Below are 57,671 nucleotides of genomic sequence, written 5' to 3' on the forward strand. Positions count from 1 at the left end.
CCTAATCTGTAATGGAAGTTCTTAAAAAATACTATAGAATGTGACTAAAATAATCAAAATCCCGGCTGGCGAAAGCCGGCCGGGATTAGATTTATAACTGATAGAATGTTATAACAAGGTGATTAATTATGCTAAAAAATAACTGTAAGGGCGCGACATTAGTAGAGATGCTGGTTGTAATAGCTTTGATGGGCATAACGGCTCCCATCGTATATGCCATATTTATTGGCGGGCTTAATGATTTTGCCCGGGGATGTAACTTTATTGACCAGCAGTATGATATTCAAGATGTAATACGGCATATAAGACATGATGTTCAAGATGCCAAAACAGTTGAAATATGGACTACCGGCGATGTAGGCACGATGGGAGAAAAGAAGCTTGGCAGCGTGAGTTTTACTGTGAGCCTGCCGGGCGAACCGGAAGTTAAAAAAGAGTGGAAGTTTGAAGATGATTCACTTCAGTTAAGGATTAGTGAGAGCGGTTCAGTCGGTGCATTTGCAAAGGCTGTCGATAATGTTGACATTGACAAGAGTTATTTTGAGTATTATGAAGATGGTGATGTGAAGCAGTTGATTCTTCATATTTTACCGAAGCAAAATGATAAAATTGTAAATAAAGCGGGAAATGTTCAGAAGGAGATAATTACAGAGTATTCTGTTAGATATAAATCGATTGTTGTCAACTAATTTTTAAAAATACATAAGGGGGTAATAAACATGAAAGGCGATATTAACTTACTGCCGGAAGATATAATGTCTACGTCGACATATGAACGGCCAACAAGTTCCGGTTCCGGTGCGTTAAAGTTGGTAAGAGGCTTGATTTTAATATGTGTTGTTGTTGGAGTTTCGTTGGCGGCGCCGTTTGTGTATGTGAAAATGTTGGAGAGCGAACGGGCGCAACTTGAAAATGAGATAAACAGTGAAAAATATAACGAGGTAAAGAGAGTTAATGCAGAGTTGGATTCTATTAACGGTATACTTGCAACAAAAGAAACTATCTTAAATCAAATTGATAATACAAGTTATCCGGTAAATGATGTTGTGGTTGCGATAAGCAATGCTGCACCAGTGGGCTGCAAGTTAACCAATCTCAGATTTAATAATAATAGTGTAGATGTAACGGGTGTAGTTGAAGATAGTCTTGTAGTTGCCGAATTTGTATCTTCTATTCAGAGGTTGAATTTTTTATCTTTAGATAGTGAAGTTAATGTTGATGAGAACAATGTATTTAACATTAAATTGCATGTAGGCAAAAGGGGTGGATGATAATGGGTAAGGACAAAGGTAAGGTGGCACTTTTACTTGTATTGCTGTTGGTTTTGTATGGGGTAGTATATTATCAGTTTATTTGGACGCCTAAATTCAGCCCCCAGATTGAAGATATAAATAATGAAATTGAAGTTCTTCAAGCAAAAAAGCAAAAATTAGATAATGACTTGGCCAACATAGAAACGCTAAAAAGAAATCTTCAGATAAAAACGGTTCAGGATGAGAGGCTTGAATCATATTTACTTAACGACTCCAATGTAACTGACGGATTTGACTATGTTCAGAAGCTTGCAAACCTTTTTAAAAATACTTTGTACAACGTAAAGATTAACAGACCCGTGGAAAGAACAATCGGGACAGCCGATGAGGGCGGTAATGCACAGAAATATTATCAGTTGCAGATTGAGTTTGATGCCACAATGGCTTATGGAGAAATTATGGATCTTGTTGAGTATCTTGAAGGGGGTACAAGAAAAGTCAAGATAACAAGGTTTGAACTGTCACCATTGAGTGAAAGTGAGATGGGTCAACAAGTCCAGCAGACTCCGCAGCCGACTCCGCAAAATACGGCGCAACCTCAATCGGAGGATCAACAGAATTCTGCTGTGAAAGTGGTTTTTGATGATGATGAAGTGTTGAAATTAAGTATGACCATTAATATGTATTCAATGAATCAGGGGAATATAGATAAAATCTACAATTTCAGCCAACAGAATTTCCAAAGATATTATGAGGGAGACAATGTTTTTTTTGACAATGCCGGAATAGCACTTAATTCCGGGGCAGGAAGCGAAAATGTAAGTGCAGATGGAGGTGGTGGCGCATCTGGCGGCGGTACGGATACAGTTGCAGTAAACAGTAAAGCAAAGCCCTTCGGAGGGGATTTGGGTATATATATGCAAAGCTTTCTCACGGGAGGGCAAAATTTTTGTACTTATGACAATACAACCAATAAAATGATAAATTTTAAGACAAAGATTACTCCAAAGGTGACAATGACATTTAATGGAGATACTGTTGATATAAATGTAGTGGGTAATGCAGGCAATACTTACAATATGACCGGACGGGTGTCGAAGGATACTGTGGAGATGCACATTGTACTAAATTACAATTTGAATCCTATTGAGAATAAGGATTTGGGAGTGAATCTTCAGATTATCAACAACTCGGATAAGAAAATAAACATTAATTTGTTTGACCAGGTAAGGAGAGCAAAAATAACCGACAGAAATGGAAACAGCATTTACAGCACCAGTTCAACTGAAAAGGTTACTATTGTGTAGTTAATAGTGGAACAAAAAGGGTTAGGGCATATAAGGTGATTGATTATGATTAAATTATTTGCAAACTTAAAAAACAATAAAGGTATGACACTGGTAGAGGTCGTTATAGCGCTTGCTTTGTTGGGTATTTTGGTTGTTCCGATAACCGTAGGTTTTATGAACTCATTAATGGTGTCGAAGCTTATTGAGCAGCAGACAGAAGTAAATGCTGTCAGTGAAGTAGTCAAGGATCATGTATCTGAGGCTTTGATTGAGCGAAGTTATCCTCTCGTGCTGCTTGAGCCTGCACCAACAGGTTCTGATTGGTCTTTAAGAGAATTTATTGTTGCTGCAAAATCAACACCTGAAGAGGAAAAGAAATCTCCGAATCTTGCAGTAGTTTATTCTTCAGGTGCAAAAAATGAAAAATATTTTTATACCGTAACTTATAAGCATAACAGTTGCTATGATCCGAATTATCCGTATACTTACCATGTAATAGTGAATATTTTAACTAAAAATGCTAAAGGTGATATAAAGACATTAAATACTTTTAAAATTGCTGCCAATTTGGACAGTACACTTTAGCTTGCTGTAAAATCGCAAATAACATTGCTTATGTTGATATAGATGTTATTTTTTTGTAATGGGGGTGCTTAGAATATGTTTAGGGCCTTAAAAAAAGAACGTGGAGCTGCTCTTATAACGGTAGTAATTATTGCTGCAATTCTTACGACCCTATCTGTAGTTCTTTTGAACTCTGCCATTCAGGGGTTGACATTATCTAAACGTCAAAAGAATATCAAGCTTACATATTTTGCTGGCCAATCTGCCATAGAAAAATGGTTTAACATAATACAAAAGGAATCTGAAAATGCAGATATAGGTGCGGATTTTAACGATGAAGTAACAAGTGCTAATGTTAAAAACTATGCAGAAAAGGTTATTTCCAAAGTAGAGACGAAATTGAAAGATATAGAGTATATCGATGTTACTTCAAAGGCGGCGACCGTTGCCGGACTTTCGGGAGATGATTACTCAAAGATAAAACTTGAGTCAATAAAAATTATAGGGACACCTGAGCTGTTGGCGGGAGGCAAACAGGTAAAAGTTAGGATTGGTATTCAGGCGAAAGCTTCTTTTGATAATCCAGACACTCCTTACGGAAGTACCACTCAGCCATTGTATGCAGAGAGGGATTTTATATTTGAGGTTCCTCAAAACGGCTTTAAGCTGACTTTTGCTATTGCCACTGCAGGGGACTTGTATACAAGCACAAGAGATTATGTTGACGGAATTATAGAAGCCGAGGTGTCCGGATTTAATGCCGATATTAAAGGAGATGTGTCCGCTTTCGGTACTTTTGCGAAGGATACACTTTGGCCTGAGCAGTTCTATTACGGCGGAATAATGGCAATGCACGGGGCTAAAATGGATATCAAGGGAAATGCCTATTCGAGGGCGTTTATTAGGACAGGACCGTATAGAGGTGTTTCTGAAAAAGATGTTACCTTTGCAGACAGAAGTCAGATAAATGTATATCGTGACGCAGTAGCCCAGTGTATACAGGTTTTTGGTAATCAAAACATAATTTCTGTTTTTAAAAATGCATATACCTTTGACGATATAGAAATGAACGGAGAAGATTCAATAATTGCAATAAACGGCAGTGCTGTAGGTTTGTCTCATTATTTTGAAACCAGAAACCATGATGCCTTAAGTGCTATTATAAGCAGTGCTCCGATACACAATCTGTTGTCCGAAGGATCATTGCGATCCACCATAGCAGTAAACGGTGACGTTATTATTCCGGGTGGAACTTTCAGAGTTGACGACAATGGTGTATTTACCGGACTTTTGGAAGATGCATCCGTATTTTGGTATGAAGATGCCAACGGCATAAAAATACCGTTTTACAAGATGTATTCGTGGAGTGAAGACGATATAGACGACCCCGACAAATACCATACAGAGTTGAGAAAGAGGCTTGGAACCTTATCAAGCTACTCTTTGACCGGTCCCTTTAACTTGTTTCAGGTTTGGCCCAGTAAAGAGCCGACAACAACTGATATTGAAACTGGTGGAGGATTGGCGAATTATGTTCTTAATGAACTTGTAGGCAATATAAAGTTGGTATGGGGCAAGAAGGAAGCTCCAACAGAGATTGCCACACCCACTGCAATATCCGGGGCATGGTCATACGAGTTGGCGGCAAACTGGGGTTATTATGCGGCTCCTTTAGCTGAGTACGGTGCTGTTGGAGTAAAAGGACTTGATTATATAAAACGTGAAAAGTTTGCCATTGAGAACATATATAAAAAAGACAGCTTCGGAAAAATAGTGGGATTAAAATTTGACAGCAGTATTTGGGATGATGTTCCGTCAATTGGCAGCACTCCATATAATTCATATACACAGAGTGTTTTCTCCAAGCTGGATACTACAGGAGTGATTGGTGATCCTGACAATATTAAAAACAATCTTTTGGATTATACTCAATTACTTGCGAGCAGAAAATATCCTTCCGGCGGAAGTGAATGGGATATTTCGGGAGAACACGGCATTAGCAAGTTGCTAAAAGAGGCAAAAAGTAAATTTAGCGCATTTGCGGTTCAGGAAGAAGCAAAGGATTATTATATTCCGGTGAACCCGGCTCTTAGCGGCGGTAAATATAATTTGACTTATTTTGATTCTGAGATATACACCAAATGTGCAGAAAGTAGAACAAAGGGAGGCTTTGATGAGGATACAGAGTACTTCTTGGTGTTTAATGAAGACCCAGAAATTGATCTGGTTATAGACGGCGTATTCAACGGTATAATACTCACTGCAGGTTCCGTCGTATTAAACGGCGGTGCTGACATAAGGGGTGCGATAATCAGCGCCGGAGGTGGAACATGGGCGGATGGAGAGTTCCGGCCCAAGCTTGCCAGACTGGATAGATATATCGTTCAGGCGGTTAAACTTGACCATGGCGAATATGCGGGAGTTAAGATGGTGCCGGCATCTGCTGCCGATTCGGGTACTGTGAAAGTAGATTTTTATCTTGGACTTACGGATGAGACAGATATCATAGGAAGAGGCGGAAATCCATATTTAAACTTGGCAGCCAGGAATAATCTCCTTAGGAAATTTGAAGAGCATAAAATTTATTTATATACTATATTTTAATAAATCATGGGGTGGAGCTTATGAATAAAAACTTGAAGATATTTGCAGTTTCAACTTTAATTACAGCAACAATTTTCACTACCGGTTGTTCGGTGTTGTTCAACAAGCCGCCGGCGACCGAACCTGAGCCGCCAAAGATTGAGACACCGGATACAAGTGCTGAGGAGGATAAAAGGGTTCAGGAGTTTATGACAGAGTACTTTGGTGCTTTGTTCGGTCAAACTGTGGAGAGCTATAAAAACAACCTTTTGACTGGTGAAATTCCTTCGAGCATTAAAGGCTATATTGCAGAAAGGACAATTAAAGAGGGAGATAAAAACCCCGAAATAAGTATTCATCTTCCAAGAGTTGTTGAAATTAACGGAATGTCATTGTTAAATTATGAAATACTTAAAGATGCCGAAAATAAGACTGTTATCGAATCTAATTTCATCGGTAAAAACGGCGATGCTTATCTTTACTATGTAAAGGTAGGCCTTAAAGCCAAGGGATTGCCAAACAGCTTGTTTTACAATTATTATGCATTGAATAATGAAACCAATGTTTATGAGAAAATAAAGGAAAATGGCACAGATAAAGTAGTTCCGGAAGAAGACTATGATTATATAAAGGTTACGGCAAAATATGATGTTGAGGTTGTAAAAGACGGAGACGGCTATAAAGTGCTGACTCAGAGAGAGGCTGATTATAAATCGCCCCTTTCAAAGAGGATTTCAAAACTGAACAATGATTTTATGGAGAAGAGACCGTATCTTGACGAGAATATTCCGGAGCAAAAACAGCAATTGGACAATGAAAAGGCATTGCTTGAGCAGTTCTTTAATAATTTGCTGGTGCTCGACAAGGAAAGAATGACTCTTTTAAAAGCCGAGTGGCAAAAAGGATATACGGAATTTATGGAATTTTTGACCCAGTTGGGGATAAGCAAGGTAAACGGCAATGAAATATTGTTCACCGACGCAACTTATACGGAAAAATTCAATATTATGTCCTTCCCGCTGCAGGTTAATATGGAGAGGTTGGAAAGTATCGAAAATATTAATATTGTTCAACATCCTGCCTATACCGAAAAGAACAAGATATATTTTATATCCTTTGATGCTTCGATAGCAAAGGCAAACGGAATGGTTGGCAGCAAGACAGTTTATAAATACGATTATACGGTATCACTGAAGAATAAAAACAACAAGCTTATGATTGACGGAATCAAACTTAACGAATTCTATCAAAACAATAGCAATAATTAATAATACCAATTGAGTTTACGGATGTTTCTCATAAAAAGTTCTGCATAAAAAATATGCAGGACTTTTTTATTGAGTATAATATTTTTCGTCTTAAAAATAATACTAATAGTATTAATTTATACATACCAAGGATGTGGTGATTTGATAGAGGAAAACAAGGTTACGGTTGGAAGAGCTTCAATTGATGAAGATGTGAACACCGGAAATGAAAAAAAGCCTGAATTCGAGGAAATAAAGGAATTGGGAAAAGCGTCCATATCAACCTCCAAGGGAAATATCCACTGTCTTACGGTCATAGGGCAGATAGAGGGGCATATGGTGCTGCCTCCCCAAAACAAGACAACAAAGTATGAGCACGTGATACCGCAGCTTGTGGCGATTGAAGAGAGCGAAGAGATTGACGGTCTGCTGCTTGTTTTAAACACCGTCGGAGGAGATGTTGAGGCCGGACTTGCTATCGCAGAAATGATTGCAAGTATGTCAAAGCCTACAGTTTCACTTGTATTGGGAGGAGGACACAGTATAGGCGTACCGATGGCGGTATCAACCAAGTATTCTTTTATTGCTCCGTCCGCGACAATGACGATACATCCCATAAGACTCAACGGTATGGTTATTGGAGTACCGCAGACTTACGAGTATTTTGACAGAATGCAGGACAGAGTGGTGCAGTTTGTGACCAAGAATTCAAAAATATCGAAGGAAAACTTCCGGGAGCTCATGCTAAAGACCGGAGAGCTTGCCAATGATGTGGGTACCGTATTGTTTGGCGAAGAAGCCGTTCAACACGGACTTATTGATGAAACAGGTGGACTTAAGGACGCATTGAAAAAGCTATATGAATTGATAGAGGAGAAGAAAAAGAGCAAGCTTAATATTTCTGGAGAGAATGAAAAAATGCCGGAGGGATTGCAATGATATTGTATTCGATAGTACCGACGGAAATTGTATTTGGAAATTTTGGAGTGTGCGAAAATCAAAACTATATTGAAGTGGATTATTCCGGAGAGAGGGTTGTTGTTATGCCTCTTTCAAACAACCGGTATATGATAAGCAGGGTTATAAGCACCTCTCCAAAAGCTTTTTTAAACCCGAAGTTAATGCCTGGAAATATAATTACCGGACATTTTTAAAGTTTTGGCTTCCAATGTTATATTTTCAAATGTTTTATTCTGTTGCAAAATTTTTATGGGCAATTCTGGCTTTGATTTGTTTGCAGCAAGGCTTTGGTTATGTTATATTAAGTATAGCTTGTATTATTTCGTTTGACAGCTAAAGAGGGTAATTTGTGGGGGTGTCAAGTTGAAAGCAAAGAAAGCACAAAAGAAAAAGCAAACCAAAAAGAAAAACGGTATAGGAAAATATAACAACGAAATAATAGGAATTATGATGCTGGCACTGGGGACGCTGGCTTTGTTCAGCCTTTTTGCGGAGGATTCCATAGGCATATCCGGCACCTTTGTCAAAAGCGTGATTTTAGGACTTATGGGATGGCTGGGGTATGTTGTACCTCCGTTTATAATTTTTTATTCAATACTTGTGATATTTAAGAAGAACAGCGAGAAGGCAAAATCAAAAATCACTTATATATTTGTTCTGATACTTATAATGACTGCAATGGTTCAGACACTATTTTACAATGAAAAGGATTATATAAACAAAGGAACTGTTGAATGCATCAAAAAGTTTTTTAATGACGGAGTCGCCATGCAGGGCGGGGGTGTACTGGGAGGAATTATCAGCATACCCTTTTTGCTGCTGTTTAAAAATCTCGGTACAATAATTATTCTTACCACCATCGCATTGATTGATATTATTATTATCACGGATATATCAATAGCAGGTGTGATTTTGAGGGTAAAGAATGATGTTATGGCAATAGTTTCTAAGGTGGAGAACAGGCTTAGAGTAACGAATAGTGAGCTAAAAGAGAAAATGAGGGAAGAAGATGAAGCAGAGGCTGAAGCGGAGCCCGATATTGATATTGTGATGAATGGCAAAAAGCTTCCTAAAATCTTAAATTTCAAAGAAAGGAAAGCTGCCAAGGAGAGCAAGAGCAACAAGGCAGAAGATTCAAGTCATTCGGAAAAGCCTGATGATACTGAAAAAGCAGTGTCAAAAGTCAAGGAAGTCGAGCCTGAAGCTGAAGAAGTGGATTTCATTGTACAGGATTTAAAGAAAAATGACGCTTCAGAGTCCAAGGTTGAAGAGATGGCAGAAAGTGTAAATAAAGAAATCTCGTTAAATACGCAAGACAATGTGGAATACAGGTATCCTCATACCGGGCTTTTGGACGACAACAAGATAAGTTCGGGAAATGCGGAAAACTATAGAAGTGCTGCCCTAAAAGGTGCAAAGAAGCTTGAAGAAACCTTAAAAAGCTTTGGTGTTGACGCAAAGGTTGTAAATGTCAGCATGGGTCCTGCAGTTACCCGTTACGAGCTTCAACCCAGTCCCGGTGTCAAGGTCAGCAAAATTGTAAGCCTTTCGGACGATATTTCCTTAAACCTTGCGGCATCGGGAGTAAGAATAGAGGCTCCGATTCCGGGCAAGGCTGCTGTTGGTATCGAGGTTCCCAACAAGGAAGTGGTGCCGGTATTTTTAAAGGATGTTTTGGATTCCAAGGAATTTAAGGACTATGACTCAAAGCTGGCTTTTGCTTTGGGAAAGGATATATCCGGGCAGAATGTGGTGGCGGATATTGCCAAGATGCCCCACCTTCTCGTTGCCGGTGCTACCGGTTCGGGAAAGAGTGTGTGCATCAACAGTCTTATTGTAAGTCTCCTCTTCAAAGCTTCGCCCAATGAGGTAAAGCTTCTGATGGTGGACCCCAAAGTGGTTGAGCTTGGTATATACAACGGTATTCCCCACCTTCTCATACCTGTTGTGACAGACCCGAAGAAGGCTGCCGGAGCGTTGAACTGGGCTGTGCAGGAGATGGTAAACAGGTACAAGCTGTTTGCTGACAGGGGAGTCAGGGATATTAAGGGCTATAATGCGCTGCTTGCCAAAAACGGAGAGACTGAGCTTTTGCCGCAGATTGTTATAATAATCGATGAGCTGGCAGATTTGATGATGGTTGCTCCAAATGATGTTGAAGATGCCATTTGCAGACTTGCCCAGATGGCAAGGGCGGCGGGTATGCATCTTGTAATAGCTACCCAAAGACCTTCGGTGGATGTAATTACCGGTGTAATCAAGGCCAACATACCTTCCAGGATTGCTTTTGCAGTGTCCTCTCAAGTGGATTCCAGAACCATAATTGACATGGCCGGTGCGGAAAAGCTTTTAGGAAAAGGAGATATGCTCTTTTATCCTGTGGGCGCGGCCAAGCCTATAAGAGTCAAGGGAGCTTTTGTATCCGACGGCGAGGTCGAGCGGGTTGTAGAGTATATAAAATCTCAGGGAAATGCAGAATATAATGAGGATATTATTGAGGAAATAAACAGTGAAAAGGAAAGCCGGGAGAGCGATCCGGGAGACAATGATGAGCTTTTGCCTCAGGCGATAGAGCTTGTGGTTGACGCAGGGCAGGCATCGGTATCCCTGATACAGAGAAAGTTCAAGGTGGGATATGCCCGGGCGGCAAGGATAGTTGACCAGATGGAGGCCAGGGGAATTGTCGGTCCTTTTGAGGGCAGCAAACCGAGGCAGGTGCTTATAACCAAGCAGCAGCTGCAGGAAATGAACATGAAAAGTGCAGAATAGCATGATAACTGTAGAATAGTATGATTATTACAGAGTAGTGTAAATTACAAAATAGTGTAATAATTACGGGAAAGTATCATGATTTGGGAGTGTAGCAATGGCTTTTTTACCTGTGACAAGAGAAGATATGATAAAGAGAGGCTGGGATGAGCTGGATTTTCTCTATATCAGCGGTGATGCATATATGGACCATCCCAGCTTTGGGCATGCAATAATAACGAGAGTTTTGGAGAGTGAAGGATATAGAGTGGGAATTGTTGCCCAGCCGGACTGGAGGAAAGATGATGACTTTTTGGCATTGGGAAAACCTCGGTTGGCTGTACTGATATCCTCTGGGGTAATAGACTCCATGGTAAATCATTATACTGCAAGTAAAAAGCCTAGAAGTGAGGATTTGTACAGTCCGGGGGGAAAGAGCCATAGACGTCCGGACAGGGCGGTGATTGTATATACCAACAAGGCAAAGCAGCTTTTTAAGGATGTACCGGTGATTATCGGCGGAATTGAGGCCAGCCTAAGGAGGTTTGCCCATTATGATTATTGGGATGACAAGGTCAGACGATCTATTCTGGTTGATTCGAGAGCTGACCTTTTAGTTTATGGAATGGGAGAAAAACCGATACTTGAGATTGCCCGGTACCTTTCCATGGGAGTGCCTATAAGCAAGATTCAAAATGTAAGGGGCACGGTTTTTTTGGCAAAGAAGGAAGACATGAAAGGGGAATTAAGGAAGTTTATTGACAAAGAAGAAGACAAGCCAAAGAATGGCTATATTCTGCTGCCTTCATTTGAAGATGTGGCGGAAAGCAAAAGAAAATATGCCGAGGCTTTTATGATTCAGTACAATGAGCAGGACCCTTACAGCGGAAATGTTCTTGTGCAGCAGCACGGTGACCGTTTTATAGTTCAAAATCCACCCTCTTTCCCTCTTTCAGAAAAGGAAATGGACAGGATATATTCTCTTCCATATGAGAGGACCTATCATCCCTCCTATGAGAAGGAAGGGGGCGTGCCTGCAATAGAAGAGGTGGAGTTTAGCATAACGAGTCACAGGGGCTGTTATGGGGGCTGTTCTTTTTGTGCGCTCAATTTCCATCAGGGAAGGATTATTCAAAAGCGCAGCCAAGCTTCAATAATAAATGAGGCTCGAAAACTTACATGGCTTCCGGGCTTTAAGGGCTATATTCACGATGTGGGAGGCCCTACGGCCAATTTCAGGTCCAAGGCATGCAAAAAACAGGAATCCTCTGGTGCGTGCAAAGAAAGGCAGTGCCTTTATCCCAAGCCATGTAAAAACCTTATAGTTGACCACAGCGAATATTTGGAGCTTTTAAGAAAACTTCGGGAAATACCGGAAATAAAAAAGGTTTTTATTCGTTCGGGTATAAGATATGATTATCTGATATTGGATAAAAATGATGATTTCTTTGTCGAGCTTTGCGAGCATCATGTAAGCGGGCAGCTTAAAGTTGCACCGGAGCATGTGGTGGATCGTGTGCTTGAAAAGATGGGAAAGCCTCAAAGGGAGGTGTATGACAGATTTGTCAAAAAGTTTTACGAGATAAACAAGAAAATAGGAAAGGAGCAATACCTTGTCCCGTATATGATTTCCAGCCATCCGGGAAGCGACCTTAATGCGGCTGTAGAGCTTGCCGAATATATCAGGGATATGAACTATACTCCCCAACAGGTGCAGGATTTTTATCCTACTCCCGGTACGTTGTCCACCTGTATGTTTTATACGGAATTGGACCCGAGGACAATGAAAAAGGTGTATGTTCCGAAGACGGCAAAGGAAAAAGCAATGCAAAGGGCTCTTTTGCAATTTAGAAGGAAGGAAAACTACCCTCTGGTGTATGAGGCTTTAAAACTTGCCCATAGGGAGGATTTAATCGGTTACGGCAAGAAATGCCTTATAAGGCCTCCAATAAATCCTTCGAAAAACAATTTGAGAAAAGACAACGTGAAAGCAAAATCAAAAAAGGCCGGAAAAAGCAGGAGGAAGAATTCAAGATAAGCTGAAAGAATTTGACAAGTTAATGATAATAAAATAAAATTATAAGGTTGAAAAAATTCTGGCGAAAGCTATTTTAATAACAAATTGTTTTAGAAAGGTTGGTTAAAATGGAGGCTAAAGTATTAAACGGTAAAGAATTGTCAGCAAAAATAAAGGGAGAGCTAAAGATTGAGGTCGATGAGCTAAAAAAGAGCAGTATTAATCCGGGGTTGGCCGTAATAATTGTGGGCAACGACCCTGCATCAAGAGTGTATGTAAATTCAAAGAAAAAGGCCTGTGCCGAAATAGGAATCGAGTCCTTTGAATATGCCCTCGATGAAAATACAAGCGAACAGGAGTTGATTGACCTCATACATAAACTGAACAAGGATGACAAGGTTAGCGGAATACTTGTTCAATTGCCGCTGCCGAAGCATATTGATGAAGAAAAGGTCATTTATGCCATAGATCCGTCAAAGGATGTGGATGCTTTTCATCCGGTAAATGTGGGGAAGCTTATGATTGGAAATCCAGATTTTCTTCCGTGTACGCCTGCAGGTGTAATGGAGCTGATAAAGGAAAGCGGTATTGAGATTTCCGGAAAAGAATGTGTTGTTGTGGGAAGAAGCAACATTGTAGGAAAGCCCATGTCAATGCTTTTGCTGGCGAAAAACGGTACTGTGACTGTGTGCCATTCAAAGACACAAAATATTGATGAAGTGTGCAAAAGAGCCGATATACTTGTTGTGGCTGTCGGCAGACCCGAATTCATAAAGGGAAGCAGTATAAAGCCCGGTGCAGTGGTGATTGACGTTGGGATTAATCGTTTGGAAGATAAAAAGCTTGTGGGGGATGTGGAGTATGAATCGGCAAGCCGTGTGGCATCGGCTATAACTCCTGTGCCCGGCGGTGTCGGTCCCATGACTATTGCAATGCTTATGAAAAATACTGTAAATGCCGCAAAGCTTCAGGCAAAAATAAAAGGATAAGAGTTTTAGGATACAAATGGGAAATAGTGTTTAAAGCCCAAAAGCTTGGGGTATAAATGCAAATAAAGAGGAAGGCAGGTTGAAAGTGTGGAGCAAAGTGCCCTTTCGAAATACCGTAGCGATATTGAAAATTTCAAACGCAGATACGAGAGAGCAAAGATATTCTACTACAACCAGAAAGGCAAGATGGATCAGCTTATTGAGCAAAAAGCTTTATTGGAGACGCAGCTTGACAAAGCTCTTAACAACATAGATGTTCTAGAAAAGGTGAGACTGCTTCTTCAAAAAGTATCCGAATATGCAAGAGAGCAATCAAGGGCACAGATTGAGTCACTGGTTACCCACTGCCTTCAATACATATTCGACTCAAATATTGAGTTTAAAATTGAAATAAATGAGGTAAGAGGAAGGCCCGAGGCAGAGTTTTATGTGGTGAGCAACTTTGGAGGGACACTGATAAAGACAAAGCCGCAGGAAGCAAGGGGCGGAGGGGTAATTGATATAATTTCCCTTGCTGTAAGGATTGCCATGCTGGAATGCAGTAACTTGGAAATTAAAGGTCCGATTATTTTGGATGAGCCTGCCAAGCATGTAAGCGATGATTATATTACCCAGGTGGCTGAGTTTTTGAAGCAGACTGTGAATGTGTTCCAAAGACAGGTAATAATGGTAACACACAACAGACATCTTAGCGAAATGGCAGATAAGTGGTATCGTGTTGAAATGGTAGATGGACTAAGCTTTGTTACCGGTAATGAAAGCTAACTGGGCTAATTGATTCTTGACATAAAATTTAAAAAAGATTAAAATGAAAAAGTACCTAAATAGTGTATATGGATTTTGAATAATTGGAATCTGACCATTGAAAACTGAATAAGGAGGTGTGTGCTATAGCTTATTTTGTTGGATTTCTAATAGGTGTAGTAATTGCAATAATTGCTTCAATTATTGCTTCAGTAATAAGTTACCGAAAAGGTATAGAATTTAGAAAAAGAAAAGCAGAAGCTGAAATTGGCAGCGCCGAACAAGAAGCTGAGAGAATAATCAGCGAGGCACAAAAAATTGCCGAAGCTGAAATTGGCAGCGCCGAACAAGAAGCTGAGAGAATAATCAGCGAGGCACAAAAAATTGCCGAAGCTAAAAAAAGGGAAGTGCTGCTTGAGGCAAAAGAAGAAATTCACAAAAGCAGGTTAGAGCTTGACAGAGAAAACAAGGACAGAAGAAACGAAATCCAGCGTCTTGAACGAAGACTTGTTCAAAAGGAAGAGGCTCTTGACAGAAAAGTCGAATCCTTGGAGCAAAAAGAAGAAGTTCTCAATAAAAAGTCAAAGGAAATTCAAGAACTTTATGATCAGACACTGGAGACACAGAAGCAGCAGATAGCTGAACTTGAAAGAATATCAGGGCTGTCTGCGGATGAGGCAAAGGAAGTTCTTCTGAAGAATGTGGAAAGTGAAGTAAGACATGAAATGGCAATCCTAATCAAGGAGATTGAGGCAAAGGCTAAAGAAGAGGCAGATACCAGAGCAAAGAATATAGTCGCTATGGCTATTCAAAAATGTGCGGCTGATCATGTGTCTGAAGTTACCGTTTCTGTTGTTCCACTTCCAAATGATGAAATGAAGGGTAGAATAATAGGCCGAGAGGGAAGAAATATCAGGACCCTCGAAACATTGACGGGAATCGACCTTATTATTGATGACACGCCTGAAGCCGTTATCCTTTCCGGATTTGATCCAATAAGGAGAGAAGTGGCAAGGATTACTCTCGAAAAGCTCATTCTTGACGGGAGAATTCATCCTGCAAGAATTGAGGAAATGGTTGAAAAAGCCAAGAAAGAGGTTGAAAACACCATCCGTCAGGAAGGTGAAAATGCAACATTTGATACGGGAGTTCACGGATTGCATCCGGAGATTGTCAGATTGCTTGGTAAGCTTAAGTTTAGAACAAGCTATGGTCAAAATGTTTTGAACCATTCCATTGAAGTGGCTCATTTGGCAGGTTTAATGGCGGCAGAGCTTGGAGTGGACGTCAATCTTGCAAAAAGAGCAGGCTTGCTACACGATATCGGCAAGGCTGTGGACCATGAAGTTGAAGGCTCACACGTTACGATTGGAGCAGACATTGCCAAGAAGTATAAAGAAAGCAATGAAGTTGTCAATGCAATTGCATCGCACCATGGAGATGTGGAAGCCACTTCCGTTATAGCAGTACTTGTACAAGCTGCAGATTCTATTTCGGCCGCAAGGCCTGGAGCAAGAAGAGAAACTCTTGAATCGTATATCAAGAGGTTGGAAAAGTTGGAGGAAATAGCAAATTCCTTCGAAGGTGTGGATAAGTGCTTTGCTATTCAGGCAGGTAGAGAAGTTCGTATTATGGTAAAACCCGAGGATGTATCGGATGCAGATATTTCATTAATTGCAAGAGATATTGTGAAAAGGATTGAAAATGAGCTTGATTATCCCGGACAGATAAAAGTAAATGTTATCAGGGAGACCAGGTTTATCGAATATGCAAAATAGATTTCCGATATTTTCTGCACAAAAAGCGTGAGTTCACGCTTTTTGTGTTATTTAAGAGTTTATCGGTAATAGAATAATAATTGAGTACATATTTGCGTTGCCATACGTTAGAAATGGAGGATATGATTTGAAAATTCTATTTGTTGGAGACATTTTTGGCAATCCCGGCAGAAAAGCAGCAAAGGAAATGGTACAAAAACTGAAAAAGGAGAGGCAGATAGATTTTTGCATTGCCAATGGTGAAAACGCAGCAGGCGGAAGCGGAATAACCTATGTGGTAGCCCAGGAGTTGTATAAATACGGAATTGATGCAATAACGTTGGGAAATCATACATGGTCAAAAAAGGAAGTAATGAATTTTATTGATTCCGACAACAACATTGTAAGGCCGGCAAACTACCCGCCTGAGCTTCCGGGAAAAGGCTCAACTATTATATCGGGAGAAAACGGCAAAGTGGGCATTTTAAACCTTATGGGAAGAGTATACATGGACAGTATAGACTGTCCGTTCAAGGCGGCAGAAAGAGAATTGGAGTATTTGAAGAGCAATTGCAAAATAGTTGTTGTTGATATGCATGCAGAGGCCACATCGGAAAAGTGTGCCTTAGCATGGTATCTCGACGGCAGAGTCAGCTGTGTGTTGGGCACTCATACCCATGTTCAGACCGCTGACGAAAGAATTTTGCCATTTGGTACTGCTTTTATTTCCGATGTTGGAATGACCGGGCCCTATGAAGGTATTATAGGGGTAAACAGAGAGATTGTAATTCAGAAATTCTTAACGCATATGCCGGCAAGGTTTGAGGTTGCTACCGGACGGGTTCAGTTTAATGCTGTATATCTGGAGATTGATGAAAAAACAGGGAAAACGATTAATATAGAAAGAATACATCAGATACTTGACGTATGATTTGTGATTTGTGCTAAAGCATTACTAATTATTGACTGAAAAAAGAGGATTTTCTGATTTTATGTAGAATTATAATAATTATAACTTGTCAACCTAACTTGGTTTTACGGCGCGGTTTTTGAATGTAAAAAAAGGGGGTAAGAAAAACCATGAGTATTTTAAAGGTTTCAGCAAAATCCAATCCAAATTCCATAGCAGGTGCGTTAGCGGGTTTTGTGCGGGAAAGCGGTACGGTTGAAATTCAGGCAATAGGTGCCGGAGCGTTGAATCAAGCGATAAAGGCGATAGCTATAGCAAGAGGTTTTGTTGCCCCATCGGGAATTGAACTGATTTGTATCCCGGCTTTTACCGATGTTGAAATTGATGGAGTTGAAAAAACAGCAATAAAGCTTATTGTAGAGCCGAGAAGGAGATAATGTCTTTTAGATTGGATAGATATTATCTTTGAATAAATGATGCTGCCCATAAAAAGGGCAGTTTTTTTATGGAGTTTTTGCGCAAGCTGAGCTGACTTACGTTTACTTTCAAACCATAATACGCAGAAAGTGTAACCTTTTTTTTATTTTTTAATATACTGGTAGTGAAGATAAAATCTTATGATAAAAAAATGGATGATTAGCACAGGAACTATAAATCAGTATAAAGAATTATGTAAAAAGGAGGATTACACTATGCATGCTCATGGACCTAAAATTGAGGCCGGTCAGATTTTGAATCCTGATTGTTTTCCGCCACCAAATGAATTGGTATGTATACAGGTGCCGAAAGTATTTGACCAAGTGGCCCTGAGAGATTGTGTCACAAGAACAATATGTTTGAAAAAGGGCGGCGACCACTGTCATTCAGTCTATGCCTTTGAAGGCGCAACTGATTTTGACATCGTTGAAGTCAAGGTAATATCAAAGACAGATTCTTTGACAAGACCTGGTTATAAAAAGCTGAAATTGTTCGTAAAGATAAGGTACAAAATACACTATTCCGACGGTTCCGAACAGCTTTGCGTGACCGATGAGGCAACTTTCAACCTCACAATTAATGAGATTTACTGCCCGAGCTGCGTTGCACAGGTTGGAGTAATCAAATCCAATGAAGACTTCTGGGACGGTTCGACAAAGACCAAGGATCCCGATGGAACAATGATAAAGGTTGAAGCTTTGGCAGAAGCTTTCAACGACGTGATTAATCCCCATACGGGAGTTCTTTCACTGGATATCGGAGTATTCTTTATAGTTAAATGCGAATGTGTTGTACAGCTTCTTATTCCTTCTTACGGATATTGTCCGGTTCCGCCGGAACAGGTAAATCCGGCAGTACAGAACTGCAAAACTTTCAATGACAAGACAAAGACACCTTTCCCGACGAAGTTCTTCCCGGATCAGAAATGGAATCCGTTGGATCAAAGATGTGAGTAAGCTATAAAATGCGCAGAACTGCGATAAGCTGCAGTTCTGCGTGTTTTTAGCCTCTTTAAGTGAAATGAAAGAGGCAAAAGCAAAAGAACCCGATATCCCAAGCTTTTAAATTGTTGTGGAGTGGTTTGGATGGAATACTATTATGTTGGCTTGGAGTCAAGAACACATGCGTTTCTTTTGGAGCACAGAATGAAATGTGAGGGTATGAAAACCAGTGAAATAACTTATATGCCCAGAGACATAATGATAGATTTGTGCAATATTGGAGTAAGATTTAAAGAGAGCGAGCTTCCGAAGGCTATAGATTTGCTGAGGCGTTTCAACTTGCAGGGAGTAAAACTCTACAAGGAAGTTGTAAGGCCTGACAGGTTTTGCTACCATGAAATTCCGTATTAATCATTGAAACCCCATCTAAAACAAGATGGGGTTCTAAATTTTCTTTCAAATTCGGTTTTACAATTCTATATCTTTCCATCTATCCGGATTTTGCTTATACCATAAAATAGTATCCCTTAATCCGTCTTCAAGCTTGAATTTGGTGCTCCAGTTGAGGTTGTTTTTGAGCTTGTAGCTGTTTAGGATACATCTGGTATTCTGCAGAGAACTGTCGTCGATTCTTTCAATTGCTTCCTTGGGCTTGCCAAGAAGTTCGAGAATCTTTTTTGCCATATCAAAGTCCGATATTTCGTTACCGGAGCTTATATTGTAAATTTCTCCTGTCTTGCCGTAGAATAATACCCTTATTAAGGCTATACAATGATCCAGCACATATATCCATTCCCGCACCTTTTTTTCAAATACAGGAACGGGTTTATCCGAAAGAGCGTTTATTATGCATTTCGGAACAAAATTTCCAATATGCTGGTAAGGTCCGTAGGTTGGGCAGCACCGGGTTATTATTGCCGGAAAACCGTATGCTGACGCATAGGATTTTACCAGCATATCGGCACCGGCTTTTGAAGCTGAAAACGGATTGTCAGGCAAAAGCGGTGCATCCTCACTGAAAAAAACATCATTTGCCGGTGTGCTTCCGTATACCTCATTTATTGATGCTTGAATAAAGAGGTTGCCTTGGAATTTGTGTTTTCCCCAGAAATACCGGGCACTTTCAAGCAGTGTCTGAGTGCCGAGCATATGTGTCTGCGTAAAGCTTAGGGGATTGCTTGCACAATTATCAAAATTCGATTCTGAGGCAAAATTAATTATATAGTCAGGTCTGTGCCTTTTTATAACATAGTTTACAAGTTCGTGGTTTGTGATGCTGCCCTTTACAAAATGATATCGGGGCGATTTTTCTAAATCCTTAACATTTTCAAGGTTTGTGGCATGGTTTAAACTATCCATGTTTACGATAATAAAATTTTTGTTTCTTCGAAGAAAAAAACGTATAAAATTGCTTCCTATGAAACCTGCTCCACCGGTTATGAGTATTACCTTCATAAAATCACTTCCCTTGCGAAGAAAGCAGAAATTTTGCTTTCTGACATCTAAAAGATTTATCCGGGTTTATTTTAAAAATTTGCTTCACCAAAAAAAGTCTCAATGTCTTTTGCTGTTTTTTCTTCGGTGTCTCCTTCTGCAACATTTTTTTCCGGCACATTTTCCTGAGCCGGTTGGTCCTGCGTTTTCTTCTCATCAACAATTATCCTTGGTCCAAAGCTTTCAAGTGGAGCTAAAACCTCATCGGCCACTCTCTTCCAGGTATATTTGGACAGAGCGGATTCATAGGCTTTTCGCCCCATTTCAAGGGCCTTGTTGGGGTTGTTGAGAAGGTGGATTATACGTTCGGCAAAGGAGTCGGGATTGTTGTAGTCCTTTATTATAATACCGTTGACATTGTCCTCAAATATTTCGGCATTTCCGCCCCGGTCGGTTGTAATAATGGGTAGACCTGCAGCCATTGCCTCGTAGTGTATCCTTGCCAAAGGCTCATTCCACTGGGATGCACATACAAATATATCTCCAACGTTATAATAGGCAGGAATTTCAGCTGGGGGAATAAAGCCTGTAAAAACAACCGGACCGCTTAACTGTTCTGCCAGGGCCCTACACTGTTTGGTATAATCGTCTTCTTCGTTTTTGCCGTACCATTTGCTTCCGACTATTACCAAAGCGGTGTCGCTAAAGCTTTCCATTACTTTTTTCATGGCTGAAAGGACTATATGGGTACCCTTTTTCGGACTTAATCTGGTGACATGGAGTATAACCCGTTTATTCTCAATTCCAAGCGTCTTTTTTAAAATCTCTTTATTGTAAATACCCTCAGGTGACCAGTTGGGGTAGTATTCTTCGATGTTGACTCCGGAGTAAACCACTCTTAATTTGCTTTCCGCGATGGGATAAAGCAGTTTTACACCGTCGGCTATGAACTTGCTTACGGTGTTTATAAATTCAACTTTGCTTATACACTCAATTGCCTTTTCCGGCAGTATTTTTTCCAGCGCAAACATTTCGTTGTGAAGACTTAGGCTGAAACGGACAGTAGGAAGATTTTTACTTAAATTCAGCACCCACTTCGGACGGTTGAAAATGTGTATCAGATCAAAGCTTTCGTCCAAATGATCCTGTATATTCCTTAAATATCTTGATGCGCTACTGGCCGGTACCCGGATATATCTTACATTGTCAACGACTTCATTGGCGGAAAGACCGGGATAGTGCTTGCAGAAAACGGTTATTTCATGCTGCTCTTTGATATACGGCAATATTTCACTTATATATAGCTGAACTGCGCCTCCGGCAACCGGAGGAACAGGAAGTTTCTCGGTGCATACCAAGGCAATCTTCATATTAAACACCCCCCTTTAGCTTGGTGATTTTATATCCCGAAGTTTTTCGGCAAGCAAAGGCACCTTGGAATTCTCCAGCTTTCCTATTTTTTCGATTTTTGACGCACTTTCGTTTTTGTTATTTTTGAAAATGTTTTTAACAAGGCCGAAAAACCAATGGGGATACATAAGATCAATATATATAAGCTCTCTATCGTCGGGGGAAAGAGGATTTATCTCGCTGTACCAGTCAAGGATTTTTTCAATTTCGTCCAAAGACCAGGAACCCCTGTTTTCCGATAGTTTCCCGATTATTTTCCTAAGGTCTCTTGCCGGGTGGTCCCAAGTTACTCCGTCGAGGTCAATAACATAAACACCATCTTCAGTAAGAAGCGCATTTCCTTTACCGTAATCCTGATGGCACAGAACAATTGCTTTAGAATCTTTATCTGTCAATTCGGTGTATTTTGAGCCGTTTAAAAGCTCTATTGCCCTATAAGAGATATCAAGCATATTGTCAACGTATTTCAGGTAAGAACTAATAGAAGCTGAAACAGGTTTTTCCATGGATGCTTTTTTCCAGGAAGAAAGATTATCAGCCATGGATTTGTACTGTTCGGGCCACCTGTTGAGCTTTGAGGAGACTTTTGCACCTTCCGGGGCAACATATCCCTTTGATGCAATATGAAATTTGGCAAGGCCGTGCAAAGCAGCTTTCAAATCCTCAGGTTTTCCAAAGGACAGGTCTCTTCCGTAAAGCCATTCATACACAACGAACAGCTGGTCATTAAAGGAATGGATGAGATTGCCCTCACTATCCCGGATTATTCCGGCAACATTTCCGCCGCGATTATATATAAAATCCTGTGCATTTACCGAAAAGAGAGCCTTGTCTATCGGCTGCTTCAATCTTTTAAGGCACAGCTCACGGTCCCTTGTTTTTACTTTCCATACGGTTTTTATGCTTGCACTTTGAACTACGATGATGCTTTCAGGTTCAATTTCATACCCTTTTAATACATTGCTTGCAAGCTCATTTAGATCCATATTTTGATTTTTGGTAATATCGTTCAAGCTGCTCAGTCCTTCCTTTGATTAATCTCTTCGCTAACAATGGAATCGAAGTTTTCCAGAATAGGCGTGATGGTCTTTTCTAGGGCAACCATTTCGGTTATTCTCTTTAAATACTTTTCAAAGCTCCATTCCTTGTCTCTTTTATAATAAAATTTATTCATGGCACCCAAGAACAAATGGGGGAACATAAGGTCGAGCTTTACAACCATCCATTCGGAATAATCCAAAGGATTTTCCGATTGATAAAATCTTACAAATTTCCGGAAAATCTCCAAATTCCAGCTCCCGTTTTTTTTCATAATTTTATTAAGGAGCTTTCTTATATCCCGGGCCGGAATGTCTATCGTAATCGAGTCTGTGTCGAGAACATAAATTTTACCTGAAGGATTTTTCAAAAGATTTCCCGCTGCAAAATCCTGATGGCAAAGACCTCCACGTACTTTTACCTTTTCCGACCAGTCTTGATATTCTTTGCCCTTTAAGCCCTCGATAGCTTGTTTTGTTCTTTCGTAAAAGGCGGGGAATTCTTCAATAATTACTTTTCCTATTTTGTCGTTTTCACTTTTCTCAAGCTCGGTTTGATAGAACCGGTTCATGTCTTCTACTTGCTCTGTATATTGTTCAACCCATTTGCCCAGATGGATTTTGGGTTTTGTACCTTCTAAAGGAGAAAATCCAGCCGATGCGGCATGAAATTTCGCAAGTTCTTTGACAATCGCCTTGAAATCTTCAGGCAAACTGTATGAAGGGCTTTTGCCTTCAACTGCCTCATACAGAACATAGCAGGTTCCGTTAATATTCACATAGTCTTTTTCATCCTTTGTTTTATATACGGAGGGAATATTCACACCGTTTTTTCTTAGGTGCTCTGCAGCACTCAATATATATTTAAAGGTATCCTCGGAATTGGATATTTTTTTTAAAATTCTGTATTCATCAGGGGTTTGTATCCACCAAACACCCTTTTTATCCTTGTAAGTCTCGTTTCTTATCGACACGACTTTTATATCATATTGTGAAAGGACGTCAAAAAGAGGTTCATTGTTTATAGAAGACATGTTCTTATGCATCCTCCTTCAAAAAGAAAATAGACGCAGCTAAAAATAAAGCATAAAGAAAAAGCTAAGGAAAGAGGGGGAAAACCCCCTTTCCGGTAAAAATCCTATTAGTCAACATCCAATTCAATTTGCTCTTCTTCAGCTGCAGTTTCAAAGTCCCAGGAAACCTTGAGCGTGAGAGCAGCGCCTTCTTCATCTTCACTGTACTTAATCTTGTAATCAACCTGACGGTCAGCAGGGATGGCTACAGTTTTTCCTTCCACTGCCAATTTTCCTGCGAACAGTTCAGGAACCACTTTTTTTACGAAATCGGCAAATTCAGTTTTTGTTCCGAAGAAATCCTCTTGATACTTCATAAAGCAAACTCCTTTCTTATATTGAGATAAATTTTTTTGTTTCACTTACATAATATTCACTCGTTAAATTTATGTTACCTATATTGTTGTGATTTTTTATTGGAGGTTAACGGATTGGGAGTAAAAGAAAAAGTCTTTTTCAAGACTTTTTTAAGCTGCATCATCTTTTATTGAGGTTTCTAAGATACTCTGCAGTAATTGATGAAAATCCGCAGCCGGGCATTACAGGCATATTGCTAGCTTCCTTGTTTTCTTCAGGCTGCATTTTGGAGGAATCTCTCATTAAAAGCTCCAGTTCTGTTTTAATATTTGAAAGCTCGGATTGAGAGATTTGGCTTCTTACGCACCCTTCAGATTCAATTTGTGATTCCAGCATAAGCACTTGGTTTTCCAAGTTTTCAACTCTTTCGGCAAGTTTTTCTATTGAACGGTCGATTTCTTTAATTTTTTCCATAAGGGCATCGTTAACGCTTTTGAAAGTATCCAGTATCAACTTCTTGCCATCCTCGCTATTACCATCCTTTTTGAGGTCATGGCTTTCTTGAACTTTAGGCAAGCTGTCTGATCCGATTTGGTTTGGCGGCTCCGGATACCTGTTTATGTACATTCTGCGATTATAGAACATCATATGGCAGTACCTCCTTCCTTTATTATATTAAGCAGGGAAGAAAATTGTTACTTAACGCGCATTATCAATGTATATACAAAAAAAAGCAAGGGCTTTTCGATTGCCCCTGCTTTCTTGTATAGAGCTTCGGAATGAAATGCAAGAAAAACTTTTTATTTGGATATATCAAAGGAGTAGTTGGCTCCGCAGTTGTTGTCCCAGTTGTTTGCACAGTCCTTGAAGCAGACGTTTAAGGTATCGGCTTCCTTAACGGGTATTGTTGCTTCAAATCCCATTGGCGTCTTTATCATAGGATAGTCATAAACATGATTCCAGTTGCTGTCAAAGCCTACGTGAGCATATACATGGGATGCACCGCTTTTGGAAAGAAGACCGTCATACATTATGGTTAAATTTTCTCCGGCGCTAGGAACAGCGGGCTTTATACTGATACCGTTGGACATATATTCGTTATTTGCCTTGGTGTTTCTTGGCATAATCATTCCTCCATTCATAATAGACAATATATTATCATTAATAATTTCTGACAGGCTATTTTAAAAAAATTTATAACCTGTAGAGGTTTTTTATTATTTGATGATTGCTGTGAAAAAATACTGGTATTTAAAGTCGAGTCTGTTTCATGTAATATTTCGGCATCAAAAGAACATAATAAAAAGACTTGTTAAAGCTTTTGGGCAGAAAACAAAAAATAGCAAAGCTGATTAAAATTAAAACGAATTAAAGTAGCCGGTTTTACAAAAGCTTTAAATAAGAGATTTACTATCAAGGACTTTATATAGCTTTTTTAAATTTATGCAAGAAATCTATGAAAGGATGAATATAATGAAAGCAGTTATCATGGCGGGAGGGGAAGGTACCAGACTTAGACCTCTTACATGCAATAGGCCAAAACCGATGGTACCTGTTGTCAACAAGCCTGTTATGGAACATATTATTGAGTTGCTGAAGAAATATGGATTTACGGATGTTGCGGTCACCCTGCAATATTTGCCGGATATGATAAAGGACTATTTTGGAGATGGCAGGGACTTTGGAATAAATTTAAGATATTATGTTGAAGAAAAACCTATGGGAACAGCGGGAAGTGTCAAAAATGCCGAGGAGTTTTTGGATGACACATTCTTAGTGATAAGCGGAGATGCGTTGACGGATATCGATCTGGGAAAAGCAATAGATTATCACTACAGCAAAGGCTCAATTGCCACACTTGTATTAAAGAAGGTTGACATACCTTTGGAATACGGAGTTGTTGTCACCGATGAAAATGGCAGAATAACAAGGTTTTTGGAAAAGCCAAGCTGGGGAGAAGTGTTCAGCGATACTGTAAACACCGGTATTTATATACTGTCTCCGGAGGTTTTGAAGTATTTTAACAAAAGCGAAATGTTTGACTTCAGCAAGGATTTGTTTCCCATACTTTTGAGCGAAAACAGACCCATGTATGGGTATATCACCGATGAATACTGGTGTGACATAGGCGATCTTATGGCTTACAGCAAAGCCCATATGGATGTTTTGGACGGCAAAGTGAAAGTAAACATACCGGGAAACAAGATTAGAGACAGGGTATGGGTAGGAGAAGGAAGTGTCATAGAGGAAAACGTTGTAATGGAGGAACCTTGTGTCATTGGAGCAAATACGCGAATTAAGAAAGATTCTGTTGTGGGCAGTTATTCCGTTTTGGGGGACAATAATATTATAGGTGAGAGATGCGGCATAAAAAGAAGTATTCTTTGGAAGAACAACATACTTGACAGTAATGCCCAGCTTAGGGGAGCAGTAATTTGCAACAAGGTTAATATCAAGGAAGGAGCTTCAGCCTTTGAAAATTCAGTCATTGGTGATGATACTCAAATAGGAAAAAATGCGGTGATAAAGCCCAGCATAAAAATATGGCCTAACAAGATTGTCGAGGGAGGGACTGAAGTAAACTCAAACCTTGTGTGGGGATCGAAGTTTGTTCGATCCATATTTGGCTTTAGGGGAGTTGCCGGGGAAATAAATGTGGATATTACTCCGGAATACGCTTCAAAGCTTGGTGCTGCCTATGGAGCTATTTTTAAAGTCAAGGGAAAAATAGGAGTAAGCTCTGACGACTCAGCTTCTGCAAAGATGCTGAAGATGTCCTTTATGTCGGGGGTGCTTTCCGCAGGACTTAAAGTTTTGGACTTTGGGGTTCTTCATTTGCCGGTTGCCAGATCTGCCGTAAGGTTTTACGGAGCGGACGGAGGAATTCATATAAGTACCTCAAGCAAAAATTTTGGCCGGCTCACTGTAGATTTTTTGGATAAGAACGGAAGCAACATAGAAAGATCGGTGGAAAGAAAAATTGAAAATGCTTTCCAGAGAGAAGATTTCAGCAGATGTGAGGGAGGGGCCATTAACGATGTTGAAGTAATACCCGATTACACAGGATACTATTTGAGAAACATAATAAACAACACCCGTTCGAAAGATTTTGGCTATCGTATAGTGCTGAATTCTTCGTCCAAGTTCATTTTAGGTACTGTGAGCAATTTGCTTGAAAATCTTGGCTGTACGGTTGAAAAAACCTCTTTGGATTTACAGAATATAAAATCAACAAAAAATTGGAAAAGCTCCCATGAGTTGACCTATTTTACCGGTGTGATAAAAACGGGAAACTATGACTTGGGTGTATCGATTGAAGATACTTCCGAAAAAATGATGCTGGTGGACAATAACGGGCGGGTTGTATCGGATGATATGTTTACGGCCCTTATTTCATTGATTATGTTTAAAACCGTCCAGGGAGGAACTGTGGTTGTGCCGATTTCCACAAGCTCGGTTGTGGATAAACTGGCTGAGCAAAACAACGGCAAAGTAATAAGAACAAAAACGTCTCCTCAGGATGTTATGAACAAGATACTGGGAAATGAAATAAAGGAAAACGTATATGAACAGTTTACGCTGCATTTTGATGCGATTGCAGGACTTGTAAAAATTCTTGATTTCATGAAATCGGAAAACTACAGCCTTTCCGACCTTGTGAATATGATACCGGACTTTTATGTAAGTGAAAAAGAGGTTGAATGCTCATGGAATGCAAAGGGCAAGGTTATAAGACAGATTATTCAGGAAAATGAGAGTCAAAGCATTGAAACCCTTGAAGGAGTAAAAATATTCAAAGATGGAGGTTGGGTATTGGTTCTGCCCGATGCCGAGCAGCCGGTATGCAAAGTTAAAAGCGAAAGCTATTCCGCTGAATTTGCGGAAGAGCTTACAAATTTCTATGTGAACAAAGTAAAGGAAATAAGTCAAAAATAACTAAAGTAATATAAAAACTGTTTTTGTGCAAAAAAAGAGGGGCTTTGATGCCCCCTTAAAATTAATAAGTCAAAGTTTAAGTATTCTTGCCTAAATCAATCCCCGAATATTGGGTCATAATCCTTTTCCACATAAGGTTCGAAATAAAAGTCAATGTACATAAGGTTATCCTCTGAATCTTTAGCGGACGAAAATGCAGCTCTGAATTCAAATTCGGGCTCGTTAACCCTGTCCCTTGCATTCCTGTCAAAGGGGATATTTTTTGCAAGGTAAATATTATATTCCTCGAGTTTTTTTACCACCCAATTAAATTCATCCATATCGTCAACATCCATACAAGGAATGCCGCCCTTTTTCATTTCAGCTACCATATCCTCAATTTCCCCTGTTTGATATCTTATCTGATAGAACATTAAAACCACCCTCCGCTTACTATATTAACATTTATTATATACCACAAAAAAGAGTGTGAAAGCAAAAATGAAAAAATAATGTGTCACCGGGAAGGAAGGGTGTTGGTGTCAACGGACAAGGATTTTTCGGGAATAAACATTTTAAAACCGTCTTCGTAATCTTTTACGGCATCAAGAAAAGCTTCATCTTTTGCTCTTTTTAGGCAGCAGAATACTATGTCGTCCATGTAGTCATCAAAATATGTGGTGATAAAGTAATATTTTACCCTCGTATCGGTAAGGCCCCTGAAAAAGTTTCTTGCCGGGGTAAGTCCAATGTCCATAATAAAGCTTAAATCTTTAGCTGCAATGTCATAGTTTGCATTTGCCCTAAGTATATTCATGTTCCCGGCATCAGCACTTGGTAATGTTTGTATTCCGAGTTTTTCAAGCTCTTGTGTTAACATTACCCTGCTAATATAATGTTGGGTGCTTTCGTGGTTCATTTTTTTGTATTTGCTGATGAATATCTCTTCTTTAAAGTCCGTAATTGTCCTTAAAAGACAAGCTTCTTCCTGTACGAGAAGTTTATTGTCCATTAGGAATTTAAGGAATTTTACATCCCTTTCTCCGCCGCTTGAAGCTTTCGCATTATCCAAAACGTTATCGAAGGATGTACTAATATCTCTAAAGCTTAATTTTTGCGTAAGCAAGCTTAAAAGCATTAAATCCACCTCCAAGATACTTGTTTAATCTGATTTATTTAGTATAACCGGAGTTTAGACAATATATCACTCATTTGGAATTTGAAATTCAGTGACATAAAAAGAAATTTATATATTGGTACTTGAAATAGTGTATTTTTAATGTAGAATTAAATTATCGAATATTTTTTTTAAATTCAAGAAATGGTTGTATTTTACTACGGAGAAAAGGAAGCTGGGGTATGAAAATAAATGACAAAAGCTATATTTTGGCAGTTTTGTTTATGGTTTTTGGGATACTTTTATCCGTCCAGTTTAGAAGTGTTTTAAATTCCAAGAAGAATAAGCCTTCTGTTGCTTATCAGATTGAGAATCTCCAAAATGAAATAAAAACTGAAAAACTTATAGGGAGCAAACTTAGAGAAGAAATCGATGAAAACATCAAAAAGCAGGATGAATACATTAAGATGTTTATGGAAGGAAGAAATGACAATGAGCTTGCCAGAGAGTGGGAAAGTGTGAAGCTTGCGGCAGGTCTTACAGATGTAATGGGAAACGGAGTGATTGTGCATTTGGCAGATGCTTCCGAGCAGTTGGGAAGAAATATTGATAATTACGTTGTTCATGACGTTGAAATTGTAGAGGTTTTAAATGAGCTCAAAAAAGCAGGGGCACAGGCTATATCGGTTAACAATGAGAGGATTATATCCACAAGCGAAATAATTTGTGCCGGACCTACGGTGCGTATAAACAGAACGAGGTATCCGGTTCCATACGAAATAAAGGCTATAGGAGACCCCAAAAAGTTGTATGACGCCCTTGTAAACAGTCCTATTGCCAGTGAATTTTTGATGTTTGACAAAAAGTTTGAAGTTCGCATAGCAAAAGATATAGTAATACCGAAGTATGGCGGAGATATTAACAATTTGGTTGACGGCTTGGAGGTGATTGAATAATGAAATTTGCTAGAAATTTGTTTATTACCATGATATGTATTATATTGGGAATTATGCTGTCCTGGCAATATAAAAGCATTGAAAGCAACAAAAAGGTGTCGGCAAGTCAGACAAAAAACCTGTATAACCTGCAAAAGGAGCTTTTGGAAGAGAAAAAGAATAATGAGAATTTGCGAGCAAGAAATGAAGAGTTGGAGGCACAGTTGTCGGAATATATCGATGCTGCGGGAAACAATAAACAGATTGAAGAGAGTATAAGAGAGCAGCTTGCAAGGGCCAGGATGCTTGCCGGTCTGGTTGATGTCCAAGGTCCCGGCATTGAGATAGTTTTGGATGATGGAGATAGTGATTATCAGATTGTGTATGACATAGATTTGTTGAAACTTATAAACGAGCTTAGGGCGGCAGAGGCTCAGGCCATATCAATAAATGACGAACGGGTTGTGGCTATGACGGAAATCAGATATACAAGACCGTATATGGTTATAAACGGAAGGCAGATATATCCGCCTTATGTTATAAAAGCCATTGCGGATCCCGAAAAGCTCGACTACGCTCTAAATATGTTAGGTGGTGTGGTAGAGATTTTTCGAGACAGCTTTGGATACAAAATCAGTGTAAACAAAGTGGATAAGATTACAATACCGAAGGTAAGGGACGACGGTTCTGTGTTAAAATACAATCTCCTTAATCCGTTGTAATATTTACCTGACACTTATTGGGTGTGGGGACATTTACCGATTTGTTACGATTAGGAAAGCCTCTTTCTATAAAAATCGGTTTTAAGTAAGAAGAACAGGTTATTTTTTTGGAAAATCCAATATATAAATATTGTAGGCCTTAAATTTTGTACTATGTTTAAAGTGCATAATTTAAGGCCTGCACTGTTTTTATAGGGAGGCTTGTACAATGAAAAAAGGATTGCTGAAAGGGGCAGTTGTTTTAGTAGTAGCTGTATGTTTACTTTTAACAATAAGCTTTCTAAAAGGAAGGAAGGAAGAAAGCCTGAAGCTTCCGGACATGGGTGGAGTGTTTTCTGTGAGCCTTGATAATCTGGATTTCTCCACGGAGATTACCGGTATGCTAAGTGACGGAGTGATAGACGAGGTACCTTATGAAGAATACGAGGATGTGTTTGCAGAGGTAGAAGCGATTCCTGTGAGCGGCGGATACAGCAACAAGGTTCTTCGTTGGGGAATAGCCAGAAGGGGATACGATAAAACTCCCGATGCAGACCCGGGGGCTCCGGAGCTTTTGTCAAAATACGGAGGAGTTTATTTGGGGGATACCTCAAAGAAGGTGATATACCTTACTTTTGATGAAGGGTATGAGAACGGATATACTCCAAAGATTCTTGATGTTCTTAGGGACAACAATGTGAAGGCTGTATTTTTCATAACCGGACCTTATCTAAAAGAGCATCAGGATTTGGTAAGGAGAATGGTGGAAGAAGGCCATGTGGTAGGAAATCATACCATACATCACCCCAGTCTTCCCAGTCTTTCGGACAAAGAACTTGAGGAGGAAATCTTAGGTCTTGACCGAGCCTTTCATGAAAAATTCGGCATCAACATGAAATTTCTAAGACCGCCAAAAGGGGAATACAGTGAGAGAACCCTTGCCATAACGCAGAAATTGGGTTATACCAACATGTTTTGGAGCTTTGCTTATGATGATTGGCACAGGGATAAAGTAAGAGGGCCGGAATATGCTTACAACAAAGTTATGGATAATCTTCACAATGGAGCGGTGCTGCTTTTGCACGCAGTGTCAAAGGACAATGCGGATGCCCTTGATATGATTATTAAAGGAGCGAGACAGAAGGGATTTGAATTTGGGGATGTAAATGACCTGATACCTGATAAATGAATCAATGCATTCCCAAAAGCATAAATTTAATATTGGTGGAGAATGTATTTTGAAGGAGAAGATTTATGCCCGAAAAAAGAAAGAAATCAGCCAAAAAACGCAAGGGGGAAGAGCAAAAATCAAATCTTAAAGAGAGAATGGCAGAATTGCTGGAACTGCCGAAAGAGATTGTATTGGACCTGCCTAAAATAACAATGTTCGGAAATAAAAACCTTGTCGTGGAAAACTATAAGGGAATTATAGAATACGACAATAACAAAATAAGGGTAAATACAGGGAAAGGAACCATAAGGGTTACGGGTGAGAGTCTTGTTATCAAGGAGATTACGTCGGAGGACCTTATGATAGACGGAGAAATCCTTTCCCTGGAATTTCTAAAGTAGCTCGGGGGAATATAAATGTTGCTATTTAGGTTATGGAATTATATAAGAGGATATGTTATTATATTTGTTGAAGGATATTTCTTAGAGAAATTTGTAAATATATGCACGAGAAGACAAATTTTGCTATGGGATATCAAAAGAAGACAGAGCAGCAAAATGACGCTGAAAGTCAGCATCCGGGGCTTTAAAATGCTAAAACCCGTAGCAAAAAAGACAGGATGCAGGATAAGGATACTCAAGAAAAGAGGTTTGCCTTTTTTCCTAAACAGATACCGGCGCAGGAAAACTTTTTTACTTGGTGCAGCGGTATTTATTGTGTTATTTTATATAATGACATCCTTTGTGTGGAGTGTTGAGGTAACGGGAAATAAGAATATTGAAACGGACCTTATTTTAAAAAGCCTTGCCGCGCATGGAGTAAAGCCCGGAGTGTTAAAATATAAGATAAACCCCGAGGAAGTGGCAGGCAATATAATTTTGGACGTAGACGGGCTTTCCTATGTAAATGTGCTGGTGAGGGGTACAAAGATAAAAGTGGAAGTGGCTGAGGGGGTCAAGCGGCCACAGATTGTTCCTTTGAACGAGCCTTGCGATATTGTGGCGAAAAAAGACGGTGTAATAAAGTCCATAGTTGTAAAAATCGGTCAGGCACAAGTAAAAGAGGGCGATACAGTAAGGAAAGGCCAGCTTCTTATATCGGGAAGTATACCGATAAAGGGGGCGGAAAACAACCCCAAAAGGGTGCATGCGATGGGAGAGGTGCTTGCCAGGACATGGTATGAGGGCAGGCAGCCGGTGGAGCTTGAAGTTGTTGAGAAGGTGAGAACCGGAAGAACTAAAGACAATCTGACTTTGGTTTTATTTTCTAAAGAGATTGCTTTATTTCACAAAGAGGTAGATTTTAATGATTTTGAAAAGGTGAAAATTGAAAAAAATCTTTCAATAGGCAAAGAATTTGTTCTGCCTTTCGGGCTTGTGATTGAAAGATATTATGAAAACGATTCGGTAAAAGCCGATATTTCTTTGGAAGATGCCAAGGAAAATGCTGCAAGCATTGCATATAAGAAAGCTGCAAAAAATATTCCCGAAGGAGCCAAGATAGTTGACAGAAGGGTCGATTTCATTGAAAATGAAAACGGTGAGATTGTGGCGGATGTTATTATAGAATGCTTGGAGGATATTGGAGTTGCAAAAGAGAATGGAGGAGAATGATTGGAAAGTCTTGTAGAAGTTTCTTTGGAATTTGACAGAATTGAGCATGCTATGAACCTTTTTGGAAATTTTGACGAAAATATTAATATAATTGAGGACGCTTTCAATGTAAAGATTATTTCAAGAGACAACGAAATAAGGGTTGTCGGCTACAGTGACGGAGTGTATAAAGCCCAGACGGTTTTAAAGAGGCTTATCAGCATGGCGGCTCAAGGAGATATTATATCAAAGCAGAATGTGAGTTATTTTGTTCAGTTGGCCGAGGAGAACCAGTTGGATAAGGTTAAAGGTTTTTCGGCGGATTGCATCTGCCTTACGGCAAGAGGCAGACAAATAAAAGCAAAGACCCACGGACAGAAAGTTTATGTGGATGCAATAAAAGAAAATGACATAGTATTCGGTATAGGTCCGGCAGGTACGGGAAAGACATTTCTTGCCGTGGCTATGGCGGTGACTGCTTTCAGAAACAAGGAAGTAAACCGGATAGTCCTTACAAGGCCTGCGGTTGAAGCCGGAGAAAAGCTGGGATTTTTGCCGGGAGATTTGCAAAACAAAGTGGATCCGTATTTGAGGCCTCTCTATGATGCGCTTTATGAAATGATGGGAGCCGAAACTTATCACAAATATCTTGAAAAGGGTATGATAGAAGTTGCGCCCCTTGCCTACATGAGGGGAAGGACCTTGGACGATTCGTTCATCATACTTGACGAAGCGCAAAATACCACCCCGGAGCAAATGAAGATGTTTCTGACAAGAATAGGATTTGGTTCAAAGGCTGTCATTACCGGTGATATTACCCAGATAGACCTTCCGGGGGACAAAAAATCGGGTCTTGTGGAGGTAATGAAAATATTAAGGGATGTAAAGGGTATTTCTTTTGTCCAATTGTCCGATATGGATGTGGTAAGGCACGAATTGGTTCAGAGGATTATCCAGGCATATGAAAGATATGACAAGACCAGGAAGGAAAACAACAGGAGAGAAAACCATTAGAAGGATTTATGCAGCTTCTTGACTGGAGGAGAACACTATTATGGCAAAAGACAAGGAGAAGGGCAATAATAACGGCAATAAAAAGGCTTTTTACAAGAATAAACGCATTCAGAGGTTTTTTATTGCTGCTGTGACAATTATTCTTGCATTTCTTATAGTATTGAACGGCGCAACCCCGAGAAAATACAGAGTTAGTGTAGGTGCAATATCGGAATATGACATTCTTTCCCCCAGGGACATTGTAAATACCGTAAAGACTGAGGAGAATGCAAGAAAAGCTGCTTCGGAAGTCTTGCCGGTTATGAAGGATATACCGAATGCACCCATAGAAGTTATAAATATCGTTGACAAGTTGTTTTTTCTGATCGACGAGGCCCAAAACTCTTACAATTCGAGGATTTCTTCAATCTCCGGCAGCCGCCGCTATGAAGAGCTTGCGCTAAATGCGCTAAACGAGACAAAGGCCGCATTTGAAGAAGGTATTGGAGAGCTTGGCATTGAGCTTGAGGTTGCCCAGATTGATTATCTCATATCAAATGCAAGTGAAGAAGATATAAACAGTCTTGAAGTTGCAATTCGAAGTAAAGTCAATGACATAATGAGGAAGGATATAACCGAGGGCAACCTTGAAGAAAGGATAAATGAGCTAAAAGACGGGATTTTTAGCAGTGAAATAAAATATGAACTTAAGAATGTTGCCCTTACAGTTTCGGATTTTATTCTAAAACCAAACAGGACTATTGATGATGAGCTTACAAAGGCAAGGAGAGATGCTGCTTACAATGACCCTAGGAATATCGAGACAATAAAAAAGGGACAAAAGATTCTAAGTGTCGGTGATGTAGTAACACAGGACAAGCTTCAGGTACTGGAGGACTTGAATCTTCTTGAAACAACGAGCAGATTCGACTTTTCTCTTGCAGGCGGAATACTGGCTATAATACTTTTTTTGTCTTTGATGCTGATTTTGTATATGCATAACTTCTGCAAAAAAGTATATTACAACAGAACCGATTTGATTTTGCTGTCCGTTGTCATTCTTATGATACTTTTTATCGCCAGATGGGTTTATGAATATTCTTCTTTGCTTATTCCCATATTTATAGCTACAATGCTTATATCTATTTTGCTTGACTTAAGGCTTGCCATTGCTGTCAATATTGTTTTGACCATAGCAATATCCTTGATGATAAACAATGATTTCAAGTTTATTTATATGGCTCTTATAACGGGAACTTTTTCGGCCTTCATAGTTTCAAAGGCAAATAAAAGGAACCGGCTTTCTTTGGCGGGAATTATTGTTTCGGCAATTAATGTGCTTTTAGTGGCTGCCATAGATATTATATACAAGGCCGGATGGGAAACGGTACTAAAAGAATGCGGCCTCGTGTTTGCAAACGGAATAATGTCTATGGTAATCACAATAGGACTTTTGCCGTTTCTTGAGAGTACCTTTAATGTAATTACGCCTTTAAGGCTTTTAGAGCTTGCCAACCCCAATCAGCCCCTTTTAAAAAAGCTGCTTATGGAAGCACCTGGGACATATCATCACAGCCTGATGGTGGGCAACCTTGCCGAGGCTGCTACCGAAGCTATCGGGGGAAATGCTTTGCTTGCAAGAGTCGGAGCTTATTTTCACGATATCGGAAAGCTGAAAAGGCCGAATTTCTTTATTGAGAATCAAATGAACGGCAATCCCCATGACGATATGACAGCAAATTTAAGCACTCTTATTATTACATCTCACATCCATGACGGTAATGAGATGGCGAAAAAATACAAAATACCTCTTCCGATAAGGGATATAATTTTACAGCATCATGGAACCACTTTGGTGGCATATTTTTATCACAAGGCAAAAGTAACGGAAAAATCGGAGAATGTCGGAGAGGAAAATTTCAGATATGATGGGGTAAAGCCCACGACAAAAGAGGCAGCAGTGGTTATGTTGGCAGATTCTGTTGAAGCTGCTGTAAGGTCTATGACCGACAAGACGGAAGGAAAGATTGAAGGGCTTATCAGAAAAATAATTAAGGACAAGCTGGATGACGGACAGCTTGACCATTGCAGTCTTACATTAAAAGATTTGGACAGTATCGCAAAAGCGTTTATAAAGGTCTTTAGCGGGGTATTTCATGCAAGGGAGGAGTATCCTGATATAAAGAAAAAAGAAGACGGTATTGAAAATGCTCCCAATGAAGTGGAGTTTGAAAACGAAAATGAGGACTCTGATTCTTTGGAATAAGCATTTTTAACGGGAAATTACGAAAAAATCCAAAAGTACTGCTATGATATACAAAACGAGTAAAAGGTGAAAATATATGGAAATATTCATTGAAAACATACAGGATAAAATTGAAGTCACAGATGAGATTTTTGAGCTTATGAAAAGGGCTGTAAAAATGTGCCTTGAACATGAGAAATTTGAGTACCCGTACGAAGTAAGTATAATTCTTACGGACAATGAAAAAATAAGAGAGATAAACTTTGAACAAAGAAATATTGACAAACCGACGGATGTTTTGTCATTTCCTATTGTAGATATGTATGAAGGAGTGATAAAATCAAGTCAGGGAGATTTTGATATGGACGAAGGACGAATCATTTTGGGTGACATATTGATTTCTATGGAAAAGGCAAAGGAGCAATCCATAGAATACGGACATTCCTTTGAAAGGGAGCTGATTTTCCTTTTAACCCACGGTGTTTTTCACCTTTTAGGCTATGACCATGATACTTATGAAAGGGAAAAAAAGATGTTTGAGAAACAAGATGTCATCCTTAAAAGTTTAAACCTTCAGAGGCATTAAGAGGCTTTAAAAAAAACAGAAGTTTCGGTAATTTGGAAATAGGATATAGCCGATAAAAATAAAACCGGAACTAATATTGGATTTGTAAAGATATCTCAAAGATATATATTTGGAGGCGGAAAAATGGACGACAGAAGGCTGCTGGCCATAGCAGAAGACATGAAAAAGAACTCCTATTCCCCGTATTCCAATTTCAGGGTTGGTGCTGCTGTACTTACCAAAAGTGGCAAAACCTTTGGAGGAGTGAACGTGGAAAATGCCAGTTTCGGTGCCACCATCTGTGCGGAAAGGACAGCGGTTTTCAAGGCGGTATCCGCAGGCGAACGCGAAATAGTGGCTGTAGCCATATCCAGCGACAGTGATGAGTACACTTTTCCGTGCGGCATATGCAGGCAGGTGCTCAGAGAATTCGGTGACGATGACACCAGAGTAATTTGTGGCAATAAAAATGGAGAATTTACGGTTTTTACGCTTGGCCAGCTTTTGCCGAATGCCTTTTCTAAGTTCTAACATTTTTGACCGGAGGGAGAGTATATGGCTTTTAAATCAGGCTTTGTCTCAATTGTGGGCAGGCCCAATGTAGGTAAGTCTACTTTGCTTAACAAGTTTACCGGAGAAAAAATCGCAATTATGTCAGACAAGCCCCAGACAACCAGAAATACTATACGGGCAATAGACACAGGAGAGGACTATCAAATAATATATATTGATACTCCCGGTATACATAAGCCAAAAACAAAATTGGGGGATTTCATGGTCAATATTGCAATCGATTCCCTAAATGAAGTTGATTTGGTGTTGTTTTTGGTTGAAGCAACGGATATGAAGCCGGGACAGGGAGATTTATATATTGTAGAGCAGCTTAAGAAGTTAAAGACTCCTGTATTTTGTTTGATAAATAAAATCGACCTTGTGGAAAAGGAAAGAATACTTCCTACAATAGCAGCCTACAAGGAGATTATGGATTTTTCTCAGATTATACCTATTTCTGCTCTTGAAGATAAAAGCGTGGAAATTATAAAAGAGGAGATTAAAAAAGTTTTACCGGAAGGTCCGAAATATTTTCCGGACGATATGATAACCGACCAGCCTGAAAAAGTAATAGCAGCAGAGCTTATAAGGGAGAAGATGCTGGAGCTTTTGAGCGACGAAGTGCCCCATGGTGTCGGTGTTGAGGTTTTGACGTTTAAAAAGAGGGAAGACAAGGATATTCTGGATATCCAGGCCAACATTTACTGCGAAAAGGACAGTCATAAAGGGATTGTCATCGGTAAAGAAGGCAGGATGCTGAAGAAAATAGGCAGTCTTTCAAGGACGGAAATAGAGAGACTTTTCGGTACAAAGGTGTTTTTGGAGCTATGGGTCAAAGTAAAACCCGACTGGCGAAACAATGAATTTATGTTAAAGACGCTGGGATATAAGAAATAGATGCCTGAAACTCTTGTGTAAAACAGCATTCAAGCTGATACATAAGTGTGGTTCCCGGGTAAAAAGCATATGATAAATTTTCAAGTATACAAATGAATTTTTAGTGTAACCTAATTATTATCAAGAAATAATAAGGGGGAATACATTTATGTTAAAAGAGTTTGCATGGAAGGCTTTTGAAAATACAGGAGACATTACAACATATATATTTTTTAAAGAAATAGAAGAAAAGACCAAAGCTGCAAGAGAGACTGAGATAGCAAGGGATGAGGTTGCAAGTGCCCATCATTAGAGGGATAGAACAGATATGAGTTATTTAAAAACTTCAGGAATAGTTATAAAAGAAGTTAATACAGGAGAGGCTGACAGGATAATAACCGTATTTTCAAAAAACAAAGGCAAGATATCTGCTTTGGCAAAGGGTGCAAGAAGGCCGAAAAGCCACTTGGTTGCAGGAACGCAGTTATTGTGCTACAGCGAATTCGTTCTTTTTAAAGGCAAGGACATGTATTCCGTCAATAGTTGTGATGTTATTGAGTCTTTTTATGATATCCGAAACGATCTTGAAAGATTGACATATGCTGCCCATATGATAGATATAGTAAATGATGTCATTTTGGAAAATCAACCTGCATCCAGGTTGTTGCAGCTTTTTTTAAACTCATTGTACATGCTTTCGAAAACGGATAAGCTTCCGTTGCAAATAGTAAGAATATTCGAGATAAGACTTCTTTCAACAATTGGATATGCACCATGGGTGAGCAGCTGCACCGAGTGCGGCAGCACCCTTTTTGACAGTATGCACTTTAGCTTTTTAAAGTGCGGTTTTTTATGCACAAAATGTGTTGAGAAGGATAAAGGGGCATTAAGGATTTCCGAAGGTGCTGCAAAAGCGCTAAACTATATAGTGCATAGCAAAATGAACAATTTGTTCAGTTTTGAGGTATCCGAAAATGTGTTGGAGGAACTTGGCAAAGTTTCACAAAGATATATGAAAGACAGACTGGAAAAAAATTATAACAAGCTGGATTTTATCAAGACCTTGAGTGTGTAAAGCTTAAAAAAAAAGTGGTATAAGGAAATATCTTATGACCTATTTCCTTTTAGATTTATTTCGAAGAGAATAAACAGGACTTTTAATGGCAGCCTGGCAATCATAGCTTTAAACAAAAGTATTTAAAACGTTAGACCCACGGCTTTGCGTCATCACCTTTCGGTGATTTTGCCCTGTTTCATAAGTCACAGTTTATATCTCCTTATACCTTTTTCGGGAGGAAATATTGAACTATATATTTATTATAGCACAGCAATTTTAAAAAATAAAGGGGTAGTTGAGTACTTTTTTACGATTTCCTTATAAAATATTACTATTCATAAAAATTTAAATAATATACTGTAATTTGAAAGTAATTAATGGTATAATTAAAACGTAAATATATTTCTGTCGTTGTTTATCCTAGATATTTTAATGAATTTTAGCAAACTTTAAACTTGACATTCTGGAAAGTTTTGTTTCTTTGAATCACTACTTGGCGCAAGCATGGGTGTATGACCTGTTTGATATAAATCCGGAATTGTAATTATTTAAGTCAATTGTTATTTATATTTGGAATTCAACTCGGAAGGAGTGGAGGTATGACAAGGTATAATCTGGATGGGGATGCAGGACTATTTAATGTCTTTGGAAGCAGAAATCATACAAAAGTCATTAAACTTGGCTCTGGAGTTGACATAAAGCATTTTAAAATGTTTGAGTACATAAATGCTGAAGTTCTAGATAAAGAGGATGATGTCATAAAGCTGGAGGCAAAAGATGTTTTAAAAGAGACCCTTTTCTTTCCGGGAGACCATGTTGTCATAAACTATTCCAACACCAATGAGCTTTATGTAATGGATGGAAGTGTTAATCATGTTTATGATATCAGCCCTTTGCTTATTGATGTGAGAATAAACAAGGTTGAAAAATTAAAGGATTTAAGAAAGCACGAGAGATTTTATGTGAGTCTTATGGCCAATATCAGGGTATGCGGAACTTCCAAGCTTGTTTTTGCTGTTGTGAAAAACATGAGTTCCGGAGGTATTAAGATAAATTGCAGCGATCAGCTTACAAAGGAAGATGTTCTTGAGGTGGAAATTTTACTGGACAGGACAAACAAACTTGTTTTCAGCGGATCAGTAGTGAGGACAAACAAGATGAGCGATTATTTTGAATACGGCATAGAAATAAGAGGCATATCGGAGAACAACCTAAAGTGCCTTTATCACTACTTAAAATGGCTCGATTCGGATTATAGATGAATTGCTTCAAAAAAATCGGTCTTTCCAGTTACGTGGAAGGACTTTTTTATATGCATTTTTTTAATATTTCCTTTAAAAATGAAGATTTTATTGGTTAAACTATATATTGTATGTTAGAATATTCTAAAGTGTAAGTCTTAATTTTGCTTTATTGAATACAAATAACTTAAAGGAGACTATAGAAAGGAACCAAAATGAGTAAGGAAATTTATCTTGACAACAGTGCCACTACAAGGCCGTATGATGAGGTTATCGAGTTTGTAAGCCATATAAGCCTGAACGTTTACGGCAATCCTTCCTCTTTACATACCAAAGGGATTGAGGCCGAAAGAATGGTGAGAAATGCCAGGGAGAGTGTGGCAAAATCTTTGGGAGTGTCAAGGGATGAGATTTATTTTACATCCGGCGGAACAGAGGCAAACAATCTTGCAATTGCAGGATATCTCTATGCAAACCCTCGAAAGGGAAAGCATATTATTACAACGAAAATTGAGCATCCTTCCGTCCTGGAAGTGTATAACAACTTATCCCAATACGGATACAGTGTTGATTTTATAGATGTTGATAAAAACGGAATAGTGATTGTTGATGATTTAAGAAAAAAGATAAATGAAGAGACTTCTCTAATAAGTGTGATTTACATTAACAACGAGACAGGTGCAGTTCAGCCTGTTGATGAGATTGTTGAATTAAAAAACAGTATAAACAAGGATATAGTGCTGCATGTTGATGCGGTTCAGGCATACGGAAAGATAAAAATTGCCCCAAAAAAACAGGGTATTGATATTTTAACCATGAGCTCCCACAAAATTCACGGGCCGAAAGGAGTAGGAGCCTTGTATGCCGGCAGCAACATAAAATTAAAACCGATTATTTTTGGCGGAGGCCAGGAGAGCCAATTGAGATCCGGTACTGAAAATGTTCCCGGAATCTGCGGTTTTGGTGTGGCAGTGGATATGACCTTCAGGACAATGGAGGAGAGCGCCAAGCATTGTGAGAATTTAAAAACCATGCTTTCGGACATGCTTAAAAAAGAGGTTGAGGATGTGGTAATAATATCTCCCGAAGGTTCATCCCCTTATATTTTGAATGTTGCTTTTCCAAATGTTCGCGCGGAGGTGCTTTTGCACCATTTGGAAGCAAAAAATATTTATGTGTCAACAGGGGCAGCCTGCTCTTCAAGAAAACAGGTTTTAAGCCATGTGCTTAGGGCAATGGGAATCAAGCCTGAAATAATTGAAGGTGCAATTAGATTCAGCTTTTCGTCCTTTAATACCGAAGAGGATATAATTAAGACGGTGGAAGCTGTAAAAGATATTTTGCCAAAAATAAGAATAAAGCGTGGAGGAAGAAGATGAAAAAAGTAATTTTAGTAAGATATGGTGAAATACTTTTAAAAGGCTTAAACAGGCCTGTATTTGAAAGCAAACTTATAAGCAACATAAAAAAGGCCATTCATAAACTGGGAAAGGTTTCTATTACCAGGTCCCAAGCAAGGATATATATTGAGCCCGAAGTGGAAAACTATGATTTTGACGAGGCGTTAAAGCTCTTATCAAAGGTTTTCGGAATTGTTTCAGTAAGTCCGGTATGGAAGATAGATTCGGATTTTGAAATCATAAAAGAGAATTCGGTAAAAATGGTAAAGGACCTTGTAAAGCGGGAAGGCTATAAAACTTTTAAAGTTGAGACAAAGCGTGGAAACAAGCGTTTTCCCATGGATTCACCCGAGATAAGCAGGGAGCTGGGAGGATATGTTTTAAGAAACGTTCCCGAACTTAGTGTAGACGTGAAAAAACCAGATTTTATTTTGTATGTGGAAGTAAGGGAGTTCACATATATTTACTCGGAGATAATTCCGGCAGTTTGCGGAATGCCCTTAGGAAGCAATGGAAAGGCAATGCTTTTGCTGTCGGGAGGTATTGACAGCCCTGTGGCCGGCTGGATGATAGCCAAAAGAGGTGTTGAGATAGATGCAGTGCATTTTTACAGCTATCCTTACACCAGTGAGAGAGCGAAAGAGAAGGTTATTGAACTGGCAAAAATTCTGGCTTCGTACTGTCAAAAAATTAATCTCCATATTGTGCCCTTTACCGATATTCAATTGGAGATAAACGACAAATGTCCCCACGAAGAATTGACAATAATTATGAGAAGAGCCATGATGAGAATAGCAGAAATAATTGCAAACAAGACAGGAGCTTTGGCTTTGGTGACCGGAGAGAGTGTCGGCCAGGTTGCAAGCCAGACAATTCAAAGTCTTGCGGTTACAAATGCTGTAGTAAGTCTTCCGGTTTTTAGGCCCCTCATAGGTATGGATAAAAACGAGGTTATAGATATTGCCAGAAAAATCGGTACCTTTGAAACATCGATTCTTCCCTATGAGGACTGCTGCACGGTGTTTGTCGCAAAGCATCCTTCCACAAAACCGAAGCTAGAGAGGATATTGCAGTCCGAAAGCAAGCTGGATATTGAAGAGTTGATAAGCAAAGCAGTGGAAAATACTGAAGTTTTGACAATAACGGGAGATTAGAGGACAAATAAAAAAATAAAATAAGATATGTATGTAATATTATATAAACAAGCAACAATATCTATATAATGAGATGTTCAATTGAGCAGAACGGGCATAGAGGTATGGATATGTTGCTTGATTTTTTTTCAAAAAATAAAAATAGAGTTTTAATTGTTGCAGCAAGCGTTTTGCTGCTTATAGCTGCGTCTGTCTCGGTCTATATAATGGCAGTTTTAAACAGAAAAACTTTCTACGATGGTGTTTTTGTAGAGGGAATTGATGTTTCGGGGCTTAGCATTGACGAGGCGAGAGAGAGGGTAAAAAGAAAGCTTGACAGGATTGTGTACGAAAACAGTATTTTATTGAATTACGAAGACATGACATGGAAGATTGGCCTTTCGGATATATCATACGGCTTTCTTTTGGATGAGGCAATAGAAAGTGCCTATTCAATAGGAAGGGATGGCAGTGTTTTAAAAAGGCTTAAAACCATAAGGGCTCTAAAGTCCAATAAAAGGAACGTGCTTTCCGAAGTTGTTTTTTCGAAACCCCGTCTTGAGGAATATATTACCAGTATCAAAAAGCAAGTGGATGAAAATGCAAAAAATGCAACGGTAACCTATCAAAATGGAAAAATTACGTTTGATAAAGAGATTATCGGGCGATTTATGGACGTTGACAAAAATTTGAGTTTGTTAGAAAATAAATTATTAAGGAGAGATTTCTCATCTTTTGAGCTTGAAGTTTTAAAGGTTTATCCGAAAATCATGTACAAAGATATTTCGCATATTGAGGAGGTAATTTCCTCTTTTTCCACTGCTTTTAATTCATCCAACGTCAACAGAAGTCATAATATTAAGCTTGCGTGTGAAAGAATCAACAATACCGTACTGCTTCCCGGTGAGATATTTTCCATGGATGCCTCTTTGGGTACAAGAACGAAAGAAAACGGCTACAAAGATGCGCCAGTTATAGTTAAAGGCCGCTTGATTGAAGGGATCGGAGGGGGTGTGTGTCAGGTCACCACAACGCTTTATGTTGCAGTGCTGAAGGCAAAGCTTGAGGTGGTTGAAAGAGTAAATCATTCAATGCCTTTGGGCTATGTGGAGCCAGGTCAGGATGCAACAATATCGGAAGGATATATAGACTTTAAATTCAGGAATAACTCAGACCGTGCCTGCCTTATAAGTGCGACGGTTGTGGGAAACAAAATATTTGTAAAACTGCTTGGAGCAAAAAGCGGTTCAAATCGTGTTGTAAAGCTGAAATCCGTTGTTGTAGAGCGTATGTCCCCTCCAGAGGACGAGATAATTGTCGACAAATCCCTGCCCAAAGGTGCGGTGGAAGTTGAAAGAGAACCGGTGCAAGGGCTAAGAGTGGAGGTATATAGAGAAACTTACGAAAATAACAGACTTATTGAAAGGGAAAAAATATCCGAAGATATTTACAGACCGGTACAAGGACTAAAAAGAGTCGGCCCAAGTGACAATAGTGATACCAAAAAACAACAATAAACTATGTAAAAAGAGGGATGGATTAATGCTTGATTCATTGTATAACAAAAGTGTGGTATGTCCTGTATGTCAGAAAAAAATCGAAGTTACAAAGGTAAAGTCAAAGGATTGCGTTGTTGCCTCGAGGGATTCGGATTTTTGCATTTACTATGAAAGCGTAAATCCGCTTTTCTATGATGTATGGGTTTGCGAGCACTGTGGCTATGCGGCATTGCAAGAAAGATTCGAAAACATTTCGCTGATTGAGGCAAAGATAGTAAAAGAAAATATTTCAAAGTATTGGAAACCTAGAAGCTTCTGTGGAGAAAGGGATATTGAGAAAGCCATAGAAGCTTTTAAACTCGCTCTTTACAATCTTTGCAAAATGAGTGCAAAACCAATTGAGTTTGCAAAAGTATGTTTAAGGATTGCATGGCTCTACAGAATGAAAAATGATGATAGGGAGAAGGAATTTTTAGAGCATGCATTAAGGTATTATCGTGAAACCTATGAAAACGAACCCTTCCCGGTGGGAAAACTTGATGAATACACATGCGCATATATAATCGGAGAGCTAAGCAGGCGTGTGGAAAAATATGATGATGCGATATTTTGGTTCAACAAGATAATAAGCTCTCCTCAAGCCAGAGAAAATAAAGTACTGATTGATAATACCAGGGAGCAATATCGTTTGGCAAAGGAGGCAAAGGAAGCCAAGGAAAAAGGATAAAAATTTCATCTTTTGTCAAATTAATGCTTTATATTTACTTTAAATTATGATATATTTTATATAAAAAATATGATGGACGAGCGATGAAGAAAATTTTGCAAAAGCAAATTGAGCCATAGTATTTTTTGTAGAATTAAAGCTTTACTTACATACATATATCAAGGTTAACTTGTTGATTGGATTTCAGCGGAGGTAAATATGGAAATAGGCAAAGTTCCGAACAGTGTACTGACGGAGCTGATAATAAACAAGATTAAGGCAAACAGGAAAGAGATACTCATAAGACCCAAGATAGGTGAGGATTGTTGTGCTGTGGATTTCGGCAAGGATGTTTGTGTACTGTCCTCAGATCCCATTACGGGGGCGGTTAACGAGGTGGGACGTCTTGCAGTGCATGTATCCTGCAATGACGTTGCTTCGTGTGGAGCGGAACCTTTGGGTCTTCTTATGACAATTCTTGCCCCGGAAGGGACAAAAGAAGAGGATATTGAAAATGTCATGACCCAAATTGTCAATACCGCAAATTCTTTGAATGTTGATATTATAGGTGGACATACCGAAATAACCACTGCCGTAAACAGGATAGTGATAATCAGTACTGCCGTCGGAAAGGTGTTAAAGGACAAGCTGGTTACCACATCGGGTGCAAAGCCCGGAGACGACATTGTTGTTACCAAGGCTGCAGGTATTGAAGGAACGGCTATTATAGCCCATGACAAAGAAAAAGAGCTGGTAGACATAATCGGCAAGGAGACAGTGGAAAGGGCTAAAGCTTTTATAAATGACGTAAGTGTGCTAAAAGAAGGAATTATTTCAGGATTGTTTGGCGTAAATTCCATGCACGATGTGACCGAGGGCGGCATATTGGGAGCTGTCTGGGAAGTGACGCAGGCCTCGGGAACCGGAGCGGTGATATATAAAAGCAAAGTACCTGTGAAAGATGAGACGAGAAAAATCTGTAAAGTTTATGGGATAGATCCTCTAAAGCTTATATCAAGCGGATGCATGATAATAACCTGCCAAAATGGCCCTGCCCTTGTAAAAGAGCTTGGAGAAAATGGAATAGAAGCGGCCGTTATCGGACAAATAACGGCGGATTCGGATAGAAAGCTTGTTTGTGAGGATAATCAAGTCATTGATATTTGTGAGCCCGGTTCGGATGAGTTATACAAGGTTTGACAAAACGATTTTTGCATAATGAATAAAGTATTATTTTTGTGGGAAGGTGTTGTTTTATATTTAGGAAAAATTTTCTATAAAAGGAAGATTATTCTTTTGATAGAAGTATTATAATATCTTTTGATGTTGTTTTTTGTAAAGTCAATAATGTTATAATCATATCTAATTTGCTGTAAAGGCGGAAAGGAGGAATTATGAGCTATTGGATTGGAGTTGTGAGAGAAGAGATGACTTTGGGCAGTTACTATTTTACGATTCATACACCGGAGGGACAGCTCATTATGGAATCGGATTCGTACAAGGACCGTGCAAAAAGTGTACCCATCGATTTTAAGGTGATTGACTTTCTATACAGCTTGGACGCCAACAAACGCGAATCGGACAGAACAGGCTTTAGGCAATGGGAAAACGAAGAATTCTGGTTTAATAAAAATAACGGAATTAAAAACAATTTCTTTGCGAAACTAATGGGCTTTGATAAGTAAATCAATTGATAAATGGGGGGGATATATGAAACCTAAGGGGCATATATTGTCGGCAAATCTGCTTCGAGATGAGCTGATAAAAAATAACGGGCACCTTTTGCTTGAAGAATATGAGAACGGAAAGATGGTAAGAAAGCTCTATAAAGTGCCGGATATGTTCTACAGAGCTATAAAAAATTGTCCTACGTATTTTCGCGGAGGTGCAGTAGGACCGGACTTCTTTCCCGATATTTTCGACGGGCAGGGGTGGATACATCCGAGAAATTCCGGTAGTTGGCTTTCCTATATGCAAAAGAAGCTTTTAACCTACTCACCGGGAGACAGTGATTTTAATGAGGCTTTGGCTTTTTATCTGGGATATATGATACACTATGCGGGCGATATGTTTACTCACGATTATGTAAGTGATTATGCCGGCGGTCCTTTCCCTGAAATCTCAAGCATTCTGAAGGTAGTTGACGATTGGAAAAAAGTTAGTCTCAACCATCCCATCTTCTAAGAAATAAGAATTATAATTATACATCTCGCGATAGAAACCCATCTCGATAATTTAATAAGTTACGACATTCCTAAAGATGATTTTCGTATTGACATTCCCATAAGTTTTCTTCGTACTTGTTTTGCAACGCGTGGTGCAATAGAGGAAACAAATGCATTGAAAGGAAAAAGCGGATTGTCGAAGGGAAAATTGAAAGATTTCAACTTTTTGGAGCGTTTTGTATTCTATTATGAGAGGCTGCTTGAAAAAATGCTCAAGGCGGGTCGGTTTCTTTAAATGATATCACCGAAAAGGAAGAGTATATAGAAAGGTGGCTTAGGGTTTAGAGCCTATTCACCCAGCGAATAATCGACAAGGGTTTTTCGGAAGCATGGTCCGACTATAAACCGGATTTTATTAAGTTACTTGCTAATTATTTGTGCAGTTCGGAAGATGCAAGAAATGCCTGAGAGTTTTTTTCTTCAATTGCGGATGCGGTTTCCGATATATCAATTCCTTTACTTGATGTTATAAGTGAAGAGGTTGAAGATATTATTGAGGACCTAATACTCCTTCCCTATGTTCGTCCCATTGCTGCGTATATTACCGGCAGAGATCCGAGATATATAGACAGCTATGATGAAGCTATTGAAAGCATTAAAGAGCATTTTACCAATCCTGCAAAACTTTTTCTTGCACTGGGAATGAACAACCTTCAGCAAAAACTGGAGCAGGAATGGTGCAGATTTTGGAAGAATAAAAATTGCTTTGACCAGCCTTTTTTGGAATTTAAACGTTGCCTGAACATGGGGAAATTGTGCCTTATCGGAACTGACAACATCAACAAAATAATTGACAGATATTATGAAAAGCCAAAGGCAGGCGAGCCTCAATACAAGAAAAGTGAGATTATGCTTCACAAACACACCTTGAAGTGGTCAATCCATGAGATTTTGGTTGTTGCTGCAACTGCTAATTCATCAAACGCAGGTACTAGATGCAAGGTATTTTTCGGGCTTAAAACAAACAATAATGTGTCGGGGAAGATGGACAAGGTTTTTGAAATACAGCTCAATAGTCAAGAACCCTTCGTCTTACAGGAAATGACCAATGGAAAGCGGAGAATATATATGTAATTGATGTAAGAACCGGTATTATGCTTGCAAAAGCATCCAACATTGCACTGCCGTGCGGAAGTGCCGTTGAAATAGGTGTGCTAGAGCAGCTTGAGGATGCATACGGCAAATTGCAGGATGGGGTTGTAAGAATAAATACCATAACAGGGCTTATGGTTACTGTAAAAACCAGCAGTGACTTTGGTTCGGGAACGGACGGAGATGTCATATTTAAAATGGAGACAACTCATGGAAGTGTGGAAAAGTTGCTGGATAAAAGATTTTACAACGATTTTGAAATGTTTGACAGGACCTACATGGACAATTTTATAAACCGGGACGAAGGCTTGGGTATACGTAGGCTTCAGGTAGTAATTAAAACAAGTGACGATATGTGGTCCGGAACCGATGATAATGTGTATATGGAGATAAAATTTGACGACAGTGTCCGCTCTCACCATTATTGCGAAGGTAAACACAGGGTTTATCTTAATACGAGATGGCACAATGATTTTGAAATAGGAGATATCGACACTTTCAATATTTGCTTGCCTGAGAGAGTTCAAAAGTCAAGCATCAAATCCTTTGAATTTTATAAAAAAGGGAGCGACGACTGGAAGATAGAATGGATAAAAATAAGCGACTTGGAGACGGGGGAAGTGCTCTGTTATGAGCAAAGTATCAACCGGAAGCTAAAGCTTTCGGGAGAGCGCCTTGTTATCTCAAGCGGTTATTGGAATGACCCTGTATAGATATAGGCTTATAGTAAAATAATTGTTGACATAGTAGGTAATTATTTATTATAATTTTACTTGTTAATTAAATAAAAGCGGATGATTGCTATGGGAGAGTCATTGGAGATGATCCAATGCACCGAAGGAGTGATACTTTCAGGTTTGTGACCATGGCCGGACGCACCTCTGGAGAGACCGTAAAGGCGCCGAAGGGGCAAATGAGCAGTTCTTTGGGGAGCTGTTCAGAAATCTCTCAGGCAAAAGGACAGAGAAGGAATTTTATTTTTTATGGACGTATACAGTTCGATACTTCCTTTTTGTCAGTCTTTTCGGAGGTCAAATCCTTTGGATTTGGCTTTTTTTCTATTCCTTTGGTGCAATTGACCGCAATATTATGTTCCCTTTATCAATATAGGAGGTTTTTTTATGTTTGGTTTGAATGAAATATCGAAAATCGATCCCGAGGTTGCGAAGGCGATCGAGCTGGAGGTTAATCGTCAGAGAAACAAGATTGAGCTTATTGCATCTGAAAATTTTGTCAGTAAAGCAGTAATAGAAGCAATGGGCACACCGCTGACCAACAAATATGCTGAAGGATACCCGGGAAAGAGGTATTACGGAGGCTGCGAGTTTGTTGACATCGTTGAAAATCTTGCTATCGAGCGGGCAAAAAAAATATTCGGAGCGGAACATGCAAACGTGCAGCCGCATTCAGGGGCTCAGGCAAACATGGCTGTGTTTTTTGCGGTATTGAATCCCGGCGATACGATTCTTGGAATGAATCTTTCCCATGGAGGACATTTGAGCCATGGAAGCCCTGTCAATATGTCCGGTAAATATTTCAATGTTGTATCCTATGGAGTAAGCCAAAAAGATTGCAGGATAGACTATGATGAAGTGAGAAATCTTGCAAAGGAACACAGACCGAAGCTTATTGTGGCGGGAGCCAGTGCGTATCCCAGAATAATAGATTTTAAAGCTTTCAGAGAAATAGCAGATGAAGTTGGGGCATATTTGATGGTGGATATTGCACATATAGCGGGACTTGTTGCAGCAGGACTTCATCCGAACCCTGTTCCTTATGCCCACTTTGTTACCACTACCACTCACAAGACTTTGAGAGGCCCAAGAGGCGGATTGATACTGTGCAGCAATGAGTATGCGAAAATGATTGATAAGGCTGTTTTCCCCGGAATACAGGGAGGTCCTTTGATGCATGTTATTGCAGCAAAAGCGGTAAGTTTCGCTGAAGTCTTGACCGATGAATTCAAAGAGTATCAGAAGCAGATTGTAAAGAATGCAAGCTCTCTTGCCAACGCCTTGATGGAAAAAGGTATTAATCTTGTTTCCGGAGGAACGGACAACCATCTCATGCTGGTTGATTTGAGAAATAAAGGTCTTACGGGTAAATACGTACAACATATTCTTGATGAGGTTTGCATTACCGTAAACAAAAACGGTATTCCTTTTGACCCTGAAAGTCCGTTTGTTACCAGCGGTATCAGAATAGGAACACCGGCTGTTACAGCAAGGGGAATGAAAGAAGAGGATATGCTTGAGATAGCAGATCTTATCAACCTTACTATTACTGATTATGAAAATTCAAAAGAGTCCGTAAAGGAAAGGGTAAAGACTCTGTGCGAAAAATACCCTTTATATGCATAAGGCTTAATTGATTAAGAAGAAAACACCGGGGAAAATCACCGGTGTTTTTTTTCAGACAAAACGAATGCTTTAGCGTACAATATAATAAATATGTTTTTAATACTAGCCAACTATAAGGGGGATCCTTTGATGAAAAAATTGTATCTTTCGAATTCGGATAAAATGATTAGCGGAGTGTGTGGAGGACTTGCCGAATATTTTGAGATTGATTCGACTCTCATAAGACTTATTGCTGTAATAGCCACTGTTCTGACCGGATTTGTTCCGGGTATTGGCATTTATATAGCTGCAATGATTATAGTGCCCAAAAAGCAGTTTTTTTAAAGGTAGTCTATATACTGTTGTGTCCGATTTCAATTATTATTGGAGAACCGTAAGTTAAGAGACTGCAGGAATTTAAAAAATTCTCTGCAGTCTCTTAATAAATAGGAGAGTTTCATATTCTTCCAAGTATATGTGCCATGAAGAAATACTTTATGCGTCCTAAGGAGACTCGTGTTTTTGAAACTATGGGCTCATAAAATTTCATAACATTTGATTTGTCTTCTTCGGTTACTTCATTGGGGCTGTATCTGGCTTTTACGAATATGGATGCAACATCAATAAACTTTTGGGGTGTGAAGTACCCATAGTCATCCAGCCTTTTTGCATATTCAAGAGGGGTCTCGGCCGGACGTACAGGCATATATTGGTACAAAAGATGATTTAGGTACACTTCGTATAATTTTATCACTGCTTCCTTGGGCGGCATATTTAAGATGGCCTTAAGCTTTTGCTTTCGTCTGATTTTATTGATGACGATAACAGTCAACACAATGAAAGCAAAGCCTGCAAATACCGCGACGAAAATTAAGACAGCATTGATAAACGGATTTTGACGTTGGACAGGTTGGGGAGCCATATCGGGCTTGTTTCCTTCATCATTGTTTTGGTTTTGAAGCCCTGTGCCGGTGGTTTGGGGAAGCATTCCGCTCATATTGTGCCTAAAGCCGTTGAAGCTGTAAAACGAATTCTGCCGGTAGACAGGGGTCGGTTCAAAGGAAACCCATCCGAATCCTTCAAAATAAATCTCCGGCCAGGCATGGGCCTGCTCATTTGTGACTTCGTAAACATCGTCTTTTGATTGCGGAGGAAGAACAAAGCCTTCAACATAACGGGCCGGAAGTCCTACGCTGCGTGCTAAGACTACCATGGCAGATGCAAAATACACACAATAGCCTTCCTGTTTTTCAAAAAGAAAGTAGTCCACAAAATCCCTGTCGGCTGGGGGGTCCCCGGGAGTTAATGTATAGCTGTAGTTTGAAGAAAGATATTTTTCAATCGCTTTTGCCCGGTCAAAATTGGTGGTTTCATTGTCCGTTATTGAAACGGCAAGGTCTTTTACCCTCTGAGGAAGCTCTGAAGGTAAATTTAGGTAAGTATTGTAAATATAGACTGAATTGGAGTTTGAAGACTTAAACTGCTCAAGCTTCTTCATGTCTTCTGAATCGTTAAGTTCGTTAATACACATTTGGAAATATTGCTCCAAATCTTCCCGTTCAAAAATATTGTCGAGATTATAATTATTTATGAAACCATTAACGAGGTATTCATATAACAGGTCGCTTAAAGTTATATTGTCCGCAGTATTTCTTATTATATTTTTTATTGAAAACTGAACTGAATATCTATTCAGCATCAAAGGCTCGGAATCGTATGCCCTTTCTGCTTCGTCCAACAAATCCTTTAAATATTCGCTGTAGAAATGTTCATAGATTTCATCTGTAAGCCTGTTTAGTTCAACGCTGTACAGGCCGCGCATACTTTGCCTTAGAAGGTTACTGAAGTTTTCGCTGTAGGTATTTAGGCTATAACTTTCAAAGGAATAGCTGAAGTCCTTGTTTAGGAATTTATTGGAGGTAAGTATTCCATCTTGGTTTATTAATACTGCATCACCTACTTTGGACGAAAATTTGAAGTTTTCTGATTTGAGCGGTGTAAAAAGGGATTTGGTCCTCATATTTTCATACTTTACTTTGACATTATGTTTTGAAATAATGTTGGGTATGGTTCCGTCGCTCTCCGAAAATTTGTATATGTTGTTTTCCGGATCCAGTTTGGCGACAAGGAGGGGTAAGCCTGTTTTCATTTCTAAAATATCAAGGCTCATTCTATTTGGGATTTTCAAATTGACATTGTCTTGTTGTAAACTTTTCCAACTGTTTCCCAAATAAGTATCGCATGCCCGTCCCCTCAAGTAAACGCTGCGGTCGGAAGTAACCTCCATTATCTTTATATTATTAGGCTGTATATTTCCGCCCAAATCTCCCTCATCTCCAAATCCGGTGGAATAAAAGGAAAAGTAATCCGAGTCAAGACCCAAGGCGTTTTTTCCATGGCCAAATCCAAGTTCATTATAAAAGCTGTTGAGTTTGCTGTCCAGCCATTTCCATTCGATGGGCTTGGAGCTTGCAGGCATTGAATTTGCCAGAAAGACAATGAGGATGCATATGGGTGCGGTTCCGAGTATAAATCCCGATGGGCTGACAAAATCGTTATCTGAGCTTTCCAGGCACTTTTTTTTGTATATATACATGAAGTAATAAGCGATTATCGATATGGCGAAGGTGTAAAAAGATATATAGGCACGGGGTACGAAGAAATCCAGCATCCATTGGGATACAAAAGTAATTGATCCACTCAACAGAATAATCATAAAGCTGAACTTCTTAACAGTAAAGATATATACAAGCAGTGTAAGCGACAGAGCAAGAATGGCGGTAATGAAAAAAGCATAGTAGTTATCGGAAAGTATTGCTTCGTCATAAATATATCTGGAAAGCCACTGAAAGGGCTGAATGACATATGCCAAATCTCCTCTTATGGCCAGGAATATAGTCCCTGCTACAAGAGAAAGTATTGTAAGCGGCACGGAAATTTTTGATACAGATTTGTTTGTAAACAGTACCGAGTATATTAAAAGGATAATAGCTACAAGTCCTAAAATATAAAAAGATGAATAAGGGAAATTTAGCGTGGTAGTCAAAGGATAAACCAGGCTGAAACTCATCATGGCTGCCATGACGAAACAGGCCAAATAATCGAGAAATCTTTTGTTATACATATTTTACTTCGCCTCACTTTAAAAAAGTTCTATCTATGCTCCAGAACACCTTTAATGTCATTTTCCGTTTTTATTTTATAAACCATAACTCCGATTTCCAAAAGCTCATTTAAAATGTCATTTACTTCAGAAGACACGTTATTTGCAATGCAATCCGGAAAAGCATACACCAAGCTGAGGTTATAGCCCATAAGTTTTGTTTTGTAAATTTCCTCATAGAGTTCATAGTCTAAATTGGACGTAAAAAGAAGTATGGAAGTTCTTTTCAAGATATTGTTTTTTACATAAATATTAAGGACGTCTTTTATATTCATATCGTTTTCAAATTTGACACCGGATAAAATATTGAAAATTTCCTGAAATTCCAATGGATTTTTTGCTTCGATATCATTAAATCCTTTATTGTTGTAGTATACAAGGTTAATTGGTATCCAGTTGGAAAGGCAGTAATAAATTACGGCAATGGAAGCCTCAATAAGCATATCTTCAATTACAGAGTTTTGTTCAAAGGAATGACTGTTTTTCTTAATGTCCAGCAGAATCGCGGAGCTTGTTTGCGATGAACCTTCAAAGTTTTTCACAAGGAGTTCGTTCATTTTTGAAGAAAGCTTCCAGTGTATTTTCTTCATGCTGTCACCATATATGTACTTTCTTATATCAGAAAAGGTCATGGTGTTTTCAAGCCTGTTGTTTGACAGAGCATGAGATTCTGACAGATAGTCTGTTTTGAGCTTGAGGCTGTCCAGCTTTACAAGACGGGGATGCACTGTAATATTTTTTATTGAAATGGGTTGATGAACAAACTTTACAATGCCCAGATAGTCTTCGAATTCTATACTCTTTACTCCCACGGAAAAATTTCCGCGGTATTTGCAGCAAAGCTTATAGCTGAAGGTTTTCTTCTTAAATGGAAGAAGAGAAAAACATTTTGAATCAAATTGGTTTACAAAAATTGTATCACTATTGCAAAAATTAATTTTAATATATGGGTAGAGGAAAAAATCTTCATTATTTATGCTTAAGGTGTAGTTTATTTCCTCACCCTTTACCACTTCGCGTTTATCAATTTCTTGAATATATTTGAATCTTATAAAAGCAATAGATGTTATGGCAATAGAAATAAACGGCAGCAAAAGAACCGTATAAAACAGCATATATGGAATTTTGCCCCCATAAAAATAGATAAACAGCAAGGACAGAACATATAAAATTGAATATAAAATCCTATTTTTTACCATAATTATTCACCGTCGGAACACTAACAGATTTTATTATTGTATTAATTATTTCTTCAGATGATATTTTTTTTAGCCTTGCTTCCTGCTTTAATATAATCCTGTGGGAAAGCACCGGTATTGCCATGAGCTTTACGTCCTCGGGAATTACAAAATTTCTTTCATTGTATAAAGCCCATGCTTGGGAAGCTCTGTATAATGAAAGGGAACCTCTGGGGCTCGAACCAAGGCTTACTTCGGAATGGGACCTTGTCCGGCTTACTATTTCAACTATATAATTGTTGATGGATTTATCAACGAAGACTTTTTTCACCTCATTTTGGATATTCAATATATTGCTGCTGTCTACTACAGGCTTTAGGGACTCTAGAGGGTTTTCGTCCTGGAACCTTGAGAGTATTTCGGATTCTTCGAATTTTTCTGGATAGCCTATGGAAACTTTCATAAAAAACCTGTCCAGTTGGGCTTCGGGAAGGGGATAGGTGCCGAGATATTCTACAGGGTTTTGGGTTGCCAGTACCATAAAAGGTCTGGGAAGATTGTATGTTATGCCGTCAACCGTCACCTGCTTTTCTTCCATTGCTTCAAGAAGACTTGCCTGTGTTTTTGGAGAAGTTCTGTTTATCTCATCCGCAAGTATTATCTGACTCATAATGCTTCCGGGATGATATTCGAATTTACCTTCTTTTTGATTGTACATGGTAAAACCGGTAATGTCAGAAGGAAGAATATCTGGTGTGAATTGAATTCTTTTAAACGAAGCATTTACAGACTTTGCAAGGGAAGATACGATGCTGGTTTTGCCGACACCGGGTACATCTTCAATCAATACATGTCCATCGCAAACTAGTGACAGCAGTATAAGTTCAATGGACTTTCTTTTTCCCACAATGACCTTTTCAATATTTGACACGATTTTGTTTAAAATTTCGACTGAGCTTTGCATACTTTGTCCCCCAATACAATAATTTCTGTTTTTATAAAAATGATTTTTATATCAAAATAATATACGAATTGATATATTTATAAACAATAAAAGCTTGCACCGTTCCGTTCCTTTGCTTTTGACTCTTTTTTTCACAGCTTTTATATATCCAGTGTTTTTATTATTTCTTTCAAGGTGTCTCCGGACTTTCTGAGAAGCTGAATTTCTTCTTCACTGAAAGGCACTTTCAGTATTTCTTCAATACCGTTCATGCCTACAATTGTCGGTACACTGAGACATACATCATTAAGACCGTATTGACCTTCTAAGAGACTTGAAACTGTAAGAATTGAGTTTTCGTTTCTGACTATCGCTTCGACAATTCTTCTTACGGCAAGGGCTACAGCGTAGTAGGTTGCACCTTTATTGCCGATGATTTCGTAAGCTGCGTTTTTAACACTTTCATATATTTTACGGCGTGAAATTTGTTCCTCACACTGATGACAATCATCGCAGTAACGCTCCATAGGAATTCCTGCGATATTTGCAAGACTCCATGCGGCAACTTCGGTGTCACCGTGTTCACCGACGATATAAGCATGGACATTTCGCGCATCCACTTTTACGTGCTCGCTTAAAAGATAGCGGAACCGGGCGGTGTCAAGGACTGTTCCTGAGCCTATGACCTTGTTTTTGGGAAAGCCGGATAATTTGTAAGTTACATAAGTTAAAATATCTACCGGATTTGTTACCACCAGAAGAATGCAGTCATTATTATATTTTACAATTTCGCTGACAATGCTTTTAAATACTTGGGTATTTCTTTTTACGAGATCGATTCTTGTTTCGCCTTCTTTTTGGTTGGCTCCGGCAGTAATAATTACTATATCGGACCCGGCACAGTCTTTATAATCACCGCGGTAAATGTCCACAGGTCTTACAAAAGGCATGCCGTGGTTTAAATCCATAACTTCACCGTCGGCTTTCTTTGTATTTAAATCTATCAGTACAATTTCAGATATCAGACCGCTGAGCATCAATGTATAAGCGGTTGTGGAACCCACAAACCCTGCACCGATAACAGTAACTTTTTTAATTACTTTTTTGTTGTTCATATTTTTCCTCCTTGGTGAATATATGTTTGATAATAGTAATATTATAACCTATTTGGTTTCTTCAAGTCATTAACTTTTGTAAGTTTTAAATGTTAAAATATTGAATCGTGCAAAGATTTTATAAGTATGCTGCATTCTAAAAAATATTTGACGCAAACTTGTTTGTTTACTTTTATTTTACTACACTA

55 protein-coding genes and 2 riboswitches are annotated in these 57,671 nt (G+C 39.1%); of the genes, 42 read left to right on the forward strand and 13 right to left on the reverse strand.

Going from position 1 to position 57,671, the window contains the following annotated elements:
• Positions 1 to 128: 128 nt before the first annotated feature.
• The 17 genes from PLH43_RS01085 to PLH43_RS01165 all read left to right on the forward strand — a co-directional run bounded on the left by PLH43_RS01085 (position 129) and on the right by PLH43_RS01165 (position 18,890).
• Complete coding sequence (locus PLH43_RS01085; protein ID WP_324359190.1) at positions 129 to 689, forward strand: type II secretion system protein; 561 nt, start codon at positions 129 to 131, stop codon at positions 687 to 689.
• 30 nt (positions 690 to 719) lie between these two features.
• Positions 720 to 1,271 (forward strand): fimbrial protein, encoded by a 552-nt coding sequence (locus PLH43_RS01090; RefSeq protein ID WP_324359192.1) that lies wholly within the window; start codon positions 720 to 722, stop codon positions 1,269 to 1,271.
• Positions 1,272 to 1,273: 2 nt separating this feature from the next.
• Entirely contained in the window at positions 1,274 to 2,560 is a 1,287-nt protein-coding gene (locus tag PLH43_RS01095; protein ID WP_324359194.1) for a hypothetical protein, read from the forward strand.
• A gap of 45 nt (positions 2,561 to 2,605) precedes the next feature.
• Positions 2,606 to 3,127 carry a prepilin-type N-terminal cleavage/methylation domain-containing protein gene (locus PLH43_RS01100; RefSeq protein ID WP_324359195.1) on the forward strand — a complete coding sequence of 174 codons (522 nt, stop codon included), beginning with the start codon at positions 2,606 to 2,608 and terminating at the stop codon, positions 3,125 to 3,127.
• Positions 3,128 to 3,202: 75 nt separating this feature from the next.
• Positions 3,203 to 5,710 (forward strand): hypothetical protein, encoded by a 2,508-nt coding sequence (locus PLH43_RS01105; RefSeq protein WP_324359197.1) that lies wholly within the window; start codon positions 3,203 to 3,205, stop codon positions 5,708 to 5,710.
• A gap of 20 nt (positions 5,711 to 5,730) precedes the next feature.
• The gene (locus PLH43_RS01110; protein ID WP_324359199.1) at positions 5,731 to 6,957 is read left to right on the forward strand and encodes a hypothetical protein; all 1,227 of its coding nucleotides are present in this window, start codon (positions 5,731 to 5,733) and stop codon (positions 6,955 to 6,957) included.
• A 141-nt stretch (positions 6,958 to 7,098) separates the two neighbouring features.
• Entirely contained in the window at positions 7,099 to 7,875 is a 777-nt protein-coding gene (locus PLH43_RS01115; protein WP_324359202.1) for an ATP-dependent Clp protease proteolytic subunit, read from the forward strand.
• Positions 7,872 to 8,090: a YlzJ-like family protein gene (locus PLH43_RS01120; protein ID WP_324359204.1), complete on the forward strand. Its 219-nt coding sequence runs from the start codon at positions 7,872 to 7,874 to the stop codon at positions 8,088 to 8,090. Before PLH43_RS01115 ends, PLH43_RS01120 begins: the two co-directional genes overlap by 4 nt.
• A gap of 169 nt (positions 8,091 to 8,259) precedes the next feature.
• Positions 8,260 to 10,665 (forward strand): DNA translocase FtsK 4TM domain-containing protein, encoded by a 2,406-nt coding sequence (locus PLH43_RS01125; protein ID WP_324359206.1) that lies wholly within the window; start codon positions 8,260 to 8,262, stop codon positions 10,663 to 10,665.
• Between the two features lie 97 nt (positions 10,666 to 10,762).
• Positions 10,763 to 12,682 carry a YgiQ family radical SAM protein gene (locus tag PLH43_RS01130; RefSeq protein WP_324359208.1) on the forward strand — a complete coding sequence of 640 codons (1,920 nt, stop codon included), beginning with the start codon at positions 10,763 to 10,765 and terminating at the stop codon, positions 12,680 to 12,682.
• 107 nt (positions 12,683 to 12,789) lie between these two features.
• The gene (folD, locus tag PLH43_RS01135) at positions 12,790 to 13,650 is read left to right on the forward strand and encodes a bifunctional methylenetetrahydrofolate dehydrogenase/methenyltetrahydrofolate cyclohydrolase FolD (protein ID WP_324359210.1); all 861 of its coding nucleotides are present in this window, start codon (positions 12,790 to 12,792) and stop codon (positions 13,648 to 13,650) included.
• A gap of 87 nt (positions 13,651 to 13,737) precedes the next feature.
• A complete protein-coding gene (locus tag PLH43_RS01140) occupies positions 13,738 to 14,415 on the forward strand; it encodes an ATPase (protein WP_324359212.1) in 678 nt (225 codons plus the stop codon).
• Positions 14,416 to 14,531: 116 nt separating this feature from the next.
• Positions 14,532 to 16,172: a ribonuclease Y gene (rny, locus tag PLH43_RS01145; RefSeq protein WP_324359214.1), complete on the forward strand. Its 1,641-nt coding sequence runs from the start codon at positions 14,532 to 14,534 to the stop codon at positions 16,170 to 16,172.
• Between the two features lie 127 nt (positions 16,173 to 16,299).
• A complete protein-coding gene (locus PLH43_RS01150; RefSeq protein ID WP_324359216.1) occupies positions 16,300 to 17,082 on the forward strand; it encodes a TIGR00282 family metallophosphoesterase in 783 nt (260 codons plus the stop codon).
• A 149-nt stretch (positions 17,083 to 17,231) separates the two neighbouring features.
• Positions 17,232 to 17,498 (forward strand): stage V sporulation protein S, encoded by a 267-nt coding sequence (locus tag PLH43_RS01155; RefSeq protein WP_324359218.1) that lies wholly within the window; start codon positions 17,232 to 17,234, stop codon positions 17,496 to 17,498.
• A 255-nt stretch (positions 17,499 to 17,753) separates the two neighbouring features.
• Positions 17,754 to 18,494: a hypothetical protein gene (locus PLH43_RS01160; protein WP_324359220.1), complete on the forward strand. Its 741-nt coding sequence runs from the start codon at positions 17,754 to 17,756 to the stop codon at positions 18,492 to 18,494.
• 129 nt (positions 18,495 to 18,623) lie between these two features.
• On the forward strand, positions 18,624 to 18,890 hold the full coding sequence (locus tag PLH43_RS01165) for a DUF3343 domain-containing protein (RefSeq protein WP_324359222.1): 267 nt from the start codon (positions 18,624 to 18,626) through the stop codon (positions 18,888 to 18,890).
• A gap of 57 nt (positions 18,891 to 18,947) precedes the next feature.
• On the opposite strand, the gene PLH43_RS01170 is transcribed toward PLH43_RS01165, so the two are convergent.
• The 7 genes from PLH43_RS01170 to PLH43_RS01200 form a co-directional block, all read right to left on the reverse strand.
• Positions 18,948 to 19,934, reverse strand: a complete 987-nt coding sequence (locus PLH43_RS01170) for a GDP-mannose 4,6-dehydratase (RefSeq protein ID WP_324359224.1) — start codon at positions 19,932 to 19,934, stop codon at positions 18,948 to 18,950.
• A 71-nt stretch (positions 19,935 to 20,005) separates the two neighbouring features.
• Positions 20,006 to 21,283: a glycosyltransferase family 4 protein gene (locus tag PLH43_RS01175; RefSeq protein WP_324359226.1), complete on the reverse strand. Its 1,278-nt coding sequence runs from the start codon at positions 21,281 to 21,283 to the stop codon at positions 20,006 to 20,008.
• Positions 21,284 to 21,298: 15 nt separating this feature from the next.
• Positions 21,299 to 22,336, reverse strand: coding sequence for a CotS family spore coat protein (locus tag PLH43_RS01180; protein WP_324359227.1), 1,038 nt, complete (start codon positions 22,334 to 22,336; stop codon positions 21,299 to 21,301).
• Between the two features lie 5 nt (positions 22,337 to 22,341).
• Positions 22,342 to 23,406: a CotS family spore coat protein gene (locus PLH43_RS01185; RefSeq protein WP_324359230.1), complete on the reverse strand. Its 1,065-nt coding sequence runs from the start codon at positions 23,404 to 23,406 to the stop codon at positions 22,342 to 22,344.
• A gap of 95 nt (positions 23,407 to 23,501) precedes the next feature.
• The gene (locus PLH43_RS01190) at positions 23,502 to 23,750 is read right to left on the reverse strand and encodes an amphi-Trp domain-containing protein (RefSeq protein ID WP_324359232.1); all 249 of its coding nucleotides are present in this window, start codon (positions 23,748 to 23,750) and stop codon (positions 23,502 to 23,504) included.
• Between the two features lie 160 nt (positions 23,751 to 23,910).
• Positions 23,911 to 24,378: a hypothetical protein gene (locus PLH43_RS01195; RefSeq protein ID WP_324359234.1), complete on the reverse strand. Its 468-nt coding sequence runs from the start codon at positions 24,376 to 24,378 to the stop codon at positions 23,911 to 23,913.
• A gap of 152 nt (positions 24,379 to 24,530) precedes the next feature.
• Positions 24,531 to 24,854: a carbohydrate-binding protein gene (locus PLH43_RS01200; RefSeq protein ID WP_324359236.1), complete on the reverse strand. Its 324-nt coding sequence runs from the start codon at positions 24,852 to 24,854 to the stop codon at positions 24,531 to 24,533.
• Between the two features lie 349 nt (positions 24,855 to 25,203).
• Between PLH43_RS01200 and PLH43_RS01205 the strand changes: the two genes are divergently transcribed.
• A complete protein-coding gene (locus PLH43_RS01205) occupies positions 25,204 to 27,666 on the forward strand; it encodes a mannose-1-phosphate guanyltransferase (RefSeq protein ID WP_324359238.1) in 2,463 nt (820 codons plus the stop codon).
• Between the two features lie 95 nt (positions 27,667 to 27,761).
• Here the strand turns inward: PLH43_RS01205 and PLH43_RS01210 are convergent, their stop codons facing one another.
• On the reverse strand, positions 27,762 to 28,079 hold the full coding sequence (locus tag PLH43_RS01210) for a hypothetical protein (RefSeq protein WP_324359240.1): 318 nt from the start codon (positions 28,077 to 28,079) through the stop codon (positions 27,762 to 27,764).
• Positions 28,080 to 28,162: 83 nt separating this feature from the next.
• Positions 28,163 to 28,783, reverse strand: coding sequence for a hypothetical protein (locus PLH43_RS01215; protein ID WP_324359242.1), 621 nt, complete (start codon positions 28,781 to 28,783; stop codon positions 28,163 to 28,165).
• 221 nt (positions 28,784 to 29,004) lie between these two features.
• Between PLH43_RS01215 and PLH43_RS01220 the strand changes: the two genes are divergently transcribed.
• The 24 genes from PLH43_RS01220 to PLH43_RS01335 all read left to right on the forward strand — a co-directional run bounded on the left by PLH43_RS01220 (position 29,005) and on the right by PLH43_RS01335 (position 51,429).
• Complete coding sequence (locus PLH43_RS01220; protein ID WP_324359244.1) at positions 29,005 to 29,718, forward strand: DUF881 domain-containing protein; 714 nt, start codon at positions 29,005 to 29,007, stop codon at positions 29,716 to 29,718.
• Positions 29,718 to 30,419, forward strand: a complete 702-nt coding sequence (locus PLH43_RS01225) for a DUF881 domain-containing protein (protein WP_324359246.1) — start codon at positions 29,718 to 29,720, stop codon at positions 30,417 to 30,419. Before PLH43_RS01220 ends, PLH43_RS01225 begins: the two co-directional genes overlap by 1 nt.
• A gap of 208 nt (positions 30,420 to 30,627) precedes the next feature.
• A complete protein-coding gene (pdaA, locus tag PLH43_RS01230; protein WP_324359247.1) occupies positions 30,628 to 31,587 on the forward strand; it encodes a delta-lactam-biosynthetic de-N-acetylase in 960 nt (319 codons plus the stop codon).
• A gap of 65 nt (positions 31,588 to 31,652) precedes the next feature.
• On the forward strand, positions 31,653 to 31,970 hold the full coding sequence (yqfC, locus tag PLH43_RS01235; protein ID WP_324359249.1) for a sporulation protein YqfC: 318 nt from the start codon (positions 31,653 to 31,655) through the stop codon (positions 31,968 to 31,970).
• Between the two features lie 15 nt (positions 31,971 to 31,985).
• Entirely contained in the window at positions 31,986 to 33,182 is a 1,197-nt protein-coding gene (gene yqfD, locus PLH43_RS01240) for a sporulation protein YqfD (RefSeq protein ID WP_324359251.1), read from the forward strand.
• Entirely contained in the window at positions 33,183 to 34,175 is a 993-nt protein-coding gene (locus PLH43_RS01245; RefSeq protein WP_324359253.1) for a PhoH family protein, read from the forward strand.
• 40 nt (positions 34,176 to 34,215) lie between these two features.
• On the forward strand, positions 34,216 to 36,420 hold the full coding sequence (locus PLH43_RS01250) for an HDIG domain-containing metalloprotein (protein WP_324359255.1): 2,205 nt from the start codon (positions 34,216 to 34,218) through the stop codon (positions 36,418 to 36,420).
• A 76-nt stretch (positions 36,421 to 36,496) separates the two neighbouring features.
• Complete coding sequence (gene ybeY, locus PLH43_RS01255) at positions 36,497 to 36,985, forward strand: rRNA maturation RNase YbeY (RefSeq protein ID WP_324359257.1); 489 nt, start codon at positions 36,497 to 36,499, stop codon at positions 36,983 to 36,985.
• 123 nt (positions 36,986 to 37,108) lie between these two features.
• Positions 37,109 to 37,495, forward strand: coding sequence for a cytidine deaminase (cdd, locus tag PLH43_RS01260; protein WP_324359259.1), 387 nt, complete (start codon positions 37,109 to 37,111; stop codon positions 37,493 to 37,495).
• A 24-nt stretch (positions 37,496 to 37,519) separates the two neighbouring features.
• Positions 37,520 to 38,413, forward strand: a complete 894-nt coding sequence (era, locus tag PLH43_RS01265) for a GTPase Era (protein WP_324359261.1) — start codon at positions 37,520 to 37,522, stop codon at positions 38,411 to 38,413.
• Between the two features lie 148 nt (positions 38,414 to 38,561).
• Entirely contained in the window at positions 38,562 to 38,705 is a 144-nt protein-coding gene (locus tag PLH43_RS01270) for a YqzL family protein (RefSeq protein WP_324359263.1), read from the forward strand.
• A 15-nt stretch (positions 38,706 to 38,720) separates the two neighbouring features.
• A complete protein-coding gene (gene recO / locus PLH43_RS01275) occupies positions 38,721 to 39,467 on the forward strand; it encodes a DNA repair protein RecO (protein WP_324359265.1) in 747 nt (248 codons plus the stop codon).
• An 84-nt stretch (positions 39,468 to 39,551) separates the two neighbouring features.
• A riboswitch (cyclic di-GMP riboswitch) is annotated at positions 39,552 to 39,650 on the reverse strand.
• 398 nt (positions 39,651 to 40,048) lie between these two features.
• Positions 40,049 to 40,711 carry a PilZ domain-containing protein gene (locus PLH43_RS01280; protein WP_324359267.1) on the forward strand — a complete coding sequence of 221 codons (663 nt, stop codon included), beginning with the start codon at positions 40,049 to 40,051 and terminating at the stop codon, positions 40,709 to 40,711.
• A 194-nt stretch (positions 40,712 to 40,905) separates the two neighbouring features.
• On the forward strand, positions 40,906 to 42,069 hold the full coding sequence (locus tag PLH43_RS01285; RefSeq protein WP_324359269.1) for a cysteine desulfurase family protein: 1,164 nt from the start codon (positions 40,906 to 40,908) through the stop codon (positions 42,067 to 42,069).
• A complete protein-coding gene (gene thiI / locus PLH43_RS01290; protein ID WP_324359271.1) occupies positions 42,066 to 43,244 on the forward strand; it encodes a tRNA uracil 4-sulfurtransferase ThiI in 1,179 nt (392 codons plus the stop codon). The genes PLH43_RS01285 and thiI overlap by 4 nt, the downstream gene beginning before the upstream one ends.
• Before the next feature lie 110 nt (positions 43,245 to 43,354).
• Positions 43,355 to 44,740 carry a VanW family protein gene (locus PLH43_RS01295; RefSeq protein ID WP_324359273.1) on the forward strand — a complete coding sequence of 462 codons (1,386 nt, stop codon included), beginning with the start codon at positions 43,355 to 43,357 and terminating at the stop codon, positions 44,738 to 44,740.
• Between the two features lie 25 nt (positions 44,741 to 44,765).
• The gene (locus PLH43_RS01300; protein ID WP_324359275.1) at positions 44,766 to 45,449 is read left to right on the forward strand and encodes a DUF2225 domain-containing protein; all 684 of its coding nucleotides are present in this window, start codon (positions 44,766 to 44,768) and stop codon (positions 45,447 to 45,449) included.
• A gap of 198 nt (positions 45,450 to 45,647) precedes the next feature.
• On the forward strand, positions 45,648 to 46,628 hold the full coding sequence (locus tag PLH43_RS01305) for an AIR synthase family protein (protein ID WP_324359277.1): 981 nt from the start codon (positions 45,648 to 45,650) through the stop codon (positions 46,626 to 46,628).
• A gap of 194 nt (positions 46,629 to 46,822) precedes the next feature.
• The gene (locus PLH43_RS01310; protein WP_324359279.1) at positions 46,823 to 47,113 is read left to right on the forward strand and encodes a hypothetical protein; all 291 of its coding nucleotides are present in this window, start codon (positions 46,823 to 46,825) and stop codon (positions 47,111 to 47,113) included.
• A gap of 25 nt (positions 47,114 to 47,138) precedes the next feature.
• Positions 47,139 to 47,612, forward strand: coding sequence for a zinc dependent phospholipase C family protein (locus PLH43_RS01315; protein WP_324359282.1), 474 nt, complete (start codon positions 47,139 to 47,141; stop codon positions 47,610 to 47,612).
• A 683-nt stretch (positions 47,613 to 48,295) separates the two neighbouring features.
• The gene (locus tag PLH43_RS01320) at positions 48,296 to 48,727 is read left to right on the forward strand and encodes a hypothetical protein (protein ID WP_324359284.1); all 432 of its coding nucleotides are present in this window, start codon (positions 48,296 to 48,298) and stop codon (positions 48,725 to 48,727) included.
• Positions 48,728 to 48,747: 20 nt separating this feature from the next.
• Positions 48,748 to 49,458: a PLAT/LH2 domain-containing protein gene (locus PLH43_RS01325; protein WP_324359286.1), complete on the forward strand. Its 711-nt coding sequence runs from the start codon at positions 48,748 to 48,750 to the stop codon at positions 49,456 to 49,458.
• 158 nt (positions 49,459 to 49,616) lie between these two features.
• A riboswitch (glycine riboswitch) is annotated at positions 49,617 to 49,719 on the forward strand.
• Positions 49,720 to 49,866: 147 nt separating this feature from the next.
• The gene (gene glyA / locus PLH43_RS01330; protein ID WP_324359288.1) at positions 49,867 to 51,105 is read left to right on the forward strand and encodes a serine hydroxymethyltransferase; all 1,239 of its coding nucleotides are present in this window, start codon (positions 49,867 to 49,869) and stop codon (positions 51,103 to 51,105) included.
• Positions 51,106 to 51,234: 129 nt separating this feature from the next.
• Positions 51,235 to 51,429, forward strand: a complete 195-nt coding sequence (locus PLH43_RS01335) for a PspC domain-containing protein (RefSeq protein ID WP_324359290.1) — start codon at positions 51,235 to 51,237, stop codon at positions 51,427 to 51,429.
• Between the two features lie 112 nt (positions 51,430 to 51,541).
• Here the strand turns inward: PLH43_RS01335 and PLH43_RS01340 are convergent, their stop codons facing one another.
• The 4 genes from PLH43_RS01340 to PLH43_RS01355 all read right to left on the reverse strand — a co-directional run bounded on the left by PLH43_RS01340 (position 51,542) and on the right by PLH43_RS01355 (position 57,483).
• The gene (locus tag PLH43_RS01340) at positions 51,542 to 54,208 is read right to left on the reverse strand and encodes a transglutaminase domain-containing protein (protein ID WP_324359293.1); all 2,667 of its coding nucleotides are present in this window, start codon (positions 54,206 to 54,208) and stop codon (positions 51,542 to 51,544) included.
• 29 nt (positions 54,209 to 54,237) lie between these two features.
• Positions 54,238 to 55,362: a DUF58 domain-containing protein gene (locus PLH43_RS01345; RefSeq protein WP_324359295.1), complete on the reverse strand. Its 1,125-nt coding sequence runs from the start codon at positions 55,360 to 55,362 to the stop codon at positions 54,238 to 54,240.
• Between the two features lie 70 nt (positions 55,363 to 55,432).
• On the reverse strand, positions 55,433 to 56,389 hold the full coding sequence (locus PLH43_RS01350) for a MoxR family ATPase (protein ID WP_324359297.1): 957 nt from the start codon (positions 56,387 to 56,389) through the stop codon (positions 55,433 to 55,435).
• 140 nt (positions 56,390 to 56,529) lie between these two features.
• Positions 56,530 to 57,483 carry an L-lactate dehydrogenase gene (locus PLH43_RS01355; protein WP_324359299.1) on the reverse strand — a complete coding sequence of 318 codons (954 nt, stop codon included), beginning with the start codon at positions 57,481 to 57,483 and terminating at the stop codon, positions 56,530 to 56,532.
• Between the last annotated feature and the right edge of the window lie 188 nt (positions 57,484 to 57,671).

It is taken from the genome of Acetivibrio sp., assembly GCF_035371925.1.
Classification (GTDB): Bacteria; Bacillota; Clostridia; order Acetivibrionales; family Acetivibrionaceae; genus Hungateiclostridium.

Bases quoted from the DNA above. Each gene is read 5' to 3' on its own strand.
- PLH43_RS01085 (WP_324359190.1), top strand. From the start codon at position 129: ATGCTAAAAAATAACTGTAAGGGCGCGACATTAGTAGAGATGCTGGTT.
- PLH43_RS01090 (WP_324359192.1), top strand. From the start codon at position 720: ATGAAAGGCGATATTAACTTACTGCCGGAAGATATAATGTCTACGTCG.
- PLH43_RS01095 (WP_324359194.1), top strand. From the start codon at position 1,274: ATGGGTAAGGACAAAGGTAAGGTGGCACTTTTACTTGTATTGCTGTTG.
- PLH43_RS01100 (WP_324359195.1), top strand. From the start codon at position 2,606: ATGATTAAATTATTTGCAAACTTAAAAAACAATAAAGGTATGACACTG.
- PLH43_RS01105 (WP_324359197.1), top strand. From the start codon at position 3,203: ATGTTTAGGGCCTTAAAAAAAGAACGTGGAGCTGCTCTTATAACGGTA.
- PLH43_RS01110 (WP_324359199.1), top strand. From the start codon at position 5,731: ATGAATAAAAACTTGAAGATATTTGCAGTTTCAACTTTAATTACAGCA.
- PLH43_RS01120 (WP_324359204.1), top strand. From the start codon at position 7,872: ATGATATTGTATTCGATAGTACCGACGGAAATTGTATTTGGAAATTTT.
- PLH43_RS01130 (WP_324359208.1), top strand. From the start codon at position 10,763: ATGGCTTTTTTACCTGTGACAAGAGAAGATATGATAAAGAGAGGCTGG.
- folD (WP_324359210.1), top strand. From the start codon at position 12,790: ATGGAGGCTAAAGTATTAAACGGTAAAGAATTGTCAGCAAAAATAAAG.
- PLH43_RS01155 (WP_324359218.1), top strand. From the start codon at position 17,232: ATGAGTATTTTAAAGGTTTCAGCAAAATCCAATCCAAATTCCATAGCA.
- PLH43_RS01160 (WP_324359220.1), top strand. From the start codon at position 17,754: ATGCATGCTCATGGACCTAAAATTGAGGCCGGTCAGATTTTGAATCCT.
- PLH43_RS01165 (WP_324359222.1), top strand. From the start codon at position 18,624: ATGGAATACTATTATGTTGGCTTGGAGTCAAGAACACATGCGTTTCTT.
- PLH43_RS01170 (WP_324359224.1), bottom strand. From the start codon at position 19,934: ATGAAGGTAATACTCATAACCGGTGGAGCAGGTTTCATAGGAAGCAAT.
- PLH43_RS01175 (WP_324359226.1), bottom strand. From the start codon at position 21,283: ATGAAGATTGCCTTGGTATGCACCGAGAAACTTCCTGTTCCTCCGGTT.
- PLH43_RS01185 (WP_324359230.1), bottom strand. From the start codon at position 23,406: ATGCATAAGAACATGTCTTCTATAAACAATGAACCTCTTTTTGACGTC.
- PLH43_RS01190 (WP_324359232.1), bottom strand. From the start codon at position 23,750: ATGAAGTATCAAGAGGATTTCTTCGGAACAAAAACTGAATTTGCCGAT.
- PLH43_RS01195 (WP_324359234.1), bottom strand. From the start codon at position 24,378: ATGATGTTCTATAATCGCAGAATGTACATAAACAGGTATCCGGAGCCG.
- PLH43_RS01200 (WP_324359236.1), bottom strand. From the start codon at position 24,854: ATGCCAAGAAACACCAAGGCAAATAACGAATATATGTCCAACGGTATC.
- PLH43_RS01205 (WP_324359238.1), top strand. From the start codon at position 25,204: ATGAAAGCAGTTATCATGGCGGGAGGGGAAGGTACCAGACTTAGACCT.
- PLH43_RS01210 (WP_324359240.1), bottom strand. From the start codon at position 28,079: ATGTTCTATCAGATAAGATATCAAACAGGGGAAATTGAGGATATGGTA.
- PLH43_RS01215 (WP_324359242.1), bottom strand. From the start codon at position 28,783: ATGCTTTTAAGCTTGCTTACGCAAAAATTAAGCTTTAGAGATATTAGT.
- PLH43_RS01220 (WP_324359244.1), top strand. From the start codon at position 29,005: ATGAAAATAAATGACAAAAGCTATATTTTGGCAGTTTTGTTTATGGTT.
- PLH43_RS01225 (WP_324359246.1), top strand. From the start codon at position 29,718: ATGAAATTTGCTAGAAATTTGTTTATTACCATGATATGTATTATATTG.
- pdaA (WP_324359247.1), top strand. From the start codon at position 30,628: ATGAAAAAAGGATTGCTGAAAGGGGCAGTTGTTTTAGTAGTAGCTGTA.
- yqfC (WP_324359249.1), top strand. From the start codon at position 31,653: ATGCCCGAAAAAAGAAAGAAATCAGCCAAAAAACGCAAGGGGGAAGAG.
- yqfD (WP_324359251.1), top strand. From the start codon at position 31,986: ATGTTGCTATTTAGGTTATGGAATTATATAAGAGGATATGTTATTATA.
- PLH43_RS01250 (WP_324359255.1), top strand. From the start codon at position 34,216: ATGGCAAAAGACAAGGAGAAGGGCAATAATAACGGCAATAAAAAGGCT.
- ybeY (WP_324359257.1), top strand. From the start codon at position 36,497: ATGGAAATATTCATTGAAAACATACAGGATAAAATTGAAGTCACAGAT.
- cdd (WP_324359259.1), top strand. From the start codon at position 37,109: ATGGACGACAGAAGGCTGCTGGCCATAGCAGAAGACATGAAAAAGAAC.
- era (WP_324359261.1), top strand. From the start codon at position 37,520: ATGGCTTTTAAATCAGGCTTTGTCTCAATTGTGGGCAGGCCCAATGTA.
- PLH43_RS01270 (WP_324359263.1), top strand. From the start codon at position 38,562: ATGTTAAAAGAGTTTGCATGGAAGGCTTTTGAAAATACAGGAGACATT.
- recO (WP_324359265.1), top strand. From the start codon at position 38,721: ATGAGTTATTTAAAAACTTCAGGAATAGTTATAAAAGAAGTTAATACA.
- PLH43_RS01280 (WP_324359267.1), top strand. From the start codon at position 40,049: ATGACAAGGTATAATCTGGATGGGGATGCAGGACTATTTAATGTCTTT.
- PLH43_RS01285 (WP_324359269.1), top strand. From the start codon at position 40,906: ATGAGTAAGGAAATTTATCTTGACAACAGTGCCACTACAAGGCCGTAT.
- thiI (WP_324359271.1), top strand. From the start codon at position 42,066: ATGAAAAAAGTAATTTTAGTAAGATATGGTGAAATACTTTTAAAAGGC.
- PLH43_RS01295 (WP_324359273.1), top strand. From the start codon at position 43,355: ATGTTGCTTGATTTTTTTTCAAAAAATAAAAATAGAGTTTTAATTGTT.
- PLH43_RS01300 (WP_324359275.1), top strand. From the start codon at position 44,766: ATGCTTGATTCATTGTATAACAAAAGTGTGGTATGTCCTGTATGTCAG.
- PLH43_RS01305 (WP_324359277.1), top strand. From the start codon at position 45,648: ATGGAAATAGGCAAAGTTCCGAACAGTGTACTGACGGAGCTGATAATA.
- PLH43_RS01310 (WP_324359279.1), top strand. From the start codon at position 46,823: ATGAGCTATTGGATTGGAGTTGTGAGAGAAGAGATGACTTTGGGCAGT.
- PLH43_RS01315 (WP_324359282.1), top strand. From the start codon at position 47,139: ATGAAACCTAAGGGGCATATATTGTCGGCAAATCTGCTTCGAGATGAG.
- PLH43_RS01320 (WP_324359284.1), top strand. From the start codon at position 48,296: ATGAACAACCTTCAGCAAAAACTGGAGCAGGAATGGTGCAGATTTTGG.
- PLH43_RS01325 (WP_324359286.1), top strand. From the start codon at position 48,748: ATGCTTGCAAAAGCATCCAACATTGCACTGCCGTGCGGAAGTGCCGTT.
- glyA (WP_324359288.1), top strand. From the start codon at position 49,867: ATGTTTGGTTTGAATGAAATATCGAAAATCGATCCCGAGGTTGCGAAG.
- PLH43_RS01335 (WP_324359290.1), top strand. From the start codon at position 51,235: ATGAAAAAATTGTATCTTTCGAATTCGGATAAAATGATTAGCGGAGTG.
- PLH43_RS01340 (WP_324359293.1), bottom strand. From the start codon at position 54,208: ATGTATAACAAAAGATTTCTCGATTATTTGGCCTGTTTCGTCATGGCA.
- PLH43_RS01345 (WP_324359295.1), bottom strand. From the start codon at position 55,362: ATGCTGTTTTATACGGTTCTTTTGCTGCCGTTTATTTCTATTGCCATA.
- PLH43_RS01350 (WP_324359297.1), bottom strand. From the start codon at position 56,389: ATGCAAAGCTCAGTCGAAATTTTAAACAAAATCGTGTCAAATATTGAA.
- PLH43_RS01355 (WP_324359299.1), bottom strand. From the start codon at position 57,483: ATGAACAACAAAAAAGTAATTAAAAAAGTTACTGTTATCGGTGCAGGG.